49 protein-coding genes and 2 pseudogenes (1 of these 51 cut by a window edge) are annotated in these 57541 nt (G+C 64.3%); 21 read left to right on the forward strand and 30 right to left on the reverse strand.

The window, feature by feature from the left end:
* Positions 1-1688 (reverse strand): annotated as a pseudogene (locus FJ949_RS00005) (autotransporter outer membrane beta-barrel domain-containing protein); the annotation flags it as partial.
* Positions 1689-2128: 440 nt separating this feature from the next.
* Here FJ949_RS00005 and xylB point away from each other — a divergent pair.
* The gene (gene xylB / locus FJ949_RS00010) at positions 2129-3583 is read left to right on the forward strand and encodes a xylulokinase (protein WP_140493397.1); all 1455 of its coding nucleotides are present in this window, start codon (positions 2129-2131) and stop codon (positions 3581-3583) included.
* 197 nt (positions 3584-3780) lie between these two features.
* Here the strand turns inward: xylB and FJ949_RS00020 are convergent, their stop codons facing one another.
* The gene (locus FJ949_RS00020) at positions 3781-4143 is read right to left on the reverse strand and encodes a nuclear transport factor 2 family protein (protein WP_140491088.1); all 363 of its coding nucleotides are present in this window, start codon (positions 4141-4143) and stop codon (positions 3781-3783) included.
* A gap of 110 nt (positions 4144-4253) precedes the next feature.
* On the opposite strand from FJ949_RS00020, the gene xylA reads away from it, so the two are divergent.
* Complete coding sequence (gene xylA / locus FJ949_RS00025) at positions 4254-5579, forward strand: xylose isomerase (protein WP_140491093.1); 1326 nt, start codon at positions 4254-4256, stop codon at positions 5577-5579.
* 308 nt (positions 5580-5887) lie between these two features.
* Positions 5888-6097, forward strand: a complete 210-nt coding sequence (locus FJ949_RS00030; RefSeq protein ID WP_140491096.1) for a hypothetical protein — start codon at positions 5888-5890, stop codon at positions 6095-6097.
* Between the two features lie 32 nt (positions 6098-6129).
* On the opposite strand, the gene FJ949_RS00035 is transcribed toward FJ949_RS00030, so the two are convergent.
* Positions 6130-7110, reverse strand: a complete 981-nt coding sequence (locus FJ949_RS00035; protein WP_140491100.1) for a GlxA family transcriptional regulator — start codon at positions 7108-7110, stop codon at positions 6130-6132.
* Positions 7111-7189: 79 nt separating this feature from the next.
* Between FJ949_RS00035 and FJ949_RS00040 the strand changes: the two genes are divergently transcribed.
* The 7 genes from FJ949_RS00040 to FJ949_RS00075 all read left to right on the forward strand — a co-directional run bounded on the left by FJ949_RS00040 (position 7190) and on the right by FJ949_RS00075 (position 15023).
* Positions 7190-8107, forward strand: a complete 918-nt coding sequence (locus FJ949_RS00040) for a 3-keto-5-aminohexanoate cleavage protein (RefSeq protein ID WP_140491102.1) — start codon at positions 7190-7192, stop codon at positions 8105-8107.
* Positions 8108-8122: 15 nt separating this feature from the next.
* Positions 8123-8746, forward strand: a complete 624-nt coding sequence (locus FJ949_RS00045) for an HD domain-containing protein (protein WP_140491104.1) — start codon at positions 8123-8125, stop codon at positions 8744-8746.
* 2 nt (positions 8747-8748) lie between these two features.
* Positions 8749-9843 carry a carnitine 3-dehydrogenase gene (locus tag FJ949_RS00050; RefSeq protein WP_140491107.1) on the forward strand — a complete coding sequence of 365 codons (1095 nt, stop codon included), beginning with the start codon at positions 8749-8751 and terminating at the stop codon, positions 9841-9843.
* A 4-nt stretch (positions 9844-9847) separates the two neighbouring features.
* A complete protein-coding gene (locus tag FJ949_RS00055; RefSeq protein ID WP_140491110.1) occupies positions 9848-11011 on the forward strand; it encodes an acyl-CoA dehydrogenase in 1164 nt (387 codons plus the stop codon).
* Positions 11012-11014: 3 nt separating this feature from the next.
* Positions 11015-13093 carry an acetate--CoA ligase family protein gene (locus tag FJ949_RS00060; RefSeq protein ID WP_140491112.1) on the forward strand — a complete coding sequence of 693 codons (2079 nt, stop codon included), beginning with the start codon at positions 11015-11017 and terminating at the stop codon, positions 13091-13093.
* The gene (locus tag FJ949_RS00065) at positions 13086-13868 is read left to right on the forward strand and encodes a carnitinyl-CoA dehydratase (RefSeq protein ID WP_140491114.1); all 783 of its coding nucleotides are present in this window, start codon (positions 13086-13088) and stop codon (positions 13866-13868) included. The genes FJ949_RS00060 and FJ949_RS00065 overlap by 8 nt, the downstream gene beginning before the upstream one ends.
* Before the next feature lie 216 nt (positions 13869-14084).
* Positions 14085-15023: an alpha/beta hydrolase gene (locus FJ949_RS00075; protein ID WP_140491116.1), complete on the forward strand. Its 939-nt coding sequence runs from the start codon at positions 14085-14087 to the stop codon at positions 15021-15023.
* Positions 15024-15087: 64 nt separating this feature from the next.
* On the opposite strand, the gene FJ949_RS00080 is transcribed toward FJ949_RS00075, so the two are convergent.
* From FJ949_RS00080 to FJ949_RS00100, 5 genes are all read right to left on the reverse strand, one after another.
* Positions 15088-16746 (reverse strand): FAD-binding dehydrogenase, encoded by a 1659-nt coding sequence (locus FJ949_RS00080; protein WP_140491118.1) that lies wholly within the window; start codon positions 16744-16746, stop codon positions 15088-15090.
* A 59-nt stretch (positions 16747-16805) separates the two neighbouring features.
* On the reverse strand, positions 16806-17792 hold the full coding sequence (locus FJ949_RS00085) for a Gfo/Idh/MocA family oxidoreductase (RefSeq protein WP_140491121.1): 987 nt from the start codon (positions 17790-17792) through the stop codon (positions 16806-16808).
* Between the two features lie 102 nt (positions 17793-17894).
* Positions 17895-18470, reverse strand: a complete 576-nt coding sequence (locus FJ949_RS00090) for a YceI family protein (RefSeq protein ID WP_140491123.1) — start codon at positions 18468-18470, stop codon at positions 17895-17897.
* 68 nt (positions 18471-18538) lie between these two features.
* Positions 18539-19111 (reverse strand): cytochrome b, encoded by a 573-nt coding sequence (locus FJ949_RS00095; RefSeq protein ID WP_140491125.1) that lies wholly within the window; start codon positions 19109-19111, stop codon positions 18539-18541.
* A 57-nt stretch (positions 19112-19168) separates the two neighbouring features.
* Positions 19169-20059 carry a LysR family transcriptional regulator gene (locus FJ949_RS00100; protein ID WP_140491127.1) on the reverse strand — a complete coding sequence of 297 codons (891 nt, stop codon included), beginning with the start codon at positions 20057-20059 and terminating at the stop codon, positions 19169-19171.
* Between the two features lie 96 nt (positions 20060-20155).
* Here FJ949_RS00100 and FJ949_RS00105 point away from each other — a divergent pair, with 96 nt between their 5' ends.
* Positions 20156-21151, forward strand: a complete 996-nt coding sequence (locus tag FJ949_RS00105; RefSeq protein WP_140491129.1) for an aldo/keto reductase — start codon at positions 20156-20158, stop codon at positions 21149-21151.
* 136 nt (positions 21152-21287) lie between these two features.
* Here FJ949_RS00105 and FJ949_RS00110 read toward each other — a convergent pair whose 3' ends face one another.
* The 7 genes from FJ949_RS00110 to infC all read right to left on the reverse strand — a co-directional run bounded on the left by FJ949_RS00110 (position 21288) and on the right by infC (position 27837).
* Positions 21288-21890 (reverse strand): nucleotidyltransferase family protein, encoded by a 603-nt coding sequence (locus tag FJ949_RS00110; RefSeq protein WP_140491131.1) that lies wholly within the window; start codon positions 21888-21890, stop codon positions 21288-21290.
* A 48-nt stretch (positions 21891-21938) separates the two neighbouring features.
* Positions 21939-24347, reverse strand: a complete 2409-nt coding sequence (pheT, locus tag FJ949_RS00115) for a phenylalanine--tRNA ligase subunit beta (protein ID WP_140491133.1) — start codon at positions 24345-24347, stop codon at positions 21939-21941.
* 43 nt (positions 24348-24390) lie between these two features.
* The gene (pheS, locus tag FJ949_RS00120) at positions 24391-25488 is read right to left on the reverse strand and encodes a phenylalanine--tRNA ligase subunit alpha (protein ID WP_140491135.1); all 1098 of its coding nucleotides are present in this window, start codon (positions 25486-25488) and stop codon (positions 24391-24393) included.
* A 142-nt stretch (positions 25489-25630) separates the two neighbouring features.
* Entirely contained in the window at positions 25631-26032 is a 402-nt protein-coding gene (gene rplT, locus FJ949_RS00125) for a 50S ribosomal protein L20 (RefSeq protein ID WP_006201247.1), read from the reverse strand.
* A 91-nt stretch (positions 26033-26123) separates the two neighbouring features.
* The gene (rpmI, locus tag FJ949_RS00130; protein ID WP_006201248.1) at positions 26124-26327 is read right to left on the reverse strand and encodes a 50S ribosomal protein L35; all 204 of its coding nucleotides are present in this window, start codon (positions 26325-26327) and stop codon (positions 26124-26126) included.
* Positions 26328-26533: 206 nt separating this feature from the next.
* Positions 26534-27160, reverse strand: coding sequence for an isoprenylcysteine carboxylmethyltransferase family protein (locus tag FJ949_RS00135; protein WP_140491138.1), 627 nt, complete (start codon positions 27158-27160; stop codon positions 26534-26536).
* A 140-nt stretch (positions 27161-27300) separates the two neighbouring features.
* Positions 27301-27837 (reverse strand): translation initiation factor IF-3, encoded by a 537-nt coding sequence (gene infC / locus FJ949_RS00140; protein ID WP_140491142.1) that lies wholly within the window; start codon positions 27835-27837, stop codon positions 27301-27303.
* 218 nt (positions 27838-28055) lie between these two features.
* Here infC and FJ949_RS00145 point away from each other — a divergent pair, with 218 nt between their 5' ends.
* From FJ949_RS00145 to FJ949_RS00160, 4 genes are all read left to right on the forward strand, one after another.
* Positions 28056-28820, forward strand: a complete 765-nt coding sequence (locus FJ949_RS00145) for an alpha/beta hydrolase (protein WP_140491144.1) — start codon at positions 28056-28058, stop codon at positions 28818-28820.
* 2 nt (positions 28821-28822) lie between these two features.
* On the forward strand, positions 28823-29965 hold the full coding sequence (locus FJ949_RS00150) for a benzoate/H(+) symporter BenE family transporter (protein ID WP_140491146.1): 1143 nt from the start codon (positions 28823-28825) through the stop codon (positions 29963-29965).
* Positions 29966-30082: 117 nt separating this feature from the next.
* Positions 30083-30565: a DUF2852 domain-containing protein gene (locus tag FJ949_RS00155; protein WP_140491148.1), complete on the forward strand. Its 483-nt coding sequence runs from the start codon at positions 30083-30085 to the stop codon at positions 30563-30565.
* Between the two features lie 100 nt (positions 30566-30665).
* On the forward strand, positions 30666-31424 hold the full coding sequence (locus tag FJ949_RS00160) for a M48 family metallopeptidase (protein WP_140491150.1): 759 nt from the start codon (positions 30666-30668) through the stop codon (positions 31422-31424).
* Between the two features lie 101 nt (positions 31425-31525).
* On the opposite strand, the gene FJ949_RS00165 is transcribed toward FJ949_RS00160, so the two are convergent.
* Positions 31526-31744 carry a hypothetical protein gene (locus FJ949_RS00165; protein WP_140491152.1) on the reverse strand — a complete coding sequence of 73 codons (219 nt, stop codon included), beginning with the start codon at positions 31742-31744 and terminating at the stop codon, positions 31526-31528.
* A 111-nt stretch (positions 31745-31855) separates the two neighbouring features.
* Between FJ949_RS00165 and FJ949_RS00170 the strand changes: the two genes are divergently transcribed.
* The 5 genes from FJ949_RS00170 to FJ949_RS00190 all read left to right on the forward strand — a co-directional run bounded on the left by FJ949_RS00170 (position 31856) and on the right by FJ949_RS00190 (position 37191).
* Positions 31856-32515: a phosphoribosylanthranilate isomerase gene (locus FJ949_RS00170; protein ID WP_140491154.1), complete on the forward strand. Its 660-nt coding sequence runs from the start codon at positions 31856-31858 to the stop codon at positions 32513-32515.
* Positions 32516-32602: 87 nt separating this feature from the next.
* On the forward strand, positions 32603-33853 hold the full coding sequence (gene trpB / locus FJ949_RS00175; RefSeq protein WP_140491156.1) for a tryptophan synthase subunit beta: 1251 nt from the start codon (positions 32603-32605) through the stop codon (positions 33851-33853).
* A 2-nt stretch (positions 33854-33855) separates the two neighbouring features.
* Positions 33856-34695 (forward strand): tryptophan synthase subunit alpha, encoded by an 840-nt coding sequence (gene trpA / locus FJ949_RS00180; RefSeq protein WP_140491158.1) that lies wholly within the window; start codon positions 33856-33858, stop codon positions 34693-34695.
* Positions 34696-34876: 181 nt separating this feature from the next.
* A complete protein-coding gene (gene accD, locus FJ949_RS00185; protein ID WP_140491161.1) occupies positions 34877-35803 on the forward strand; it encodes an acetyl-CoA carboxylase, carboxyltransferase subunit beta in 927 nt (308 codons plus the stop codon).
* A 62-nt stretch (positions 35804-35865) separates the two neighbouring features.
* Positions 35866-37191: a folylpolyglutamate synthase/dihydrofolate synthase family protein gene (locus FJ949_RS00190; protein ID WP_140491163.1), complete on the forward strand. Its 1326-nt coding sequence runs from the start codon at positions 35866-35868 to the stop codon at positions 37189-37191.
* Between the two features lie 105 nt (positions 37192-37296).
* Here FJ949_RS00190 and FJ949_RS00195 read toward each other — a convergent pair.
* The 14 genes and pseudogenes from FJ949_RS00195 to FJ949_RS00265 form a co-directional block, all read right to left on the reverse strand.
* Positions 37297-37544: pseudogene (locus FJ949_RS00195) on the reverse strand (plasmid stabilization protein).
* A 64-nt stretch (positions 37545-37608) separates the two neighbouring features.
* A complete protein-coding gene (locus FJ949_RS00200; RefSeq protein WP_140491165.1) occupies positions 37609-37890 on the reverse strand; it encodes a cupin domain-containing protein in 282 nt (93 codons plus the stop codon).
* 134 nt (positions 37891-38024) lie between these two features.
* Positions 38025-38348, reverse strand: a complete 324-nt coding sequence (gene trxA, locus FJ949_RS00205; protein WP_140491167.1) for a thioredoxin — start codon at positions 38346-38348, stop codon at positions 38025-38027.
* 74 nt (positions 38349-38422) lie between these two features.
* Positions 38423-41944 carry a double-strand break repair helicase AddA gene (gene addA / locus FJ949_RS00210; RefSeq protein WP_140491169.1) on the reverse strand — a complete coding sequence of 1174 codons (3522 nt, stop codon included), beginning with the start codon at positions 41942-41944 and terminating at the stop codon, positions 38423-38425.
* Positions 41941-45075, reverse strand: coding sequence for a double-strand break repair protein AddB (gene addB, locus FJ949_RS00215; protein WP_140491171.1), 3135 nt, complete (start codon positions 45073-45075; stop codon positions 41941-41943). The genes addA and addB overlap by 4 nt, the downstream gene beginning before the upstream one ends.
* Positions 45072-45836: a nucleotidyltransferase family protein gene (locus tag FJ949_RS00220; protein ID WP_281405600.1), complete on the reverse strand. Its 765-nt coding sequence runs from the start codon at positions 45834-45836 to the stop codon at positions 45072-45074. Before FJ949_RS00220 ends, addB begins: the two co-directional genes overlap by 4 nt.
* Positions 45833-47344, reverse strand: a complete 1512-nt coding sequence (gene tsaE, locus FJ949_RS00225) for a tRNA (adenosine(37)-N6)-threonylcarbamoyltransferase complex ATPase subunit type 1 TsaE (RefSeq protein WP_140491173.1) — start codon at positions 47342-47344, stop codon at positions 45833-45835. The genes FJ949_RS00220 and tsaE overlap by 4 nt, the downstream gene beginning before the upstream one ends.
* A gap of 8 nt (positions 47345-47352) precedes the next feature.
* The gene (locus FJ949_RS00230; protein WP_140491175.1) at positions 47353-49908 is read right to left on the reverse strand and encodes a PAS domain-containing sensor histidine kinase; all 2556 of its coding nucleotides are present in this window, start codon (positions 49906-49908) and stop codon (positions 47353-47355) included.
* Between the two features lie 187 nt (positions 49909-50095).
* Positions 50096-51496 (reverse strand): adenosylhomocysteinase, encoded by a 1401-nt coding sequence (gene ahcY, locus FJ949_RS00235; RefSeq protein ID WP_140491177.1) that lies wholly within the window; start codon positions 51494-51496, stop codon positions 50096-50098.
* A 173-nt stretch (positions 51497-51669) separates the two neighbouring features.
* A complete protein-coding gene (locus FJ949_RS00240) occupies positions 51670-51966 on the reverse strand; it encodes an HPr family phosphocarrier protein (protein ID WP_140491179.1) in 297 nt (98 codons plus the stop codon).
* On the reverse strand, positions 51963-52364 hold the full coding sequence (locus FJ949_RS00245; protein ID WP_027032585.1) for a PTS sugar transporter subunit IIA: 402 nt from the start codon (positions 52362-52364) through the stop codon (positions 51963-51965). Before FJ949_RS00245 ends, FJ949_RS00240 begins: the two co-directional genes overlap by 4 nt.
* Positions 52365-52528: 164 nt before the next feature.
* The gene (locus FJ949_RS00255) at positions 52529-52975 is read right to left on the reverse strand and encodes an HPr kinase/phosphorylase (RefSeq protein ID WP_140491183.1); all 447 of its coding nucleotides are present in this window, start codon (positions 52973-52975) and stop codon (positions 52529-52531) included.
* A gap of 210 nt (positions 52976-53185) precedes the next feature.
* Complete coding sequence (locus FJ949_RS00260; RefSeq protein WP_140491185.1) at positions 53186-54970, reverse strand: sensor histidine kinase; 1785 nt, start codon at positions 54968-54970, stop codon at positions 53186-53188.
* Positions 54971-55113: 143 nt separating this feature from the next.
* Positions 55114-55815 (reverse strand): response regulator transcription factor, encoded by a 702-nt coding sequence (locus FJ949_RS00265; protein ID WP_010912942.1) that lies wholly within the window; start codon positions 55813-55815, stop codon positions 55114-55116.
* Between the two features lie 343 nt (positions 55816-56158).
* On the opposite strand from FJ949_RS00265, the gene FJ949_RS00270 reads away from it, so the two are divergent.
* Positions 56159-57541: the 5' portion of a phosphoenolpyruvate carboxykinase gene (locus FJ949_RS00270; RefSeq protein ID WP_140491187.1), read on the forward strand. Its footprint extends 228 nt past the window's final position; the window shows 1383 of its 1611 coding nt (coding positions 1-1383); it begins with the start codon at positions 56159-56161; the stop codon falls past the right edge of the window.

Below are 57541 nucleotides of genomic sequence, written 5' to 3' on the forward strand. Positions count from 1 at the left end.
GCCCCCGCCACCCCCGCCGGTGCCGCCGGCGGGGGTGGCGGGGGCTGGAGCTCCGGATCGCCGGCCTGCACCGGCGGCGTCGGATCGACCGGCGGATTGTTGACGTCGCCTTCGGACGGCACGGGCACCGGCGGCAGCTGGGAAGGTGGCGGCGGCGGCTCGGCTGCCGGAGGTTCGGGCTCGGGCGCCGCGGTCGGTCCGATCGCCGGCGGCGCCGCGGCCGGCGATGTCGGTGTTATCAGCGACGAGCGCAGATACCAGTTCTCCGCGCTGCCTGCGGTGACGCCACCCTTGAACAGATAATATTCGAAGGCGCCCGCCGCGACCGGCGCGTCGAGCGCGAAGGCGCTGGCACTGGAGGTGGCGCCATTGACCGCCTGGACGACCATGATGCCGTCCTGCGTCGTCTCGGCACCCGTGCCGCCGACATTGACCACCCCGATGCCGGTCGAGCCGGAAGCCGTGCCGCCCGACAGCACCAGCCTGTCCGAGGCCGAGGAATCTTCGCCGAGTTCCGTCTGGATGAGCAGCAGGCCGCCAAGCCCGGTGTAATTGCCCGAAATCGTCAGCCGATCCGTCGCGCCTGTACTGCCATTGGTCAGATCGATACGGCCGGCATTGACGACGTCCGCAAGCTGGCCCGCCGTAAAGGCCTGTATCGACGCGTTGAAGCCGCCGCCATAGAGCGTGCTTGCGGCATCGACGCTGAGCGAGCCCGTGCCGGTGCCGCTGTCTCCCAGCACCAGATTGCCGTCCAGCGTTAGTTCGGTGTCATTGGTGGCGTCGATGCTCTCCCAGTTCTGCACCCGGCTGATGCCTTTGAGCTTGACGTTGTCGAAACTCAGCGTGTCGGTGCCGAGGCCGCCATTCAGCGCATCGACGCCGCCCAGATTGGAATTGGTCAGGTTGCTCAGCTTTGCCGTGTCGTTGTCGGCGCCGAGGTCGACGGCGCCATAGATGATGCCGCCGCCATCCCAGACGAAATTGTCGGCTCCGAAGCTCATCAGCACGTCGCCGCCGACCGTGCCGCCGGTAATCGTCACGCTGTCATTGCCGCCGCTGACGCTGATGTTGCCGCCGATCGTGCCGCCCGAAAGGATGATCGTGTCCTTGTCGAAGCCGGTGACGAGGTTGCGGTCGATGGCGCCGCCGGACATGTTGAAATAGTTCTGGTCGAGCTTCATGTTGACGCGGCCGATGCGGCCGCCCGTCATCACCGCATGGTCGCCGTCGTCGAAGAAATCGACGATGCGTCCGTCCGTCATGGTGAAGGTGTCGAGGCCATCACCCTGGTTAAGTGAACCGATCTGGCCGCCGCTTATGTTGAAGTCGTCTATGCCCGAGCCCTGCTGCACATTGCCGATGACGGTGCCAGCGCCGATGGTGAAGAAATCGGCGCCACCGCCCTGGTCGACCGTGCCGGTGATGGTACCGGATTGCATGTTGATGCGGTCCGAACCAACGCCGAAGGTGACATTGCCGCTCACCTGGCCGGTGCCGCCGGCGGGAAAGGTGAGCGTGTTGTCGCCGTTCAGATCGTTGAGGCTGCCGCCCGAATCGCCGCTGTCGCAGATGAAGGTGTCGTTTCCGGCGGTCGGAACGAGCAGGCATGCGGCGAAGGCGGCGGAATTGGGCAGCAACGCCAGCGACGTCGCGGCAAAAACGCCAAGCATTCGAGGAAGAAACATCACCGGCATTTGCCGTTTCAGAACAACTAATTTAGCGATGTCTTCCGAATCGCCATTCGGAAGCCTGTTTTCAAAGCGCCGCACCGCGTCCCTCCAAGATTCGCGATTGCAAGCCCCCACCCTACGCCGCAATGAAGACACAATTCGTTCCGTTTTACAAAGCCTAATCTGCCCGTCATGGTTGATGAACTGGAAAACGGGCCGGACAGAGCTGTGCTTTGATTGAGCCAGAATTGGTGCTTGGCGTGCGTCTCGCCAACCCTCCAAAGCGTGTTGGTGGCGGCGCGTACGCTGGCGCGGCCACACAGCCCGCCGTCGGCGTTGTTTTCGTGATGCGCGGCTGATTGTCAGAGAATTGACCCGCGGCGGATCTTGGCTTAAAAACTGCCTCGGCCAGATTTTTTCGAGATCCGAAAAAAATAATGGCAAGGGAGGAAAACATGTATCTCGGCCTCGACCTTGGCACGTCGGGCGTCAAGGCGCTGCTGATCGATGCCGAACAGACCGTCATCGGTTCCGGCCATGGCGCGCTCGACGTTTCGCGGCCGCATCCCGGCTGGTCCGAACAGGATCCAGCCCACTGGCTACGCGCCTGCGAAGACGCGATTGCCGAACTGAAGGCCTCCCATCCCTGGCAGTTCGCGGCGGTGAAAGGCATTGGCCTATCCGGTCAGATGCATGGCGCCACCTTGCTCGATGCCTCTGACAAGGTGCTGCGCCCCTGCATTCTGTGGAACGATACGCGCAGCCATGCCGAGGCAGCCGCGCTCGACGCCGATCCGCGGTTTCGCGAGCTGACCGGCAACATCGTCTTTCCCGGTTTCACCGCGCCGAAGCTCGCCTGGGTGAAGAACAACGAACCCGCCATTTTCGCCAAAGTGGCCAAGGTGCTGCTGCCCAAGGATTTCCTGCGGCTGTGGCTGACCGGCGAACATATTTCGGAAATGTCGGACTCGGCTGGCACTTCCTGGCTCGACGTTGGGAAGCGGCGCTGGTCCGCCGACCTGCTCGCGGCCACGTCGCTCGACGAAAAGCACATGCCATCCCTGGTCGAGGGTACGCAGAAGGCCGGTGGGCTGCGCGGCGAGCTGGCGTCGAAATGGGGGGTCGAAGCCGGCATCCCGATTGCCGGCGGCGCCGGCGACAATGCGGCTTCCGCCTGCGGCATGGGCACGGTCCGTGCCGGCCATGCGTTCGTGTCTCTGGGCACGTCAGGCGTGCTGTTTGCCGCCAATGCCTCCTATCTGCCCAACCCGGCAAGCGCGGTCCACACTTTCTGCCATGCGCTGCCTGACACCTGGCATCAGATGGGCGTCATCCTGTCGGCCACCGATTCGCTCAATTGGCTGTCCGAGATTACCGGCAAGGGCGCAGGCGAGTTGACATCGGAACTGGGCGATACGCTGAAGGCGCCGACCGGCGTGTCCTTCCTGCCCTATCTCTCGGGCGAGCGCACGCCACACAATGATTCCGTCATTCGCGGCTCCTTTACCGGACTGGCGCATGAATCGAGCCGCGCCGTCCTGACCCAGGCCGTGCTGGAAGGCGTGGCCTTCGCCTTTCGCGACAGCCTCGAGGCGTTGAAGACTGCGGGCACGAGCTTGATGCGTGTGACGGCGATCGGCGGCGGCTCGCGCTCGCGCTACTGGCTGAAGGCCATCGCCACCGCGCTTCAGTTGCCTGTCGACATTCCCGCCGACGGCGACTTCGGCGCCGCCTTCGGCGCCGCCCGGCTCGGCCTGATCGCAGCGACGGACGCTGATCCGCTCGATGTCTGCACGGCGCCGAGGACCGATGCAACGATCGAACCGGATGCCGGCTTGGATGGTGCATTTGCCGATGCCTACCAGCGCTACCGCGGGCTTTATCCGGCGATCAGGGCGGCAACGGCGTGAGCAAGCGCCACGCGCCCCCCTCTGCCCTGCCGGGCATCTCCCCCTCTAGGGGGAAGATCGGCAGCTTTGGCGGCTACGCTAGCCTTGCAAGGCCGGAGGTTGGCGAAGGTATAACAATCAGCCAATCTCCCCCCTTGAGGGGGAGATGGCCGGCAGGCCAGAGGGGTGCGCCTGGCGCCTACCTTAGCCGTGAAGCCTCACTGCGCCGGCACCTTGTCGAGGAAGCCGGTGATGCTCTTCAGGCGGCCGTTCTCGATGACGCCGATATCGGTGCCCTCGATGACGGACGGTGTGCCCTCAGGGCCGAGGTTCCAGGAAAAGCGGATTTTGTCGGCAAACCCGTCCGGTGTGCCTTTCAGCGAGAAGCGGAAGCCGGCAAAGCGCCGCTGCACGCCGTCGATCAGCGCCGCGACGCCTTCATGGCCGTCGCCCTGCATGATGGGATCGCGATAGCTGACGTCTTCGGTGAAAGTCGCCTTGAGCAGCGCCTGACGGCGCGCGGCGTCGCTCTCGTTCCAGGCGGTGATGTAGCTTTCGGCGATCTTGTTGAGATCGGTCATGATCTGTCTCCTTCGTTGGCTTTGACATGACCCTTTTTACCCAACGGACGAACGGAACCAATTACGCCTGAGGTAATCAGGCGGAGCCATTTCGGAGAGGAAGGAAATCCATGAGCAGCGGCTTTTTCGGCGACATCCAGAAGATCAAATATGAGGGGCCGGATTCGGCCAATCCGCTGGCTTACCGGTTCTACAACCCGGACGAGCTGGTGGCCGGCAAGCGGCTGGAAGACCATCTGCGCTTCGCCGTCGCCTACTGGCATTCCTTCGCCTGGCCGGGCGGCGATCCGTTCGGCGGCCAGACCTTCGATCGGCCGTGGTTCCCCAAGGCCGGCGGCATCGACACGATGGAACTGGCAAAACTGAAAGCAGACGTCGCCTTCGAGATGTTCTCGCTGCTCGGCGCGCCCTATTTCTGCTTCCACGATGCCGACGTGCGGCCCGAAGGCAAGGATTTTTCGGAAAGTTCCGCGCGCCTCGACGAGATCGCGGACTATTTCGCCACCAAGATGAAGCAGACTGGCGTCAAGCTCTTGTGGGGCACGGCGAACCTGTTCTCGCACCGCCGTTTCATGTCGGGTGCCGCGACAAACCCCGATCCGGATGTGTTTGCCTATGCGGCGGCGACGGTGAAGAGCTGCATCGACGTCACCAAGCGGCTGAAGGGCGAGAATTATGTGCTTTGGGGCGGACGCGAGGGCTATGAGACGCTGCTCAACACCGACCTTGCCCGCGAGCAGGAGCAGGCCGGCCGTTTCCTCAACCTCGTCGTCGACTACAAGCACAAAATCGGCTTCAAAGGCACGATCCTGATCGAGCCGAAGCCGCAGGAACCCACAAAACACCAGTACGACTACGATGTCGCGACCGTCTATGGCTTCCTCAAGCGCTTCGGCCTGGAGAAGGAGGTCAAGCTCAACATCGAGCAGGGCCACGCCATCCTCGCCGGCCATTCCTTCGAGCACGAGCTGGCGTTGGCCAATGCGCTCGGCATCTTCGGCTCGATCGACATGAACCGCAACGACTACCAGTCGGGCTGGGACACCGACCAGTTCCCCAACAATGTGCCGGAGATGGCCCTGGCCTATTACCAGGTCCTGCAGGCGGGCGGCTTCAAGACCGGCGGCACCAATTTCGACGCCAAGCTGCGCCGCCAGTCGCTCGATCCGCAGGACCTGCTGATCGGCCATATCGGCGGCATGGATGCCTGCGCGCGCGGCCTGAAGGCAGCCGCCAAGATGGTCGAAGACAAGGCGCTGTCGGCTCCACTCGCCGAGCGCTACGCAGGCTGGAACAGCGGCGAGGCCAAGGCGATGCTTGCCGGCAAGCGCACGCTGGAGGACATCGCCGAGCGCGTGGTGAAGAAGAAGATCGAACCGCAGCCGCGCTCCGGCCGTCAGGAACTGCTCGAAAACATCGTCAACCGCTACGTGTAAGGGATGAAAGGCGGGCGGCGGCTCGTTCAGCCGCCGCTCCGCTTACCCACGCCGCTTCGCGGGGAGAAGTTCCCGGCGTCGCGCTTATTTGCCTGCCGCCCTGTTCGCCATTGAACGGAAAAGGTGCCGGCGGGCGGACGAGGGTGGCGCCGAGACCGGGTGAAAGGGCTTTGCGCCAGTGCGGAATCGACGACAAGGTTTTGCCCACTGACGCCCCTCAATCGCCTCTCTCTTGCCTTCAAACTGCCGTCACGAATCTCCTATAAGAAGGTGCTCGTGGCGGGAGAGGAAGAAGGAGGCGAACCGATATGCAGAACGAACGTGAAATCGACGCCCTGCTCTCAAATGGCGAGGCCGGGTCGATTATCGACCGGCTGATGGCAATGCCGCATCCGAAGGATGGTGCGCGCCGCTCCAACGAATGGGACCGCGCCGTTGCCAGCCGTTTCGAGACCCATCTGGCAAGACAGATGCGCTCGCAGATCGATAGTGGCGGCGACCGGCAGAACGCTGCCTGATCAACCGCTTCCCACTTTGGACGACATGTACATCAACCCCGGCGTAGCCTGACCGGGGCTTCACCGAAAGCTCTTGAAAACGCCCTCGAAAATGCCGCGGCGGATGAAAATCCGGTCCGCCCGGCAATGTCGGCCATGGCCACTCTGGTGTCGATCACCAGCCGCCGCGCAGCGCCCAGGCGCAGCCTGAGATAGTAGGCGCCGGGCGTCTCGCCGATCGACTTGCGGAAGATGCTCTCCAGTGTCCGTGCCGTCACCCCGGCGCGCTTTGCCACGGCGGCGACCGTCAACGGCTGGTCGACATGCGCTTCCATCAGCCGGATGGCTTGCGCCAGGCGCGGATCATAGCCGTCGAGCCGGCCAAGCGAGACCAGGGGCTGAGCGTCGGTTGCCGCACGGGCCTGATCGTAGATGAAGACGCTGGCCACATCGAGCGCCACGGCCATGCCGAGGCGGGTGCGAACGAGGTGCAGCATCAGGTCGAAGGTGGGCGAGGCGCCACCGGAGGTGAAGACCGGCCCGTCGATGACGTAACGGTCCGGGCGGACGTCGACGCCCGGAAAGGCCGACGAGAAATCCTCCATGTCTTCCCAGTGGGTGGTGGCGCTGCGGCCTTCGAGCAAGCCGGCCCGCGCGACCAGCCATGTACCGGCCTCGACGCCGCCGCAGGCGCGCGCCGAACGGGCGGCGCGGCGCAGGCCCGAGAGCAGAGCCGACGTCGCATAATTCTGCGTGCCGAAACCGGCGACGACGACAAGAACGTCAGTCGGCTCGGCCGCATCGAAGCGGCCGCTGACAGCCACTGGCAGGCCGCAAGTGGTGACCGGCGCCTCGCCGGTTACGGAAACCAGCTTGAAATCGAACAATGTCTCGCCGGAGATGCGGTTGGCGGCGCGCAGCGGGTCGACCGCCGAGGCCACGCACATGATGGACGAGCCGGAAAACACCAGCATCGTCACCTTGAGCGGCAGACGCTCGGCGCGAAAGATCGTCAGTTTTTCGCCTTTAGTCATGGAAGCTTCGTAAAACGCAAAGCAGTTTTCGGCAAGTCGGGCGATGCTTGGCGCCTGTTTCGACTGGGAGGAGAGTTCCATGCCGCTTGCGATGAACCGTGAGGTTTTCATTACCTGTGCCGTGACCGGGTCCGGCGGCACGCAGGACCGCAGCCCGCATGTGCCGCGCTCGCCCAAAGAGATCGCCGATTCGGCCATCGACGCGGCCAAGGCGGGGGCGGCGATCGTGCATTGCCATGTGCGCGACCCCGAAACCGGCAAGCCCAGGCGCGACGTTCATCTCTACCGCGAGGTGACCGAGCGCATCCGCGAGGCAGACGTCGACGTGGTGCTGAACCTTACCGCCGGCATGGGTGGAGACATGGTGTTCGGCTCGCCCGAAGCGCCGCTGCCGCTCAATGAGAAGGGCACCGACATGGGCGGCGCCACCAACCGCATGGAGCATGTACGCCAGTGCCTGCCGGAGATCTGCACGTTGGACTGCGGCACAATGAACTTCGCAGAGGCCGACTATGTCATGACCAACACACCCGGCATGCTGCGCGCCATGGGCGGCATGATGACCGCGCTCGGCGTCAAGCCGGAGATCGAGGCCTTCGACACAGGCCATCTGTGGTTCGCCAAGCAGTTGGTCGAGGAACAGGTTCTGAAGCCGGATGCGCTTGTGCAGCTTTGCATGGGCGTGCCATGGGGGGCGCCTGACGACCTCAACACCTTCATGGCCATGGTCAACAACGTGCCGTCGACCTGGAGCTGGTCGGCCTTTTCGATCGGCCGCAACCAGATGGCCTATGCCGCCGCCGCAGTGCTGGCCGGCGGCAATGTCCGCGTCGGTCTCGAAGACAATCTCTGGCTCGACAAGGGCGTGCTTGCCACCAACGCGCAGCTGGTCGAACGTGCCGCCAGCATCGTCACCAATCTCGGCGCCAGGATTCTGGGGCCGGAGGAAGTGCGCAGGAAGCTCAACCTCACCAAGCGGCCGCCGATCGCGGCATAGAGAGGGGAGCTTCAGATGGCCACCGTCAAATTCACCGCAATGAAGGATGGCGACAAGGACGACTACGAATTCCTGACCGCCCATGAAATCGACTATGCCGCCAAAACCGGTGATCGGTTGCTGGAAGCCCTGGTTCAACTCGACGAGGGCCTTTCCGGCTACAAGATCACCCGGCTCGGCCATTCGCTGCAGGCGGCAACACGCGCCTGGCGCGACGGCGCCGACACCGACTGGATCGCCTGCGCGTTGCTGCACGACATCGGCGATATCTACGCACCCTACAACCACGACGAATACGCCGCGTCGATCCTGAAGCCTTTCGTGCGCGAACAATGCACCTGGGTGGTGGAGAAGCACGGCGATTTCCAGCGCCTCTACTATGCCCATCATCTTGGCGGCAACCGCCATGCGCGTGACCGCTTCGCCGGTCATGCCTATTTCGACGATTGCGACCAGTTCTGCGAGCGCTGGGACCAGTCGAGCTTCGACCCCGACTACGAGACGCTGCCGATCGAGTTCTTCAGGCCATTCGTGCTCGAAGTCTTTGTCCGCAGGGCCTACGACCCCGCCATTATCCGCGCCGGCGAGCGCGTGCCGCTCACCGATCCCGAAACAGCCAAGACAAGAACCGGAGCCTGACCATGAGCATCATCAACAAGGCGGCCGCCATCGGCGGCGGTGTCATCGGCGCAGGCTGGGTGGCGCGCCTGCTCTTGAATGGCATCGACGTGTCGATCTTCGACCCTGATCCCGAGGCCTCGCGCAAGGTCTCAGAAGTGATGAAGGGCGCGCGCCGCGCCTACAAGCAGATGGTTCCGGGCGGCCTGCCGAAAGAAGGCAGGCTGACCTTCGCCAAGACCATCGCCGAGGCGGTGGCCGATGCCGATTTCATCCAGGAGAGCGTGCCGGAACGGCTCGACCTCAAGCATAAGGTCCTGTCCGAGATCGATATCCACGCGCCGGCCAACGCCATCGTCGGCTCGTCCACATCAGGCATCAAGCCGACCGACATGCAGGTGGCGATGAAAAAACACCCGGAGCGGCTTGTCGTCGGCCACCCGTTCAACCCGGTCTATCTCCTGCCGCTGGTCGAGATCGTCGGCGGCGACCAGACATTCCCCGAGGCGGTCGAAGTCGCCAAGGAGATCTATGCCTCGATCGGCATGAAGCCTGTCGTCATCCGCAAGGAGATTGAAGCCTTCGTCGGCGACCGACTGCTGGAAGCCGCCTGGCGCGAGGCGCTGTGGCTGATCAAGGACGGCATCTGCACCGTCGAGGAACTGGACGACATCATGCGCTATGGCTTTGGCCTGCGCTGGGCGCAGATGGGTATGTTCCAGGTCTATCGCGTCGCCGGCGGCGAAGCCGGCATGCGCCACTTCATGGCGCAGTTCGGCCCCTGCCTGAAATGGCCGTGGACCAAGCTGATGGACGTACCGGAGTTCAACGACGAGCTGGTCGACCTGATCGCCACGCAGTCGGACGACCAGGCGCATGGCCTGTCGATCCGCGAACTGGAAAAGATCCGCGACGACAATCTGGTCGCCATCATGGATGCGCTCTCGAAGCAGAACAAGGGCAAGGGCTGGGGAGCCGGCGCCCTGCACAGGGACTATACGAAGCAGTTGGCCAAGCTGGCGGCGAAAAAGCCGGCCGCCTCCAAGGCGGCCGAGAAGGCGAAGGCATCGAAGCCGGTGAAGAAAGCCGAAAAACCGAAGAAAAAGAAGAAAGGCTGAGACCATGGATTTCGGTCTGTCGGAGGAACAGAAGCTCATTGTCGAGACGACGCGCGCCTTCGTCGAGAATGAGCTTTACCCGCATGAGCGCGAGGTCGAGCGCACCGGCGTGCTGCGCCGCGAACTGATCGAGGAGCTGAAGGCCAAGGCGATCGAAGCCGGTCTCTATGCCGCCAACATGCCGGCCGATGTCGGCGGCGCGGGGCTCGATACGGTGACCTGGCTGCTTTACGAGAAGGAACTCGGCCGCGCCAACTACGCGCTGCACTGGACCTGCGTCGCGCGCCCCTCCAACATCCTTTTGGCCGGCACGCCGGAGCAGCGCGAAAAATATCTGTTCCCGTGCATCCGCGGCGAGAAATGGGATTGCCTGGCGATGACCGAGCCGGGCGCCGGCTCCGATCTGCGCGGCATGAAGGCGACCGCCGTGCAGGACGGCGACGACTGGGTATTGAACGGCACCAAGCACTTCATCAGCCACGCCGATCTCGCCGACTTCGCCATCGTCTTCATGGCCTCGGGCGAAGAGGATTCGCCGCGCGGCAAACGCAAGAAGATCACCGCCTTCTTCGTCGACAAGGGCACCAAGGGTTTCACGGTGCGCGACGGTTACCGCAACGTCTCGCATCGCGGCTACACCAACGCCATCCTCGAATTCGACGATTGCCGCCTTCCGGCAAGCCAGGTGTTGGGTGAAGTCCACAAGGGTTTCGACGTCGCCAATTCCTGGCTCGGCGCCACCCGCCTGCAGGTCGGCGCCACCTGCCTCGGCCGCGCGGAACGCGCGCTCGGCCACGCGGTCGAGTACGCCGCGCAGCGTCAGCAATTCGGCCAGCAGATCGGCAAGTTCCAGGGCGTGTCGTTCAAGCTCGCCGACATGGCAACCGAACTCAAGGCCGCGGACCTGATGGTGTTCGAAGCCGGCTGGAAGTACGATCAGGGCACCGTCACCGACCAGGACATGGCCATGGCCAAGCTGAAGGCCACAGAAATGCTGGCTTACGTCGCCGACGAAGCGATCCAGATCCATGGTGGCATGGGGCTGATGGATGACCTGCCGCTGGAGCGCATCTGGCGCGACGCCCGGGTCGAGCGCATCTGGGAAGGCACGTCGGAAATCCAGCGCCACATCATTTCGCGGGCGCTGCTGCGCCCGTTCGGGGCCTGATCCATGCACAAACTTGAACGCCTTCTGCGCCCTAAATCGATCGCCGTGTTCGGCGGCGCGCAGGCCGCCGCGGTCGTGGCACAGTCGATCAAGATGGGCTTTGCCGGCGAGATCTGGCCGGTGCACCCGAGCAAGGAAGAGGTCGCCGGCCGCAAGGCCTATCGTTCGATCGCCGATCTGCCCGGCGCGCCGGACGCCGCCTTTGTCGGCGTCAACCGACACCTGACCATCGACGTGATCAAGGCCCTGGCCGAACGCGGGGCCGGCGGGGCCGTCTGCTTTGCCGCCGGTTTCCTCGAAACCGAAGCCTATGACGCGGATGGCGAGCGCCTGCAGGCCGAACTCGTCGCCGCCGCCGGCGAGATGCCGATCATCGGGCCGAACTGTTACGGCCTGATCAACTATGCCGACGGCGCGCTTTTGTGGCCCGACCAGCATGGCGGCATAAGATTGGCCGACGGCGGCAAAGGGGTGGCCATCATTACCCAGTCGTCCAACATCGCCATCAACATGACGATGCAGAAGCGCGGCCTGCCGATCGCCTTCCTGATGACCGCCGGCAACCAGGCGCAGACCGGCCTCTCCGAAATGGCGCTCGGCCTGATCGAGGACGAGCGCGTCAGCTCGCTCGGCCTGCACATCGAGGCTTTCGATTCGGTAGCCGGCTTCGAGCGGCTGGCGGCACGGGCCAGGGAATTGAAAAAGCCGATCATCGCCATGAAGGTCGGCCGCTCCGAACAGGCCAGGCAAGCGACCGTCTCGCACACCGCGTCGCTCGCCGGCTCGGACGCAGCGTCCGGGGCCTTCCTGAAACGGCTCGGCATCGCGCGCGTCGATTCCATCCCCGCCTTCATCGAGGCGCTGAAGCTGCTGCATGTCACCGGTCCGCTGCCCGGCTACAGCCTGTCATCGATGAGCTGTTCGGGCGGCGAGGCTTCGGTCATGGCCGACAGCGCCGAAGGCCGCTGGGTCAACTTCCCGGTGCTGACGGAAGAACACCGTGCCCACGTCAAGTCGACGCTCGGGCCGCTGGTCGCGGTCGCCAATCCATTGGACTATCACACCTTCATCTGGAACAACGAGCCGGCGATGACCGCCACCTTCACCGCCATGGTGTCGGGCGGCTTCGACCTCAATATGCTGGTACTCGACTTCCCGCGCCCGGACCGCTGCTCGGTGACCGACTGGTGGGCGACGCTGCGCGCCTTCGAATCGGCGCTCAAGACCAACAAGGCACATGGCGCGATCGTCTCGTCGCTGCCCGAGAACCTGCCCGAGGAATACACCGCCGAGCTGATGGCGCGGGGCATGGTGCCGCTGTTCGGCATTTCCGAAGCGATGGATGCCGCCCAGGCGGCCGCCTTCATCGGCTGGGCCTGGCGCGAGCCGCAGGCGCAGCCGGTCGACACCTCCGCTTCCGGCGCTGCCGGCGGCGAGCATGTCACGCCTGACGAGGCGCAAGCCAAGGCGCGGCTGATCAAGGCCGGGCTGCCGGTGCCCAAGGGCGAGCGCGCCGACAGTGCCGTCGAGGCGGTGATCTCGTCCATGGCGCTCGGCTTCCCCGTGGCGCTGAAGGCGCTAGGCGTCACCCACAAATCCGAGGTCGGCGCCGTCAGGCTCAACCTCAGGGACGCCGAATCCGTCAGCACCGCCGCTCACGACCTTTTGCCACTCGGCACCGGCCTTTATGTCGAGCGCATGGTGCGCGACGGCGTCGCCGAGCTGATCGTCGGCTTCACCCGCGATCCGATGTTCGGCGCTGTCATGACGCTGGGCACCGGCGGCGTACTGGTCGAATTGCTGCGCGACAGCGTCACCTTGATGCTGCCGGCGACCCGCGACGACATCGAGGCAGCACTTCGCGGTCTCAAACTGTTCCCGCTGCTCGAAGGCTATCGCGGTCGGCCGAAGGCCGACGTCCAAGCTGCCATCGACGCCATCGCGGGCATTGCTGCCTTCGTGCAGACGAATGCCGGCGAGATCGAGGAACTCGACATCAATCCGCTGATCGTCTGCAGCGAGGGCAAGGGCGCCTGGATCGCCGATGCGCTTTTGGTGCTGGGAGAGAACAAGAATGCCTGACGTCATTTCGACCCGCCGTGAAGGCTCGATCCTCGAGGTCACGCTCGATCGGCCCAAGGCCAACGCCATCGACCTGAAGACCTCTCGGCTGATGGGCGAGACCTTCAAGGCGTTTCGCGACGACCCCGGCTTGCGCGTCGCCATCATCAAGACCGCCGGCGACAAGTTCTTCTGCGCCGGATGGGACCTGAAGGCCGCCGCCGGCGGCGACGCCGTCGACGGCGACTATGGCGTCGGCGGCTTTGCCGGGCTGCAGGAACTGCGCGACTTGAACAAGCCTGTCATCGCCTGCGTAAACGGCATGGCGGTGGGGGGCGGCTTCGAGCTGGCGCTGTCCTGCGATCTCATCTACGCCTCCGATCACTCCTCCTTCGCATTGCCCGAGATCCGCGCCGGCACGCTTGCCGACGCCGCGACCATCAAGCTGCCGAAGCGCATTCCTTATCATGTCGCCATGGACCTTTTGCTCACTGGCCGCTGGATGGACGTTGCCGAGGCGCATCGCTGGGGCCTGGTCAACGAGGTGCTGCCGAAGGAGAAGCTGGAGGACCGCGTCTGGGAGATCGCCCGCCTGCTCGCCAGCGGCCCGCCGCTTGTCTTCGCCGCGATCAAGGAAACCGCGCGGGTGGCCGAAGCGCTGACTTTCCAGGACGCGATGAACAGGGTGACGCGCCGGCAGTTGCCGACGGTCGATGCGCTGTACGGTTCCGAGGACAATATGGAAGGGTTCCGGGCTTTTGCGGAGAAGCGGGAACCGGTGTGGAAGGGGAAGTAAAGCAATGCCAGAGATGACGGCGCGAGGCACCCCCCTCTGGCCTGCCGGCCATCTCCCCCGCAAGGGGGGAGATTGGATGTCATTTCCGCTTTCGCCAATCGTCAACGCTGCAATAAGGGCGATGTCGATTGAACTGCCAATCTCCCCCCTTGCGGGGGAGATGTCCGGCAGGACAGAGGGGGGTGCCTGGGCTCGCCGTTCACAGTCGGCGCGGCCATGACCGACTACAGCAAACTCATTGATGCCGAGACCCGGGCCTTCATCGAGCGGACCAATTCCTATTACCCGCCGGATACGATCGACTACACGATTGCCGAGCAGCGCGAGATCTACGCCCGCATGTGCCGGGAGTTCTTTGCCGGCTATCCCGAGGGGGTGACAGCGGAAACCACCGCTATTGCCGCACAGGCGTGCAATATCCCGATCCGCATCTATCGCAGCGCCCCGCAGGCAGTGGCAACGGTGCTCTATTACCACGGCGGCGGGTTCATCCTTGGCGGGCTCGACAGCCATGACGACGTTTGCGCCGAGCTTTGCGGCCGCACCGGCTATGACGTCGTCTCGGTCGACTACCGGCTGGCGCCGGAGCATCTGCATCCGGCCGCGTTTGACGATGCGATGAACGCCTTCGAGTGGGCGGCAGCCACCCGCGATCATCCCGTCCTGCTCTGCGGCGACAGCGCCGGTGGCAATCTCTGCGCCGCAGTCAGCCATGCGACGCGCGGCCATGCGAAGAAACCGATCGGGCAGGTGCTGATCTATCCCGGGCTCGGCGGCGACCGTTCGCGTGGCTCCTATCTGAAGCATGCCGAAGCGCCTATGCTGACCACGCGCGACCTCGAATTCTACAAGCACATCCGTACCGGCGGCGTGGACCAGACCGGCGACATCACGCTTCAGCCGCTGGCCGACGCCGATTTCGCCAACCTGCCGCCGACCGTGCTGATCACCGCCGAGTGCGATCCGCTGTCGTCGGACGGCGAGGCCTATCGCGACCGCATCGTGGCGGGCGGCGGGCGAGCCACTTGGTTCGAGGAAAAAGGGCTTGTGCACGGCTATCTCAGGGCGAGGCACACGGTCGGCCGCGCCCGCGCCAGCTTTACCCGCATCGTCGAGGCGGTGTCGGCGCTCGGCAAAAGCGAGTGGATCTGGTGAGGGCCTCCTCGCATGACAATCGACAGAAGATGATCAACCCAGCGACTGCCAAGCCGTTCGGCGCTCAGCCTACCGAACGAGCCGCCGCCCGGCCGGCGCTGCGGCCGGAGAAGATACAGCCGCCCAGGAACGTGCCTTCGAGCGCCGCATAGCCATGCACGCCGCCGCCGCCGAAACCGGCGGCTTCGCCGACCGCATAGAGGCCCTGAACCGGCTCGCCATCGCTCCCCAGCACGCGGCTTTCGAGATCGGTCTGCAGGCCACCCAGCGTCTTGCGGGTCAGGATGTTGAGGCGAACCGCGATCAGCGGGCCGTTCGCGGGATCGAGCATCTTGTGCGGCCTGGCCGTGCGGATCAGCCGGTCGCCGAGATAGGCCCGCGCTCCGCGCAGCGCGGTGACCTGCATGTCCTTGGAGAAGGGATTGTCGAGTTGCCGGTCGCGGGCGCGGATCTCGCGCTCGACATGGGCGACGTCGAGCAGCGGTTCGCCGCCGGCCAGCTTGTTCATGCGCGCCACCAGATCGGGCAGTTCGGCCTCGATGATGAAATCCTCGCCCTTCTCCATGAACGCCTTGACCGGGCCCGGAATGCCCGACGTGGCGCGGCCGAGCACCTGGCGCCAGCTCTTGCCGGTCAGGTCCGGGTTCTGCTCGGAGCCCGAGAGCGCGAACTCCTTCTGGATGATTTTTTTGGTCAGGATGAACCAGGAATAATCGAACCCGGTGCTCGTGATGTGGCTGAGCGTGCCGAGCGTGTCGAAACCGGGGTAAAGCGGCACCGGCAGGCGCTTGCCCCTGGCGTCGAGCCACAGCGACGACGGACCGGGCAGGATGCGGATGGCATGATCGGTCCAGATCGGCGCCCAGTTCCTGATGCCCTCGACATAGTGCCACATGCGGTCGCGATTGATGACGCTGCCGCCGGCCTGTTCCGTGATCGCCAGCATGCGGCCGTCGACATGGTCGGGCACGCCGGTGATCATGCACTTCGGCGCCGCGCCCAGACGCTTCGGCCAGTTTTCCCGGACCAGCTGGTGGTTGCCGCCGATGCCGCCGGAGGCGACGATCACGGCCTGCGCATGAACCTCGAAATCACCTGATATCTCACGCGAACTCTTGTGGCCGCGCTCGACGGTGCTTGGTTGCAGGATGTCGCCGCGCACCCCGTCGATCCTCGTGCCGGTGCGGATCAATTCGTTGACGCGGTGGCGGAACTTGAAGCGGATCAGTCCCTTCTTCTCGGCTTCGCGGACGCGCAGCACGAAGGGCTCGAGCACGCCGGGACCGGTGCCCCAGGTGATGTGAAAGCGGGGCACGGAATTGCCATGGCCAATGGCATTGCCGCCGCCGCGCTCGGCCCAGCCGACCACGGGAAAGAATTTCATCCCGCGCTCCAGCAGCCAGGAGCGCTTCTCGCCGGCGGCGAAGCCGACGTAGGCCTCGGCCCATTTGCGCGGCCAGTGATCCTCCGGCCGGTCGAAAGCGGCGGTGCCCAGCCAGTCCTCGAGCGCCAGCTCGTGCGAATCGCGGATGCGCATGCGCCGCTGCTCGGGCGAATCGACGAGGAACAGACCGCCGAACGACCAGAAGGCCTGGCCGCCCAGCGACTGCTCCGGTTCCTGGTCGACGATGACGATCTTCTTGCCGGCCTCGGCCAGTTCGGCGGCGGCGACCAGCCCGGCAAGGCCGGCGCCGACAATGATGACATCCGCGTCGTCAGCCAATTTCCCCTCCCGTTAGCTGGCTACCGTATGAATCTCGAACCGGAATATATTAATGATGGTCAGACCGCCTCCCAGCCATCCTTGCCGCCGGCGCGGAAGATGGCGTCGATGACCTTCTGGTTGAGCACGGATTCCTCCAGCGTGAAGACGCGCTCCTTACCGCCCTGGGCCGCCCGCGCGAAGGTCTCGACCTCGAGCCGGTACTGCTGCGTACCGGGAAAGCGGAACACCTGCGCCTCCGTGTGGTTCTGATTGTGCAACTCGACGCGGTGGTGATCGTAGAGCCCGGCATTGAACGGCGAGAACACCTCGATGAACCCGTTCTCGCCATGGAATACCATCACCTGGCGCGCGGCCATCTGGGTCGAGAGATAGAAGGACAGTTCGAAGTCGCCGAAATCGGCGCGGATCGAGGAATAGATGTCGGTGCCGAATTTTTTGTCGCGCTCGATCGTCGCCTGCACGCGCAGCGGCTCCTTGCCGGTGGAAAAGCGCGTCGACACGGTCGGGTAGACGCCGATGTCGGGCAGCGCGCCGCCGCCAAGGTCGAGCTGGTTGCGCATGTTGTTGGGATCGACATTGTAATAGGAGAACGCGCCCTGCACATGGCGCAGCCGGCCGATGACGCCGCTGGCGATCAGGTCGCGCACCTTGATCCATTGCGGATGGTAGACGACCATGAAGGCTTCGCAGACCAACACCTTGCTGGCATCGCGCAGCTTGATCAGCGGCGGAATGTCCTTGGCGTCGAGCGCCAACGGCTTTTCGACCAGCACATGTTTTCCCGCCTGAATGGCCTTGGCCGTCCATTCGACATGCTGCGATGTCGGCAGCGGGATATAGACGCCGTCGACCTCGTTCGAGGCGAGCAACTCCTCATAGGAACCGAAAGCATGCGGCGCGCCGAAGCGATCGGCCAACCCACGGGCCTTCGACTGATCGCGGCTGGCGATTGCGGACAGCACGCCATTTTCCGCCTCCACGATCGCAGGTAAAAGCTGCTCGCGACCGATCTTGGCCGTCGATAACACACCCCATCGGAACATCAGGCTTCTCCTCTCGATTACAGGCGAGGAGGTTTGCCTGAAATCGGGGCAAAAGCCAATGCGGGGGCCAAGTTCCTCGCCCCACGAGCGGGGAGCGATGGCTCAACCCCTCTTCCCCGTCAGCCTCATGTCGAAACCGACGACGTTGGAATAGATCGGCGTGCCGACATCCATTCCGTAGCGCGACCGCAGCACCTTGCCGGTGACGTGGAACCCGATCGTGCCGGACTTCAGGCCATCGAGCTCGGCGGTGAACTTTTCCGCAAACGTCTTGCCGCGCGCCGTCAGCCGGCCGGTGACAAGCGCCGTCGTATCGCCGGTGCGGGTCACGCTGGTCGAGCGGAACTGGATTTCGGGGCTGTTGGCCGCATCGAACACGGCGTCTGAACGCAGGAAAGCGTCGATGCGGCCCTGGCCGGTGCCGACGCTTTCGGGAAAAATGGTGAGGTTGACCTTCGAGCGGCTGACGTCGTCATTGTCGATGCGGATCGTGCCCTTGAAGTGAGCAAACGCACCATCGAAACCGCCGCCGCCGGCCTTGCCGATGGTGAAGCGGATCGAGGAGTCAGCCTGGCTGATCGTGTAACTGCCGGCGGCATCATCGAGGACAACTGCTGCCCAGACAGGCACGGCAAGGCAAGCGGCAAGGGCCGCCGATCCGAGGAGTCGCGCATACATGAGATTATTTCCTTCTTCGGAGGCAACGCTCTTCGCGTCCTCGCTTACAAACGAGGCCGAAGCCCGTTCTATTCCCCGCCTGAGGAAGGCGTGACGATGCGTGTGAGCACATTGTCCCTCAGTCGGAAATGATGGCGCAGTGCCGCCGTGATATGCAGCGCCACAAGTGCTGCGCCGGCATAAGCGAGGTACCAGTGCGCAGCCGCCCAGAAACTTTCGGCGGCATCGGATTCCGCGAGCGGCAGGTTTGGCATCACGAACAGGTTGAACGGCATGCTTGGAATTTCCAGCGTCGAGACCGAAACCAGCGCCCAGCCGGACAGAGGCAAAGCGATCTGGAAGGCATAGAGCGCCAGGTGAGCGAGCGGCGCCGCCCGGCGCTCCAGGGATCCGACCGAGGATGGCAAGGCCGGCGCGGCATTGCCGAGCCGCCAGGCGATGCGCAGGATGATCAGGCCGAGCAGCAGGAAGCCCAGCGATTTGTGCAGCTGGATGAGCTCGAAAGCCGTGCGCTGGCTGCTGATGCGGACCATCACGAAACCGAGTGCGAACTGGCCGATGAAGGCAAGGCCGATCAGCCAGTGAAGCAGGATTGCCGCCCAGCCGTAGCGGGTCGGGGTATTTATGATCGAAGCTCGCATGGAAGGCGAACGAATGCCGCGTCGGCTTTCTTCCACCTCCCACAAGGGAGAGGCAGCCTATCCGCTCACCCTGAAGAAATCGATGAAGGCCCTGAGCGCAGGCCGCATCTGGCGGCGGCTCGGATAGTAGACGAAGAAACCCTCGAAGGACGGACACCAATCCTCCAGCACGCGAACCAGCCGGCCATCGCGGAGCGGCTCGCGGACATAATCCTCGAAGACGAAGGCAAGCCCGGCCCCGTCGACCGCCGCCTGGGCGATCAGATGGTCTTCGTCGAGAATCAGTGGTCCTTGCGCAGCGATCTCGATCTCCTCGCCATCCCTGGCGAATTCCCAGCGGTAGAGAATGCCGCTGGAGAAGCGGAAGCGGATGCAGCGATGATCGGACAGGTCACGCGGATGGCGCGGCCTGGGCATGGTGTCGAAATAGGAGGGCGCGCCGGCCACGGCGCCGCGTATATCAGGCCCGATGCGCACCGCGATCATGTCGCGTTGCAGGCTTTCGCCAAGCCGCACGCCTGCATCGAAACCGCCTTCCACCACGTCGGTGAAGCGGTCCTCGATGACGATCTCCAGCACGATATCGGGGTAAGCCGCGGCAAAGGCGCCGAGCCGCGGGGTCAGCACCAGATGGGCTGCCGTGCGCGGCACGCTCAGCCGCAGATTGCCGGCGGGCCGGTCGCGCGCCTCGACCGCCGTCTCCAGCGCCAGGTCGATCTCCGACAGCGCCGGCCGCAATCGTTCCAGCAACCGCGCGCCCTCTTCGGTCGGGGCAACGCTGCGGGTGCTGCGTGCCAACAGCCGCACGCCAAGCCGCGCCTCAAGGCTGGACACGGCATGGCTGACCGCCGACGGCGCGATCGCCAGTTCCCTGGCCGCGCCGCGAAAGCTGCCGCATTGGGCAACAGTTGCCAGCACCGCAAGCTGTGAAAGATGTGCTCGGTTCATTGATCTATTCACTAGAACGCCCCGTGCACAGATGAGACGATTATCGAACATAAGGCAAGGCGCTATCTCCTGAGTATCGCAACAAGGAGACGCGTGATGAAAACCCGCAAACTCGGTACTGAATTGGAAGTTTTTCCGGTCGGCCTCGGCTGCATGGGCATGAGCTTTGGCTATGGGGGCCAGCCGGAAGCCGAGGCGATCGCCACATTGCGCCGCGCCGTCGAGATCGGCGTCAATTTCTTCGACACGGCGGAGGTCTACGGGCCCTACGAGAACGAGATCCTGCTCGGCAAGGCGCTGAAGCCGGTGCGCGATCAGGTGACGATCGCAACCAAATTCGGCTTCAAAATCCTGGAGGAAGGCACCGGCACCGACCGCATGGCGGGCGTCGACAGCCGCCCCGAACACGTCAAGGCCGTCGCAGAGGCGTCACTGAAGCGGCTGGGCACCGACGTGATCGATCTCTATTACCAGCACCGCGTCGACCCGAACGTGCCGATCGAGGACACGGTCGGCGCCATGGCCGAGCTGGTGCGCGAGGGCAAGGTGCGCGCGCTCGGCCTTTCGGAAGCGAGTGCCGCCACCATCCCCCGGGCGCATGCCGTGCATCCGATCGCGGCCGTCCAGAGCGAATATTCGCTGTGGAGCCGTGACCCGGAAGACGATGTGTTCGCCGTCTGCCGCGAACTCGGCATCGGTTTCGTTCCCTATAGCCCGCTCGGCCGTGGCCTCTTGACCGGCACGATCGCCAAGCCCGAAACGCTTGATGACGACGACTGGCGCCGCACCTTGCCGCGCTTTCAGGCCGACGCCATGGAAGCCAATGCCAAAGTCGTGGCCACGCTGGAAAAACTGGCGACCGAAAAGGGAGTGACCTCGGCACAGCTGGCGCTCGCCTGGGTACTGCACCAGGACGATTTCATTGTCCCCATCCCGGGCGCCCGAAAGATCCGCCATCTCGAGCAGAACACGGCGGCGGCTGATATCGAGCTGAGTGCCGCAGAGGTACAGACCATCGGCGATGCACTGTCGCCTGATAAGGTCATGGGCAAGCGCTACACAGAGGAGCTGCTGGCGCTGGTGAATGGGTGAGCTTTCACCCTCCCCCCTGTGCGGAGGTCGGCTCGCTGTCGCAGCGAAGCGAAGACAGGGGTGGGGTGGCGATGCGCGATACAGAAGATCACGGATGTCCGCGCGAGGCACCCCCCTCTGTCCTGCCGGACATTTCCTACCATGGCACGACCGTAATCTCCGGCCAGTAATCCCGCGCCCGCTGGCCCTTCGCCTCATGCGTCCGCTGATTGTCCATCGCCCGGTTCGGCGTGACGCGGAATGAGAAGACGTCGTCGAGACCGAACGGCGCCAGCAGTTCCAGTTGACAATCCGCGTCGTATCGCACCCCGACCGCATGTGTCTTCGACGCAAAAAACCGGACCGACTCGCTCGAACTCGTGTAGCGCGGACAGGGCCGCCCGAACTTCTGCGGGTACCACAAATGCACCCGCGCTTGGTTGCGCACCTCGACCGGCAGGGGCAGCCCCTGGAAATGCTTCGCCGCCCGGCGGATGACGGCGTCCTCGGCCTCGTAGGACAGGTCGCTATCGTCGAAATAGAACAGGTCGACATCCTTGATGCCATAACCCGACGGCTTCCCCGTCAGATGGTTCCAGACCGAGTTATAGAGCACGCCGGAGACCGCCAGCCAGTCCGGAAGATCGAGCGTGCGGGCACATACCAGCGCTTGGCGCACGAGCGCATCCGACAGCAGGATGTCGAGAAACGCAGCGCGTTGTGCTTCGAACGGGAGCCCGAAATAGTGCAAATGGTCCATCGCCCTTTGGAGGGCGATTCGCCGTGCTCCCGCAATCCCGGAAAGAGGCTATGCCCTGAGCACGCCTCCAGTCTGCTTGCCGACATTCTCGACGACGCGCCTGGCCAACGCCTCGAAATCCTCGTCGGTCAGCGTCTTCTCGACCGGCTGGATCGACACTTCGATGGCGATGGACTTCTTGCCCTCGCCGAGCGCCGCACCTTCGAAAACATCAAAGACCGAGACGCCGGTGACCAGCTTCTTGTCCGCGGCGAGCGCCGCGCGTACCAGCGTGCCGGCCTCGACCGCCTTGTCGACGACGAAGGCGAAGTCGCGCTTCACCGCCTGGAAGGCGGAGAGATCCAGCCTGGGCTTGGTTTTCGTCGGCTTTGCCTTGGGCTCGGGCACGGCATCGACATACACTTCGAAGCCGCAGAGCGGGCCGGAGACGTCGAGCCCTTCCAGCGTTTTTGGATGAAATTCACCGAACGTGCCGAGCACCGTCTTCGGTCCGAGCTTGATCGTTCCGGAACGACCAGGATGGTACCAGGACGGGCCGCCGGCCTCGATCTGCAGCCGCTCGACCGGCGCGCCGCAGGCTTCGAGTGCGGCGATGGCATCAGCCTTGGCGTCGAACACGCCGACCGGACCGGAATTGCCAGCCCAGTTGCGGCCGGAACCGTCGAGCTTGGCGGTGCCGCGCCGCACGCCGGCGGCAACGCGCCGTTGCTGGTCGGCGCCGTCGCCCTCATAGGTGCCGGAGACCTCGAACAACGCCACGTCGCCAATGCCCTTGTCGGCATTGCGCTGGGCGGCTGCGATCAGGCCGGGCAGCAGCGAGGGCCGCATGTCGGACATGTCGGCGGCGATCGGGTTGGCGAGCTTGAGCGAAGCCTGCCCGCCGCCGAATAGTTCGGCGTGCCTGGCGGGGATGAACGACCAGGTGACTGCCTCCATCATGCCGCGCACGGCCAGCGCCCGCTTGGCCGCGCGGGTGCGGATCTGCAGCGTCGTCAGGATCTTGCCGTTGACCGCGTCATGCGCGCCGAGCGGCTGCGAAGCGATGTTGTCGACGCCGTGGATGCGCATCACCTCCTCGACCAGGTCGGCCTTGCCGTCGACATCGGGACGCCAGGACGGCACGGCGATTTCGACGACATCGCCCGAACCCTCAGGCTTGAAGCCGAGGCGCGTGAGAATATCGAGGCTTTCCGCCTTCGGCACTTCTATGCCGGTCAGCCGCTTCACTTCCGACAGCGGGAAGGAGACGATCTTGGGCTGATGGCCGGCATAGCCGGCCACCTCGATTTCCGTCGGCGTGCCGCCGCAGAAATCAAGCACCAGCCGGGTCGCAAGCTCAACGCCCGGCACCATGAATTCGGGGTCGACCCCGCGCTCGAAACGATAGCGGGCATCGGTGATGATGCCGAGCGCGCGCCCGGTGCGGGCCGTGGTGATCGGGTCCCAGAGTGCGGATTCGATCAGCACGTCGGTCGTGTTCTCGTCGCAGCCGGAACGCTCGCCGCCCATGATGCCGGCGATCGATTCCACGCCATTGTCATCGGCGATGACGCACATCTCCGGCGTCAACGTGTATTCGCGGCCGTCGAGCGCCAGTACCTTTTCGCCATCCCTGGCGCGACGCACGACAAGATTGCCGGCGACCTTGCCGGCATCGAAGACATGCAGCGGCCTGCCACGATCGAAGGTGACGTAGTTGGTGATATCGACCAGCGCGCTGATGGGCCTCAGCCCAATGGCGATCAGCCGCTGCTGGAGCCATTTCGGGGACGGGCCGTTCTTGACGCCGCTGACCAGATTGAGCGCGAAGCCGGGGCAGAGTTCCGGCGCTTCGATCGTCACCTTGACGGGGCACATTCCATTGCCGACATGCGGCATGATCGCGCCGCCGACGAGGCGGCCGAGACCGCTCGCCGCGAGATCCCGGGCGATGCCGTAAACGCTGGTGGCATCAGGCCGGTTTGGCGTCAGATTGATCTCGATGACCGGATCGTCGAGATGCGCGTAAGCGGCGAAGCTGGTGCCGACCGGCGCATCTTCGGGCAGGTCGATGATGCCGTTGTGCTCGTCGGAAAGTTCCAGCTCGCGCTCGGAACACATCATGCCGTGGCTTTCGACGCCCCTGATCTTGCCAACCGTCAGCGTCACATCGATGCCGGGCACATAAGTGCCGGGCGCGGCGAAGGCGCCGATCATGCCCGCCCGCGCATTGGGTGCGCCACAGACGACCTGCACGGGCGGCTTGCCGTCGCCGGTGTCGACGGTCAGCACCCGCAGCCGGTCGGCGTCGGGATGCTGCACCGCCGTCAGCACCCTGGCGATGACGAAGGGCTTCAGGCTCGCCTTGTCGTCGACATGCTCGACCTCGAGGCCGATCGAGGTCAGCCGCTCGACGATCTCGCCGAGCGAGGCGTCGGTCTCGAGATGGTCCTTGAGCCAGGAGAGGGTGAATTTCATGATGCTGTTCCGTAATGTATCGCAGCAGGAATCGTCTTGACCGTCACGCGCTCAGGCCCCCGAACAAAGTCGGCATGTCGAGCGGCCGGAAGCCGTAATGCGACAGCCAGCGCACATCGGCATCGAAGAAGGCGCGCAGATCCGGCATGCCGTATTTCAGCATGGCGATGCGGTCGATGCCCATGCCCCAGGCAAAGCCCTGATATTCATCGGGATCGAGCCCGCCAGCGCGCAGAACGTTGGGGTGCACCATGCCGCAGCCAAGGATCTCCATCCAGTCGGAGCCTTCGCCGAAGCGCACCTCGCCTGGCCGCGAGCGGTCGCACTGGATATCCACCTCGAGGCTTGGCTCGGTGAACGGGAAGAAGGACGGCCGGAAGCGCATCTTGACCGACGGCACCTCGAAGAAGGCCTTGCAGAACTCTTCCAGCACCCACTTCATGTTGGCGACGTTGGCCGATTTGTCGATCACCAGCCCTTCGACCTGATGGAACATCGGCGAGTGGGTGGCGTCGGAATCCTGCCGGTAGGTCTTGCCCGGAATGACGATGCGGATCGGCGGCTTCTGCTTCTCCATGGTGCGGATCTGCACCGGCGAGGTGTGGGTGCGCAGAAGCTTGCGCTCGCCCTTCTCGTCCGGCTGGAAGAAGAAGGTGTCATGCATCTCGCGCGCCGGATGGCCTTCCGGGAAATTCAGCGCGGTGAAATTGTAATAGTCGGTCTCGATGTCGGGCCCTTCGGCGATGGCGAAGCCGAGATCGCCGAAGATCGCCGCGATCTCGTCGATGACCTGGCTGATCGGATGAATGCGGCCGCGCTCGGCCGGCGACTGCCGCACCGGCAGCGTCACGTCGACCTTCTCCGCGGCGAGGCGGGCAGTGATGGCAACATCCCTGAGTTCCGCCTTGCGCGCGGTGAGCGCATCGGTGACGCGGTTCTTGAGGCCGTTGATGGCGGGGCCTTTGACCTGGCGCTCCTCAGCGCTCATCGAGCCGAGCGTCTTCAGCATTTCCGAGATCGACCCCTTCTTGCCAAGGGCTGCCACGCGCACGGCTTCTATCGCGGCCTCGTCAGCAGCCGACGCTATGTCGGCGAGCAGCGAAGCTTCCAGGCTTTCAAGATTTCCAGCGGTGGCGTTCACGGCGAAACTCTCTCGATCGGGCAACCCACCATCACCGGGCGTGTCACCAATTTGGTTACATCAGGCATAAGAAAAACCCGCGCCAGCCGTGCCAGCGCGGGTTCCCCAAATCAGAATTTCGAATGCTTGGGAAGCGCTGGTCTTAGGCGACAGCGCTTTCAAAAGCATTCGGGGTGGTGTTCTTGAGGTACTCAAGAGCAACCTTGGCCTTGGCCACGAGCGCGGCGAAAGCCTGCGGCTCGTGGATGGCCATATCCGACAGGATCTTGCGATCGATCTCAATGCCAGCCTTGTTGAGGCCGTCGATGAAACGGCCATAGGTCAGGCCGTGCTCGTGCGTCGCGGCGTTGATGCGCTGGATCCACAGCGCGCGGAACGAGCGCTTGCGGTTCTTGCGGTCGCGATAGGCGTATTGCAGCGACTTTTCCACCGCCTGCTTGGCGATGCGGATGGTGTTCTTGCGGCGGCCGTAGAAGCCTTTCGCGGCTTTCAGGACCTTCTTGTGCTTGGCGTGCGAGGTGACGCCTCTTTTTACGCGTGCCATGTCATGATCTCCTTAAAAGCAATTCCAGGAAAAGTGCCTTGCGGTTTTCCGTTCGGAATTGCGTAAAACAAATTCGTGTTCGGCCGAATGCTCAGAGGCCGTTCGGCAGAAAATTCTTGATGACCTTCTTGCCATCCGGTTCAGCCAGAACCATCGTGCCGCGGGCATTTCGAATGAACTTGTTGGAACGCTTGATCATGCCGTGACGCTTGCCGGCCGCAGCCGACAGGACTTTACCCGTACCGGTGATCTTGAACCGCTTCTTGGCGGCCGATTTGGTCTTCATCTTGGGCATTTTGCTACTCCGTATTGTGGCGCACCATCGCGCTTCTTGTTCGCTTCGGGCCGACCAAAGCCCGAAAAGCAAATGAAACCGCCACGGCATGCCCTGCCGGGCGGTTTTCTTGGAACGGCGGTCCTATACGTCAAAGCAGGCGACTGTGCAACACCCACCGCGCCGCGCGTTTCCCCGAACGCCCGGATGCGGCGCCCGGTCCTTCATCAGGGGAGCGTAAACAACACCGGCAACATACCCGACTGCTGGGCGCCGTCGATCAGTTCGAAGGCCGGCAGCGCGATGAGGAACACCAGGCCGTCGAGAAGCGTTGTCAACAGCAGGCGCGGCTTGAAGCTGCCGGTGTCGCCTTCCTGGTAGAGGGAAAGCTTCGGAAAGAATCGCGGCACTCTTGCCAGATAGGCCTGATAGGGCTCGCCGAGCGTTTCCTTAAGGAATTTCTCCTCGCGCAGGATGACGATATGGAAGGCGCCCGCACACAGGACAGCGAACAGAATGATGCCGGAGAACGAGCCGATCTGCGCGCCGACGCCGGCCGCGGCCACAGTCGAGAACACATAGAGCGGGTTGCGGGTGATCGAATAAGGCCCGCCCGTCACAACTTCGGAAGATTTGCGCCCACCTATGTAGAGCGTCGACCAAAGGCGACCGCAGATACCTAGGAAAATCAGCAGCACGCCGAACATCTCGATCGTTTCATGCATCGCCGTATCAGGCGGAAAGCTCGATTGCCCGAACAGCAGGGCTGCGAACAGCACCACCACAAGCACGGCAAGCACCAGCCTGCGCGTGCGCTGGTAGCCACCCAGCCCGTATTTGAGTTTTTTGTCCAAGGGAGGAATCCGATCGTCGAGAGCTTAGCCGGCGACCGCAGCTATGGCCGAGAAATGGGCGTCCCGCCGATCGCCGGGACGCCCTGTAGCACAATTCAGGCGGAATTGGAGCGCGTCGGTCGCGCTAACCTTATCGTGATCTAGCGCGGCGCCAGCACCATCATCATCTGGCGGCCTTCGAGCTTCGGTTCCGCTTCCACCTTGGCGATGGTAGCCACTTCCTCACGCACCTTGTTCAGAAGCTGCATGCCGAGCTCCATATGCGCCATCTCGCGGCCACGGAAGCGCAATGTCAGCTTGACCTTGTCGCCTTCCTCGAAGAAGCGGCGCACCGCCTTCATCTTGGTCTCGTAGTCGTGGCTGTCGATGTTCGGGCGCATCTTGATCTCCTTGATCTCGATGACCTTCTGGTTCTTGCGCGCCTCGGCCGCCTTCTTCTGGTTGGCGTATTTCAACTTGCCGAGATCGAGGATTTTTACGACGGGCGGCTGCGCGTTGGGCGATATCTCGACGAGATCGAGCCCTGCCTCTTCGGCGAGCAGCAATGCGTCGTTGATGGAAACATCGCCACGGTTCTGGCCTTCGGCGTCGATAAGCTGGACCCGGGGAACCCGGATGTCACGATTGGAGCGCGGCCCATCCTTGGTCGGCGCCGCTGCTTTGAAAGGTCTGCGAATGGTCGTGGTCTCCTTGGCCGTTTCGTTCTGGATTTGCAGGTGTTGATATGTGGACGCGCCAATGTGGTGAGCGCGCGGGCGGAGTCAATAGCACAGCATTGACAGAAAATCACCTGATCGCTGCCTGCGGCAAACAAAGAAAGATCGCGAGCACTTTTCGCCACACCACTGGCTGTGTCACAAGACCCTGCGCCGAAAGTCGGCGTGAGGAAAAAGCCATGACTGCCCCTGTCTTTCTGGATGTCGACGGATCGAGCATCGCGGTGCGCCATATTGCGGGCGCGACGCCTGGCGTCGTCTGGCTCGGCGGCTACAAGTCGGACATGCTGGGCACGAAGGCTGAAGCGCTTTCGGACTGGGCGGCAAAAGACGGCCGCGCCTTCCTGCGTCATGACTATTCCGGACACGGCGAATCCGGCGGCGCCTTTGCCGACGGCACGATCTCAAAATGGCTTTCGCAAAGCCTGGCCGTGTTCCGGCATTTCACCAGCGGCAGCCAGATCCTGGTCGGCTCGTCGATGGGCGCCTGGATCGCCCTGCGCATGGTGCAGGAATTGCGCAAGGCAGGCGACGCAAGCGTCGTCGGTCTGGTGCTTCTAGCACCGGCGCCGGATTTTACCGCAGAACTGGTCGAACCGGTGCTGACCAAAGCGCAGAAGCGCGACCTTGCCAAAAAAGGCTTCTTCGAGGAGCCGTCGGACTATTCCACCGAGCCCTACATCTACACGCGCGCGCTGATCGAGGATGGGCGCGACAACCTGGTCATGACAGGCCCGCTCGACACGCACTGCCCCGTACACGTCTTGCAGGGCCTGGCCGATCGGGACGTGCCGTCGAGCCATGCGCTGAAGCTGGTCAGCCTGCTGCCGGCCGACGATGTCACGCTGTCGCTGATCCCGGACGGCGACCACCGGCTGTCGCGGCCGCAGGATCTCGACATGCTGGTGCGGGCGGTCGGCGACATGGCTGCGCGGGGCAAGTGACGATGCGCCTTTCCATCCCGATCTCAGCCTTTGTCGCGGCCATCGTCGGTTTCGGCGGCACGCTGGCCATTGTCATTGCCGCCGCCCACGCGGTTGGCGCGACGCAAATCCAGACGGCGAGCTGGGTGACCACCATCTGCCTGGCGATGGCGGTCGAAAGCCTGTGGCTATCCTGGCGAACGAAAATGCCGGTCATCACCGCCTGGTCGACGCCGGGCCTGGCGCTGATGGCGGCGTCGAGCGGTTTTTCGATCGGCGAGGCCGTCGCCGCCTTCATCGTCACCGGCATTCTTTTGGTCGCCACCGGGCTGTTCCGGCCGCTGACGAAACTGATCTCGGGGATACCGCCCTCGGTCGCTTCAGGAATGCTGGCCGGCATTGTCGTCACCTTCGCGCTCAATGCGGTCAAAACTGTTCCCGCCGATCCCTGGCTGATCCTGCCGTTGATCGCCGCCTTCTTCGTCATCCGCCTGTTCAATCCGGCGCTGTCGGTGCTGGCAGTGCTGGTCGGCGGCGGTCTCGCCGCGTTTCTCACCGGCCGCGTCGGCGGTTTGCCCACTCCTGAACTGTCGACGCTCACTCTGATCGCGCCTGTGTTCACCGCCAAGGCGATAATCGGCCTGGCAGTACCGCTCTACCTGGTCACCATGGCTTCGCAGAACCTGTCGGGCCTCGCCGTGCTGCGCGCCGCCGGCTACCATCCGGAACCCGGTCCGCTGATCGGCATCACCGGCCTGTTTTCGCTGCTTTCGGCGCCGTTCGGCGGCTCGACCACCAATCTGGCGGCAATTTCGGCGGCTATCTGCACCGGGCCCGACGTTCATCCAGACCCAACGGAGCGCTGGAAGACAGGGCCGTTCTATGCCCTTGCCTATCTGATCTTCGCGATTTTCGGCGCCTCCCTGGTGGCGATCTTCGCCGTCCTGCCGCAGAGCCTCATCGTGCTGGTTGCGGGTCTTGCGCTGATGGCCTCGCTGGCCAACGCGCTGGCGATCGCGCTCAAGGACGAAAGCGAGCGCATGGCCGCCACCGTCACTTTTGTCGTCACCGCCTCCGGGCTGACCTTGTTCGGCGTCGGCGCCGCATTCTGGGGACTGATTGCCGGTCTGGTCGTGCTTTTCCTCGATATGCTCAAAAAGCGATAATCATTTCAGCAGCTTGTCCGGTTTTAGCCGACATTGTCTTGAATCGCCGTTTTTGCCTTCCCATTTCGATTCCACGCAGCCGGTCCTGGCTGTCTCCAACCGAAGGAATGGGAGAAAATGAACACATCTGCATTGATCCGCCCGGCCTGGACGCCGGCAACCATCGCGTTGATGGTGATCGGCTTCATGGTGTTCTGGCCGCTCGGCTTCGCCATGCTCGCCTACATCATCTGGGGCGACCGGCTCGAGGGCTTCAAGCGTGATGTCAACCGCGCGACCGACGGCATCTTCGCCGGCTGCCGCCGCGGTTCCGACAAAGCCGCGCGCTGGGGCCACGGCTCCGCCCGGACCGGCAACGTCGCGTTTGACGACTGGCGCGAAAAGGAGCTTGAACGCCTGGCCGAGGAACGCCGCAAGCTCGACGACATGTTGACCGAGTTCGACGACTACGCCCGCGAATTGCGTCGCGCCAAGGACCAGGACGAGTTCGATCGCTTCATGGCGAACCGCAACAAGTCGACCGCTCCGGCAAAGAGCGACCCGAGCACAGGCACGACCCCCACCAAGCGTGGCAAAGGCTCGAACCTGCTTGACGACTGAGGCTGAGCGACAGGCCCGATCGTGAAAAAACGGCGTCGCGCGAGCGGCGCCGTTTCTTTTTTGTTCTATTCGTTTTTCTCGAATCGCGTATCGTCCGGCCATGACCCTCGGATTCTTCCGCAATCTGACGAAGCCCAAGCCCACGCCTGTCGTGGAGCGAGAATACTGCGTTGCCGGCCGCACGCTGCCGCTCAAGATCGTCGAGAGCGCCAGGGCGCGGCGTCTGACGCTGCGCATCGATTCCAGCGGCCAGGGCCTGCGTATCACCGTGCCGCCGGGCCTGCGCCGCGGCGAGGTGGAGCGGTTCCTCGATCGTCATCAGGACTGGCTGGAGCAGCGGCTGGCCAAGGTGCCGACACGGCCGCAGGTACGGCCAGGCATCAAGATACCAATCCGCGGCGTGCCGCACCGCATCGTGCATGAGCCGTCAAGGCGCGGCACCGTCACCGTGTCGCGCGACGAACGCGGCCCGCTGCTGATCGTGCATGGCGAGCGCATCCACCTGCCGCGCCGCATCGCCGATTTTTTGAAGCGCGAGGCCAAGAAGGAGATCGAGAAGCTGGTGGCCAGGCACACCGAAGCGCTTGGCAAGCGCGCCAAGGCGATCCGCTACAAGGATACGTCCAGCCGCTGGGGCTCGTGCACCTCCGAAGGCAATTTGTCCTTTTCCTGGCGCATCATGATGGCGCCGCCGCCCGTCATCAACTACCTCGTCGCGCATGAAGTAGCGCATCTGAAAGAGATGAACCACGGCCCGAAATTCTGGAAATTGTGCGAAAAGCTCTGCCCCGACACCGACCGCTGCAAGGACTGGCTGAAGCGCAATGGCGGGGCCTTGCAGGCGATCGTTTTCGAGTAGCGCAATGAAGCGTCGTACGGCGCCAGAAAATAAGCTTTTCCGCGGTGATGCTTCACACCTCCGGTCCCGCCAGCGTCTACGTTCTTACTGGCCGCACGAACTCAATCGTCATTCGCGGCGTTCAGTTCTTCAGGCCGCAGCCCCTCTTCGCTATGATGCGGCCACGGTAAAAAATTCCGATCGAAGGCGTCGGTGTCGAAATAATCGAGCGCCCGATGCGCCTCGGCGCCGTTGAAGGCGGCCTTGTCCATCAAATGCGCGATCACCTCGCGCGCTTGCGCGATCTTCTGCCTGAGTTCGGCAACGGTTCTGTCAGTCATGATGTTCTCCCGCCTTGCATGCTTTCCCATGATAGGTAGCGCCTTTGGCCCTGCCGGCAAACAACATGCTTTTTCTCGACTCTGCCTCGATTTCATGTCAATTCCCGCGCCATGGCACTCGACGTCAAAATCTGCGGCTTGAAGACCGACCAGGCAATGGCAGCGGCGCTGGCCGGCGGCGCCAGCCATGTCGGCTTCATTTTCTTTGCCAAGAGCCCGCGTTACATCGAACCGGCTGCAGCCGGGCGGTTGCGCGAAGCCGCGCGCGGCAAGGCTTTGGCGGTTGCCGTTACCGTCGACGCCAACGACACCTTCCTGGACGACATCATCGACAGCATGCGCCCGGACATGCTGCAGCTGCACGGCTCGGAAACGCCCGAACGGGTGGCCGAACTGAAAGCCCGCTATGACCTGCCGGTCATGAAGGCGCTGCCGCTCAGCGAAGCCGCCGATCTCGAGCGCATCAAACCGTTCGTCGGGGTCGCGGACCGGTTCCTGTTCGACGCCAAGCCGCCGAAGGGCTCCGAGTTGCCGGGCGGCAATGGCGTTGCGTTCGACTGGCGCATCCTGACCGGCCTTGACGCCGGGCTCGATTACATGCTTTCCGGTGGGCTCAACGCCGCCAATATCGGCGATGCCCTTCGGCTTGCCAGCCCGCCCGGAATTGATATTTCCTCCGGCGTGGAAAGCGCGCCGGGCATCAAGGATCCGGCGCTGATCGAGCAGTTTTTCCGGGCCGTCAAGGCAGCGCGAGACGACCGCGCCGCCTGACCGGCTCAAACCCGAGCATGTCCCGAAAGTGGAAAACGGTTTTCGACAGGACATGCTCAAGAAAATCGAGATGCCAGGAGATCGGCGATGAACAAGCCGGCGACACTCAATTCCTTCCGCACCGGACCCGACGAACAGGGCATGTTTGGCATTTTCGGCGGTCGTTTCGTGGCCGAAACGCTGATGCCGCTGATCCTCGACCTCGAACGGCACTGGAACGAGGTCAAGAACGATCCGGATTTCAGGGCCGAGCTCACCGATCTTTCGACCCATTATGCGGGGCGGCCGTCGAAGCTTTATTTCGCCGAAGGACTGACCAGGCATCTTCGTGAGGTTTCCTCGGCGAAGGGCATCGGGGGCGGCGCAAAGGTTTATTTCAAGCGCGAGGACCTGAACCATACCGGTTCGCACAAGATCAACAATTGCCTCGGCCAGATCCTGCTGGCCAAGCGCATGGGCAAGACGCGCATCATCGCCGAGACCGGGGCCGGCCAGCACGGCGTGGCGTCGGCCACGGTCGCTGCCCGTTTCGGCTTTCCCTGCGTCGTCTACATGGGTGCCACGGACGTTGCCCGCCAAAGCCCCAATGTCTTTCGCATGAAGCTGCTTGGCGCCGAAGTGCGGCCGGTGACCGCTGGCCACGGCACGCTGAAGGACGCCATGAACGAGGCGCTGCGCGACTGGGTGACCAATGTCGAGGACACTTATTACCTGATCGGCACCGCCGCCGGCCCGCACCCCTATCCGGAGCTGGTGCGCGACTTCCAGTCGGTGATCGGTTCGGAGGCGCGCGCTCAGATCCTCGAGCAGGAAGGCCGGTTGCCCGACACCATCATCGCCGCCGTCGGCGGCGGCTCCAACGCCATCGGCCTGTTCCATCCGTTCCTCGACGACAAGGATGTCCGCATCATCGGCATCGAGGCCGGCGGGCGTGGCCTCGACGGCATCGAGCACTGCGCCTCGATGAACGCCGGCGCGCCGGGCGTGCTGCATGGCAACCGCACCTATCTCCTGCAAAATGCCGACGGCCAGATCATGGACGGCCATTCGATCTCGGCCGGCCTCGATTACCCCGGCGTCGGCCCGGAGCATTCCTGGCTGCGCGACTCTGGCCGCGTCGAATATGTGCCGATCCTCGACGACGAGGCGCTGGAGGCCTTCAAGCTGACCACACGCGTCGAAGGCATCATCCCGGCGCTCGAATCGGCGCACGCCATCGCCCATGCGGTGAAGATCGTGCCCGCCATGGACAAGGACCAGATCGTCATCGTCAACCTGTCCGGCCGCGGCGACAAGGACGTGCATACGGTGGCTTCGATGCTGGGCATGGAGATCTGATCATGGTGACCCGCATCGATCGCCGCATGGCAAAGCTCAAGAACGAAGGCCGCCCGGCGCTCGTCACCTATTTCATGGGCGGCGACCCGGACTATCAGACCTCGCTGTCGATCATGAAGGCGCTGCCAACGGCCGGCGCGGACATCATCGAACTCGGCATGCCGTTCTCCGATCCGATGGCCGATGGCCCGGCGATCCAGGCCGCGGGCTTGCGGGCGCTGAAAGGCGGCCAGACGCTGGTCAAGACGCTCAAGATGGCGGCTGACTTCCGCACCGGCGACAATGAGACGCCGATCGTTCTGATGGGATACTACAACCCGATCTACATCTACGGCGTCGACCGCTTTCTCAAGGACGCATTGGCCAGCGGCATCGACGGGCTGATCGTCGTCGACCTGCCGCCGGAGATGGACGAGGAGCTGTGCATCCCGGCGCTGAAAGCCGGCATCAACTTCATCCGGCTGGCGACGCCGACCACCGACGACAAGCGCCTGCCCAAGGTGCTGCAGAACACGTCCGGCTTCGTCTATTACGTGTCGATGACCGGCATCACCGGTTCCGCGCTGGCCGACACCGGCAAGGTGGCTGCGGCGGTCAAGCGCATCAAGGGCCATACCGATCTGCCGGTCTGCGTCGGCTTCGGCGTCAAGACCGCCGAACAGGCGCGCGTCATCGGCGCCAATGCCGACGGCGTCGTCGTCGGCACCGCGATCGTCAATGCGGTCGCGAATGTGCTGGGGCCGAAGGGCGAAAAGACCGCCGACCCGGCCGAGGCCGTCGCCACGCTGGTCAGCGGCCTCGCGCAGGGCGTGCGGTTGGCCCGCCTTGCTGCCGCCGAATAGTTTTCCTACCTCAGGTCTTGTGCACGTCGCCATCCCGGGCGGCATGCGCTGGATCGGTTTGCCGTTTCACGGAAACGCCGAACCGCTCTATCTTTTTGCTTTATCGCAATTCCGGTCGGAAAACCGGTTCACACTTTTCCTGGAATTGCTCTAACTCTTCGTCAGGACAGGAGCCGAAGCGATGAACTGGATCACCAACTACGTTCGCCCGAAGATCAATTCGATGCTCGGCCGGCGCACCGACATGCCCGAGAACCTGTGGATCAAGGATCCCGAGACCGGGGAGATGGTGTTCCACAAGGATCTGGAATCCAACCAGTTCGTCATCCCGTCTTCGGGCCATCACATGAAGATCTCGGCCAAGGAGCGGCTGAAATACTTCCTCGACGACGGCAAATACGAACAGCTCGAAAATCCCAAGGTCATGCTGGACCCGCTGAAGTTCCGCGACGAGAAGCGCTACACCGACCGGTTGAAGGACGCCAAGGCCAAGACCGGCCTGGAAGATGCCATCGTCAACGCGCTGGGCACCGTAGAAGGCCTGCCGGTGGTGGTGACGGTGCAGGATTTTGCCTTCATGGGCGGTTCGCTCGGCATGGCCGCGGGCGACGCCATCGTTCATGCCTTCGAGGTGGCCGTGCAGCGCAAGCGGCCGCTGATCCTGTTTGCCGCTTCCGGCGGCGCGCGCATGCAGGAAGGCATCCTGTCGCTGATGCAATTGCCGCGCACCACGGTCGGCGTCGACCGGCTGAAGGAAGCCGGCCTTCCCTACATCGTCGTGCTGACCAATCCGACGACCGGCGGCGTCACTGCCTCCTACGCCATGCTGGGCGACGTGCATATAGCCGAGCCCGGCGCACTGATCGGCTTCGCCGGACCGCGTGTCATCGAGCAGACCATCCGGGAAAAACTGCCGGACGGCTTCCAGCGCTCCGAATATCTGATGGAGCACGGCATGGTCGACATGGTGGTGTCGCGACTGGAGATGCGCCGGACCATCGCGCGGCTCTTGAAGATGCTGCTCAAGATGCCGGAAGAGCACAAGCCCCTAGAGCCGGAAATCCTGCCGCCGGCGGTGGTCGCGACGGAAGCACGGCCGCAGGCCTGACGCGACACTCTTTGCCGCGAACCGCGATTGCGCGCGATCCATCGCGCGCTTAGGACTCTTACATGACCACGCTTGCCGCCGACCGTGAAATCGAAGCGCTGATGGCGCTTCACCCGAAAGGCTTCGATCTTTCGCTCGACCGCATTTCACGGCTGCTGGAGCGGCTGGGCAATCCTCAGGACTTGCTGCCGCCGGTGATCCATATCGCCGGCACCAACGGCAAGGGCTCTTGCGCCGCCTTCTCGCGGGCGCTTCTGGAAGCGTCCGGCCGGCTCGTGCACGTGCACACCTCGCCGCATCTGGTCAGCTGGCACGAGCGCTACCGGCTGGCGGCCGATGGCGGCGGCAGGCTGGTCGAGGACGATATCTTCGCCGAGGCCATCGCCCGCGTCGCCAAGGCCAATGGCGGCGAGAAGATCACCGTTTTCGAGATCCTCACCGCCGTCACCTTCATCCTGTTTTCGGAGCATCCGGCCGATACCGCCATCGTCGAGGTCGGCCTCGGCGGCCGCTTCGACGCCACCAATGTCATCGCCAGACCGGCTGTCTCGGTGATCATGCCGGTGTCGATGGACCACGAAGCCTATCTCGGCGACCGCGTCGAACTGATCGCCGCCGAGAAGGCCGGCATCATCAAGCGCGGTTGCCCGGTGGTCATCGGCGCGCAGGAAACCGAGGCGGCGCAGCAGGTGCTGATCGAAACCGCCGAGCGGCTCGGCTGCCCGACCCTGGTCTATGGACAGGATTTCCTCGCCTTCGAGGAGAACGGCCGCATGGTCTATCAGGACGATGATGGCTTGATGGATCTGTCGCCGCCGCGGCTGCCCGGGCGCCACCAGTTCGCCAACGCGGCCGCCGCGATCGCCGCCGTCAAGGCAGCCGGCTTCGAGATCAGCCACCGTGCCGCCGAGAAGGCGATGACCACTGTCGCCTGGCCGGGGCGGATGCAGAAGCTGTCGCAAGGCAGGCTGACGGAACTGGCGCCCAAGGGCGCCGACATCTGGCTCGACGGCGGCCACAATCCGGGCGCCGGCGTGGTCGTCGCCGAGGCGCTGGCCGAGCAGGAAGAGAAGAACCCCAGGCCGCTTTTTCTCATCTCCGGCATGATCAACACCAAGGACCAGAGCGGCTATTTCCGCGCCTTCAATGGCCTCGCCCGGCACGTCTATACGGTGCCGGTGAGCCTGAGCGACGCCAGCGTGCCGAACGACGAACTGGCGGCCCGCGCCACGGAGGCCGGGCTTACGGCCGAGCCGGTGAGTTCCGTCGCCAGCGCGCTGATGTTGCTGCGCGACACCTGGGACGGCCCGCCGCCGCGAATCCTGATCGGCGGCTCGCTCTATCTGGCTGGCGCGGTGTTGGCGGAGAACGGCACGCCGCCGACGTGACGCTTCCAGTATCTGCGCCTAACTAACCGGTCCAAGCCGCCGCTCAGAAGTCCCAACGCGAGATCATATCAGGCCGGTGGTGCCAGGTCGTTGGTACGGCGAAAATCAAACTTCAGGTCCTGTATGAGCCTGACGGCCTTCTCGGACGATTTTCTCCAGATCGATGTCGGTGCCACTGCTTGCGCCAGGTGGGCATAGAATGTGGGCGCGGGTTCGCGACCTGCTTCACGAATCTCGTAGGATTCAAGCGCTCGCTCGACGACATCTGCTATCGAGCGATTTTCGCGACGAGCAAGTCTATGAGCCAGGTCGCGTGCTTTTGCGCTACGGACCGAGAGCTGAGGTTCGGCCATCTCAAACTCCGTTGTTGGAAGACATATATACCGATTTCCGCTGCGGTATTCGAGGCGAACGCCGCTATTTCAGCTCGATCTCAATGAAGGCATATTCGCCGTCATTGGCGCTGATGACGTCGTGCTCGACGCCTTCCCTGCGGAAATAGGGCGCGCCTTTCTTCATTTCGGCGAAGGATTCGCCGTCCTTGGTCAGAAGCTTTACCTTGCCGTCCATCAGCGGCACGACAACATAGTCGTGGCCATGGCGGTGCCAGCCGGTGTTGTCGCCCGGCTGAAAGCGGTATTCCGTGACGATGACGCGCTCATTGTCGATGAAGACGGTGGCCTTGGCGGATCCGGTCATTTTTCCTCTCCCTGCATCTGCTGCCAGCAGAAGACATGGAGGCCCCGGACGTCAGGGCCAGAGCGGGCGACCAATGACGCCAACAAAAAGCCCGGCGCGATCGGCCGGGCTTGATGTCAGGAATTTCGGATTGATCAGGCGAGATTACCGTTGATCCAGTGCGACAGCGCGGTCTTGGGCGCGGCGCCAACCTTCACATCGGCTCTTTCGCCGCCCTTGAAGATCATCAGCGTCGGGATCGAGCGCACGCCGAATTCCGCTGCCAGTTCGGGATTCTCGTCGATGTTGAGCTTGGCGATCTTCACCTTGCTGCCGAGCTCATTGGCGATGTCTTCCAGCGCCGGCGCGATCATCTTGCAGGGACCGCACCATTCCGCCCAGAAATCCACCACGACCGGCTCCTTGGCGTCGAGCACAGCGGTCTGGAAATTGTTCTTGTCGACCTTGACGGTAGCCATGCGGAAATCCTTTCGAAATTTTTCCTCGCACCAAATGTGGTGGTTGCCGCGCCCTTCTTCAAGCAGTTCTTGTGTCACGCTCGCGTGAGTCGGGCAAGAGCGTCATCCATGGCCCGAGCCGGCAGTTCGATCAGCCGCGGCGCCTCCGTGAACAGCAAGGCCGCCGTGACTTCGCGGCCGGGATAGAGCGGCCGCAGCAAGGCGCGATAGAGCGCGAGCTGCAGCAGATAGGCGGGCGGAACCTCGCCCAGCGAGGCGGGCGCCGGCCGATTGGTCTTGTAGTCGATGATGGATACGCGGTCCGGCGTCACCGCCACCCTGTCGATCTTGCCGGAAATCGAGCGTTTCGTGCCCTTGACGTCGAGGCTGCCCATGACCGCCACTTCGGCGCGCGAAGAGGGTCCGAAAAGCGGCGCGAAACGCGGATCGGCAAGGATCGCCATCACCGAGGCGACCGCCTTTTCGCACTCGCCGGCCGGCCATTGCGCGCCGGCGCGGGCGAGATAACGTTCGGCTGCGCCCTGGCGTTCGTCTTGCGCCACGCCGGGCAGCATCTGCAGCAGTTTGTGCAGCGCCAGGCCTCGCATGACGGCGAAGCCGGGTTCGGCGTCGCCATCCAGCACTGGCGAGCCGGTGTCGATGACGCTTTCCTTGCCCTCGTCGATCAGGGCGGAGGCTCCGGATGGCGACAGCGGGCGCGGCAGGTCCTCGTATGGCGGCAGCGGCTTGAACAAGATTTCGGGCGGCGGCCCGAAGTCCCGCGTCTGCCTGGCTTCGCTCTCGGCGACCGGTGCAAACGGCGGCAATCCGGTCACCTGGAAGCGATGCACTGAGACGCCGCCGCCGGCCGGATGCGGATACTCGGCACTCTCCGGCGCCCCGACCAGGGCACGGCTGACGAGCGAATGCCAGGTGCCGGTGTTCGGCGCGCGCTTGCCATGATAACCGCAGACGATCAGCCTGTCCTCGGCCCGGGTCATGCCGACATAGAGCAGCCGCCGGTACTCGTCATCGGCGAGATCGCGCGCCCTGGCCGCGGCAGCCTTCGAAATCCCGTTGGCGACGTCGCTGGTCGAACGCCAGAGAAAGCCCTTGCCGCTCCAGTTCAGCCCCGAACCCTCGAACGGCATCAGGCGCGGCAGATGCTGATCGCTGAACGGAGCCGAACCGCCATCGACCAGGAAGACGACAGGCGCCTCGAGCCCCTTGGCTGCATGCACGGTCATGACGCGGACCTCGTCGCGGGTCTGGTCCATCTCGCGCTTGATTTCTGGGCCGGCGCTCTCCAGCGTCGACAGGAAGGCTTCCAGCCCGGGCAAGCCGGTCCGCTCCTCGGCAAGGCAGAAACTCAGGAATTCGTCGAGAATGTCCCCGGCTTCCGGCCCGAGCCGCGCAACCATCTTGCGGCGCACGCCACCGCGTGCCAGCAGGCCGGCATAGAATTCGAACACCGGCTTGAAGACGGCCTCGTTGGCCCAGATGTCGAGTTGAGCGGCGACCGCCGCGAGCGCTTCGCTTTGGCTGGCATGCTGGCGCAGGGACCCGGCCAGCGACAGGCCGGATGGTCTTTGCGCGGCCAGTGTGAAAAGCATCTCTTCCGACAGATCGAAGATCGGGCTCCGCAGCACGGCGGCGAGCGACAGATCGTCCTGCGGCTGGATCAGGAAATGGCCGAGCGCGATCAGGTCCTTGACCGCAATGTGGCCGGGCAGGCTCAACCGGTCGGCGCCGGCGACCGGGATGTCACGACGTTTCAGGGCACGCGTCAGTGCATGAACGAAGCGATCGCGCTTGCGCACCAGCACCAGCACGTCGCCAGGGCGCAGCCTCTTGCCGCGGCCTTCGATGACCTCGCCATTGCCGATCCAGCCGGCAATGGTGGCGGCGACGTTTTCGGCAACCCGAACCGCCGGCGCGCGGGCATGGTCGACTGCCTGGGTCCAGTCGTCCGGCTCGTCGACGACATCGGCGCCGATGGATGGCCAGACCTCGACATAGCCCGGTGCATCGGTGCGTATCGCCTTGTGGCTCAGCGGGTCGGGGTCATGGCTGATGCCGCGCCGCACGACCGGATCGGCGAAGACACGGTCGACAGCGGCCAGAACATCGTCGGTCGAGCGGAACGACCAGGTGAGCTTCAGATCGGCGAAGGGCGCATCGGCGTCGCGCACCTTGCTTGCGAACAGGAGCCTGCTGTCGGCGAAGGAATCCGGCGCCGCTCCCTGGAAGGAATAGATCGACTGTTTTTCGTCACCGACAGCGAAGATCGTCCGATGCGCGGTGTCGCGGGCGCCGATGCCGGCGAAGAATTCCTCGGCCAGCCGCTTCACCACCTCCCACTGGTCGGGGCTGGTGTCCTGCGCCTCGTCGAGCAGGATGTGGTCGATGCCCTGGTCGAGCTTGTATTGCACCCACGGGCCGGCATCGGGCCTGGCCAGGAGACTGACGGTGCGGGTGATCAGGTCGTTGAAGTCGAGGAACCCGCGGCCACGCTTCAACTGCTCGTAGCGGGCGATCAGCCAGTCGGCCAGCGTCAGCGCGGCGCACGTGCCCTCCAGCATCCGGAACAGGGCGAGCCGGTCGACCGTCTCGACGATTGCGGTGGTCGCCGAGAGATAGCGCTCCGCCAGGTCCGGCAGCCGGTCGAGCAGCGCCTTCTTGAAGGCCTTGGCTGGATCGTAGACGTCGCCGTCGGCCTTCAGGAAAGCCCGCGAAAGCAGCTGCAGGCGGCGCACGGGGTCGGTTTCCGCGAAAGCCAGGCGCGCATGAGGCAAGATGTTGTTGAGCACCGTCCTGGCGTCGGCGGCCTCCGCCGCCTGGGCGAAGCCGGCAAAATAATCCGGCAGGAAGCCGGGCAGCGGCCAGATGGCGGCCGCTATGCCTTCGGCGGTCTGGCCGGGGCGGAATTGGAATTCGTCGAACAGCGTCTGGAAGTTCGGGCCGCCTCGATCGATTTCACCGATGAAGGCGCCCAGTTCGTCGCGCTTGCGGACGATCTCACCCAGCAAAGCGTCGAGCCCGGCCTCGCCACCGCGCTCGAGCACGGCGGCGAAAGCTTCGGCGAGGTCCGGCCGATCCGCCGCGCTGCCCGAAATCATTTCACGGCGCGCGGCGGCGAACAACGATGCCTCCATCTGCGGGTCGAGCATCTCGAAATGCGCGGGGATGTTGGCTTCCAGCGGGAACTGGTGCAGCACCGATTCGCAGAAGGCATGAATGGTCTGGATCTTCAGGCCGCCGGGCGTTTCCAGCGCCTCGGCAAACAGGCGGCGGGCGCGGCGCATGGTTTCGCGGTCGGGCCGGCGGCCATCGAGCGCCTCGACCCTCACCGCCAATTCGGCATCGCCGAGCGCGGTCCATTCCGACAATGTCGAGAAAACCCGGTTCGACATGTTGGCGGCGGCGGCGCGCGTATAGGTCAGGCACAGTATCTTCGACGGATCGGTGCCGCGAAGCAGGAGCCGGATGACGCGCTGGGCCAGCACATGGGTCTTGCCGGACCCGGCATTGGCCGACACCCAGGCGGAATTCCTCGGATCCGAGGCGCTGGCCTGCCTAGCGGCGGTTTCGCCGGGGATGGGATAGGCTTTCTTCATGCCTCCCCTCCCTCATCGTCCGCATCGCCGCCCGCCGACCATTCGAGCACGCGGGCGAGATGGTCGTAGTCGCCGTCGGTCTCGCCTTCGCGGAACGGCAGTGCCCGCGACAGATAGCCGGCCGCCGGATCGGCATAGTGGATGAGCAATTTCTCCAGCCGCGCCCAGGCCTCCTCGGCGAGGTCCGTGGCGGTGCGTGGCTGCCGGTTGTATTCGAGGATCGATTCCTCGAAAACCTCGCCATTCGGCTTCAGCCTGACGAAAGCCAATTGCGAGGGCTCGCGCGCGCCGAGTTCCTGGAAAGCGCCGCGCCTGAGCAACGCGCCCTCCAGCGCCAGTTGCGGCGACAGCAGCGTGTGCGCCTGGGCCTTGGAAGGCGAGGAGCCGGTCTTGTAGTCCAATATGTCGGCCATGCCGCCATGGAGAAGATCGACCCGGTCGGCATAGCCCGACAGGGTGATCCCGGATTGGCCGACCATGGTCTTGCCCGCTCGCGCCTCGGCGTGGCGCCGGGCCACGGCCCCAGCGCGGCCGCGTTCCCATTCGATGATGCTGGCGGCGAGTTTTTCGAAACGCGGCCACCAGACCGCCTCGACATCGGTGGGAAGTGCTGCCTCGGCGAAGCAGGTCCGGCCGGCGGCGAGCAGGCCGGCCAGCGCATCGGGAGCACGCGGATCGGCCACGCTGCCCGAGAACAGATGCAGGATGGCGTGGAACAGCGTGCCGCGCTCGGCCGCACCCGGGTCGCGGATGACCGGGTCGAGCGGCAGCAGGCCGAGGATGCGCCTGGCATAGATGGCGTAGGGATCGCGACGCAGCGTCTCGATCTCGGTGACCGAGAAATGGGTTGGACGCAGCGCGACCGGCGGCTTCGGCTGCGGGCGCGGCGCGAAGTCCCGCCGCGGGCCGGTATCGAGCGCGCGCGCCCAGGCGATGAGTTCGTCGCCGCGTTCGGCAAGCCTGGCTGCCTGGTCCTTGCCGATATAAGTGAGAATGCGCTGCAGCCAGCGCGAGGGCACGGCGGGCGCGTCACCGGCGCGTGCGGAGCGCGACAGCACCACCTTCGCCGCCCCCATGGCCATCTGGAAATCATGCGCGGCAAGCCCAATGCGCCGTTCGGGCGGCTCCAGGTCGATGCCGGTCTTCATCAGCCGCGACATGAAGCGATCGCTTTCGGGTTTGCGCGGCCACACGCCTTCGTTCATGCCGCCGATGACCAGCGTGTCGACATTCTGCAAGCGGGCTTCCAGCGCCCCCCAGATGGCGATGTTCCTGTCTGTGCCCTGCGCCGGCTTGACCGTCTCGGGCGCGATCAGCGCCGCCATGACATCTGGCCATTCGTCGGCGGCAAACGACAGCGGCACGGACGCCGCGACCAGTCCACGCAACAGGTCGGCCAGTTTCTCTCCGGCATCGCCGGCATAGAGTGCGCCAAGCCCGCCATCGGCCGCACGGCCTAGATTTTCCAGCACCACGACGCTGGCCTCGACCAGCGCCACAAGACCGGCGTCGGCCTGGCCGCGAAAGGCGGCAAGCGGCGCCAGCGCTTCGTTGAGACGTCCAAGCAAATTCCGCGCGCCTTCGATAGCGCGCACGGTCAGCCGGGTAAACCAGAAAGGCCGCCTGCTGTCGGCGCCGAGGTCAACCAGGCGGGCTTCGAACAGGTCCGGCAGCGACGCGATGTCGGGGCGGCCGGTGCCGCCGCGCAGCGCCACCAGTTCGATCAGTTCCGCCGCATGGCGAACGCTCGTCCGGTCCAGGCCAAGGGCAAGCAGGGGATGCTTGAGCAACGACAACAGGCCGACCGGGTCACCGGGACGGAACACCGCCTGCAACGCCAGGCCAAGCAGGCCGGCGGCGGGCGTGTTGGAAAGCGGCACACCACCGGAATCGTCGGCGACGACGCCGAAGCGGGCGAGTTCGACCGAGACGCGGCGCGCCAGCGCCCGGTCGCCGGTAACGAGAGCCGCCCTTTGGCCGGGCTGCTCGACGGCGCGCTTGAGCGCAACGGCGATCGCCACGGCTTCATCGCGTTCGCTGGCCGCTTCCAGCAGGCTCACGCCGGAGAACGCCTGCTCGATGTCGGAGGCGGAAAAGCCGCTGCGCGTCTCGGCCCACAATTCGGTGGTCTCGGCCGGCCGCAGCGCTTCGCCCACGAGGGCGGCGCGAAGCGCGAGTTCATGTCCGGCCGCGCCTATCTCCTCGACATCGCCGCGCAGCACCCCGATGGTGCCGATCAGCTTGGCGAGGCCGTATTGCGGATGGCCGAGCACGGCCGGACGTGCGCCCGGCGCCGTGATGGCCTGGAAGGACGGCTCATCCATCGTCCGGTCGAGGCCTGGCAGCACGATGGCTCCGCCCCCCAAGCGGGCGATGGCGGCCAGCAGCTCTGCCGTGGCGGGGATGGAGCCGGTGGAACCGGCGGCGATAACCGGCCCGGCGGGCGGATTGCGCCGCAACCGCGCCGCTTCCAGCCGGAGCAGGGCGCTGCGATGCGCCGCCGGGTTGGAGAGGTTCCGTTCCCCAAGGAATTTCGGCCAGGCGTCGGTGACGATGCCGAGAAAATCAAGCGTGACCTGCCACCATCCCGCGAGATTGCCGCTCACCAGGTCAGCGAGCCGCGTCCAGTCCGTGCCTTCCGTCTCGATCTCATCCATAAGCCGGGCGAGATCGCGTGCCAGCCAGATCGCATCGGCGGTGGAGGCTGGAATGACGATCTCCTCCTCGAAAAGCGCCGCCACATGCGCCGGCAGCCGGCGTTTCCAGGCGCGCACCAGCGGCGCCAGCAGCAGCAGGCGTTCGGTTGCCGCGATCGGCGGAGCGAGGTCGATGGCCGCCGACGCTTCCGTCTCGAACGCTGCCTCGTCCTCGTCGAATTCGCCGAGCGGCCGGATGACTGGCAGAATCGCCGAACCGCCGCCGCCCCTGGCCGACAGGCTGTCGACGAAGACGCCGCGCAAGGCGCGCGCGGCGCGCCGCGTCGGCACATAGATGGTGACATCGGCCAAGGCGAGCGGGTCGCCATCGAAGCGAAAGCCCGGAACAAGACGCCCGGCCAGCAGCGCCTCGGCAAGCGTCGGCAGAAACGGCGCACCGGGGGAAATGGAGAAAACGCGGCCCGGGCCGCTCATTGCGACTCGGCTAGCGCGCCCGCGACCGCCGCTTCCGCGCTCGCAATGGCGTCAGGCGTGCCGACGGTGATCCAATGGCCATGCATCGGCATGCCGGACAGCCGGCCGGCGGCGATCGCCTTGTCGAAGTAGGTGTTAAGCGAATGAGGTTCCGGCAAGGCACCCTTGAAGATGCGCGGATGGACGATCGCCGCCCCGGCATAGATCAGGCCCGCCGGATCGCCTTTGGAACGCCGCAGGGTGCCGTCCGGCGCCACCAGGAAGTCGGTGCTGCCGCAGTGTCCGGTCGCCTGATGGAGATCCGCCAGCATCAGCAGAATATCCATTTTCGCGGCATCCCATGCAAGGGCGAGACGGTTGAGATTGAGCGTTCCTTGGTCGATCCAGAAGGTGTCGGCGTTGAGGATGTAGAAGGGCTGTTGGCCGAGCTCCGGCAGCGCCTTGACGATGCCGCCGGCGGAATCGAGCAACCGCTCGCTCTCGTCCGAAATGACGATCTGTGGCGCATGGCGCGCGCCGAGATGGGCGACGATCTGTTCGGGAAGATAGTGCACGTTGACGACGGCCTTGCCGATGCCGGCCGCGGCGAGACTGTCGAGGCCCCAGTCGAGCAGCGTCTTGCCGGCGATCCTGACCAGCGGCTTGGGGATCGTGTCGGTGATCGGCCGCATGCGCTTGCCGAGCCCTGCGGCAAGCACTATCGCAGTTTTGGGCACGATCGCAGTTTTGGGCACGCTCGCTGCGTCCGGTATCGATGTCACGGCGTTTGCTCCTCCAGCAGACCGTGAGCGGTATAGAACTCGCGAAGGCCGGCCAAGGCAGGATGAGACAGCGCCCGGCGCAGATAGTCGCGGATACGCGGCAAGTGCTTCAGATAATAGGGCTTGCCGTCGCGTTTTTCGAGCCGGACGAAGATGCCGAGGATCTTGGAATTGCGCTGCGCCGCCATGATCGCATAGGCCTCGAGGAATGCCGCCTCGTCAAATGGGCCGGCCGCGCGGCGGGCGGCGACATAGGCATCGAGCGTGCGTTTCTCGATGCCTGGCGGGATGGTGACGCGCGCGTCCATGGCCAGCGAGGCGACGTCGTAAGCGGCGGGGCCGATCAACGCGTCCTGGATATCGACGATACCGAGCCGGTCATGGCCGGAGCGCTCAGCGCGCCAGATGATGTTCGGCGAATGAAAGTCACGCAGCATCAGCGTGTATTGGCTGTCAGCGAGCCGGTCGAGAACCGCGTTCCACTCCTTGTGGTAGCCGACGCGCAAGGCATCGCCCGCCGGAGCGCCCGTCAGCATCGGCACGTACCAATCGACCAGCAGGTCCGCCTCGATCAGCATGGCGTCGCGGTCGAAGGGCGGCACATCGTGAAACACGCCGGGCGCGGCCTCCATCCGGTGGGGCCAGGTCTTGCCATGCATCATGGCGAGCAGTTCGGCCGCCGCCTCATAGCGCCCGGCGACCGGCCTGCCATGCCCGTCCAGGAAACCTTCGGAGCCCAGATGTTCGAGCAGCAGGAATCCCTGGTCGAGATCCTGCGCATGGATTTCGGGAACGCTGACCCCGGCGGCGAGCAGCGCGCGGTCGATGGCGGCGAAGGCTGACACCGACTGGGCGGTGTGGGCGATGACGCCATAGGGCTTGCCGTCGCGCACCGGCGGGCCCAGCACCAGCCGCGGCGAGTTCATCAGCACCCTCGCGGCATGGCCTGGAAGCGAGACAATTTCGTAGGAGCGGGCAGAGGCATCGCCGATGAAATGGCGGCGGCTGGCCTCGCCCCATCCAGCGCCTTCGAGGAAATCACGCATGGCGAGCGACCGCGCCACCCGATCGTAGGCAGCGCCTTGCCCGGACAGTCTCGCCAATCGGCCATCGCCATGCTGGACGAGTTCGATCAGCACGGCGGTCCCAGGCAAATAACCCTCGGCCCGTTCCGGCCATTCGACAAGGGCCGCGCCTTGCGCCAACGCCTCGTCGAAGCCCAGTTCATCGAGCTCGGCTGCCGAGGACAGGCGGTAGAGGTCGAAATGATGGACCGGGATGCGCGTATCGTAGCTTTGCACAAGGGTGAAGGTAGGACTCGGCACGTCGAGACCGGCATCGTCGGCCAAGGCCCTGATCAGCGCCCGCGCCAGCGTCGATTTGCCCGCGCCGAGATCGCCCTTCAGCGCCAGGACGTCGCCGGCGCGCAACGCCAGCGCCAGATCCTCACCCAGCCGCGCTGTCTGTGTTTCGTCGGCGAGTAAACGCTCGAGCATCAATGCGGCCATCGAGTGCGCTACTCGGCCGCGGCGCGGATGCCCGGCATGTCGGGAAAGGTGCAGATGACGGTCGTGCCCTTGTCCTTGCCGGTTTCGATGCGGACGCTGCCGCCATGCAGCTCGACGAAGCTCTTGACGATCGACAGTCCGAGCCCGGCGCCGCGCCGGCGGCCGCCATTGGCGCGCGGCTCGAAGCGGCGGAACACCGAGTCAAGCACGTCGGGCGGCATGCCGGGTCCATCGTCATGGACCGAGAATTCCACACCGTCCGCCAACTGACGGCAGGCGAGCCGGATGGCGCTGGCCTCCGGCGCGTAGTTGGCGGCGTTGCTGAGCAGGTTGTAGAGGATCTGGCGGATGCGGATTTCGTCGCCGTGGAAGGTCTTCGGCGCCGCCGCGGCATCGACCTCGAGCCTGATTGAATGCTCTTCCAGCCGGTCGGCAACCAGCTCGGCGGCGGCGGCGATCGTGCGGTCGACATGGACCTCGGAAATGTCGAGCTGCATGATGCCGGCATCGACCGTGGCAAGGTCGAGTATGTCGTTGACGATGGTCAAAAGCACCGAGGACGACGAGCCGACATGCTCGACATATTCGCGCTGCTTCTGCGTCAGCGGACCGGTGACCGGCAGCGACAGCAGTTCGGTGAAGCCGATGATGTTGGTCAGCGGCGAGCGCAGTTCGTAGGACACGTGCTGGACGAATTCGTTCTTGAGCTGGTCGGATTTCTCCAGCGCCTCGTTCTTGTCCTTGAGCGCGCGTTCGACACGGACGCTGTCGGTAACGTCGACGAAGGTCATCATCACCTGCCCGTTGGGCAGGGGGATCACGGCGTAGCGCAGCACGGTGCCGTTGTTGAGCTCGGTCTGACCGTGGCGGTCGCGGCGCTCGTCGTCGAAGCCGGTGATGGCGGCGACGAAGCCGCCCCACGGGCTGTCGATCGCTTGCAGGTCGCAAAGCTCACGGATTGCGGAAACATGGACATTGGGCCGGGCGGTTTCGGCGTCCAGGCCCCACAAAGTAGCAAATGCCGGGTTCGACAGACGCAGCCTGCCGTCGGGACCGAACACCGCCACGCCTTCGGCGAGGTTGTCGAGTGTTTCGCCCTGGACCCGCACCGCGGTGCGGTAGCGGCTTTCGAGGTCCATCTTCTCGGTCAGGTTCTCGAACACCCAGGTGACGCCGCCCTTGGGCTGCGGGTTGGCGACGACGCGGATGGTCTTGCCGTCGGGCAGGTGCCACCAATGCTCCTGCGATTCCACCGCGCGGTAGGCGCCGAGCAGGCCTTCCTTCCAGCGACGCCACTCCGGCTGCTCGGCGATCTTGCCCTCGCTGCGCAGCCGATCCAGCAGCAAAGCGTTATCGGGCGCGCTGTGCAGGAAGCCTGCATCGAGGCCCCAGAGCTTCTGGAAAGCCTGGTTGAAGAAGCGCAGCTTCTCGTCGGTGTCGAAGATCGCGACCGCCGTGTTGAGCTGGTCGAGCGTGTCGGCGTGGCTGCGCACGGTGCGCTCATATTCGCTGCGGATCGTTTCGATGGCGCTGGTGTCGCAGGCAAGCCCGGCCGAACCGTCGGCGCCGGCGAAATCGGTCACCGCGAAAACGCGGCGGTCGCCTTCGATCACCGTGGAAAGCGTCTGTTCGAAGACCGGGTGCGACTTGTGCTGGGCAGCGATCGCGTCGCGCGCTTGGCCGCCGAGGAATTCCTTGGCGTCGCGGACGGCCATCTCCGCGCTTTCGGCCTCGACCGCTTCGGCATAGGCCCGGTTCACCCATCTCAGGCGGCCGTCCTCGCCGCGCAGCCATGCCGGCATCTTCAGCGCCTCGAGCAGGCCGATCATCGTATCATGGTCGGCGGCCAGCCGCTGGTTTTCGATCTTCAGCCGGGCTTGGCTGCGTTGCGTCTCGGAAAGAGAAACGAACCGCACCAGCACATGCGCCGCGCTCTTGCGGCCATGCACTTCCAGCGGAGCGCCGGTCTGCGTTTCGATGACGAGGTCGAAGGACACGGCTCTTTCGCGCAGCCCCGCGACGGCATGCTCGAGTGCCGCAGCCGAGCGCGGCATCAGCCAGCGGCCGAAGGCAAGGAAGGCGGCCCGCTCCTCGGGCGCGCCGCTTTCGACCGGCAGCGTGCCGATGAGCTCGGGTTTCTTGTTCTCCGAGGCCCAGACGACGACACGCTGGTCGCGCAAGTTGAGCAGCGCCTCCGAACGGCGCAGCGCCGCGTTGATGTCCGCGATGCGGCTCCTGAGCTCGACATTTTCGGCCGAGGTGCGCGCTCTCTCCCGGATCAGAACGATCGCCGACAGGAATGCCGCTCCCATCACTCCGACAAAGACGGCAAGCTGCACGACCTCGACCGTGCTCACCGATACGCCGGCGGCCTCCGCACCAGCAGCCTGGGCATGGGCCACCGTGCCGGCCAAAGGCCAGCCAAGTGCGGAGCCGGCAAGGAACAGTCCGGCGCGCGCGCGCCATGAAGGGCGCCCGCCTCGCGTGGCGGTGCCGGTAGTCCTCGAATCGTCATGGCCGCCGGAAACGGCCCGTCCCGCGTAAAGCGGGTTATCCCCCGGCATGTCTTGGTCCTCTTCGCCGCCTGAATGCAAGACCGCCCTGATGCGTACGCCGGTCCTCGTCCCCGGACCGCGAATCACAACAATAGCGCCTGCTGGAATCGGCGTGAAGAATCATTCGGCGCAAAAATAAAGCCGGGCGAAAAGTCAATCGCCCGGCGTCAATATCTGGTAGTAAATTCAGCTTTGGTTAATAGCGGTAGTGTTCCGGCTTGAACGGACCCTGCGGGGTCACGCCGATATAGGCTGCCTGTTCGCCCGACAGTTCGGTCAGGCGAGCGCCGAGCTTGTCGAGATGCAGGCGCGCGACCTTCTCGTCGAGATGCTTGGGCAGCACGTAGACCTGGTTCTGGTACTGCTCGCCCTTGGTGAACAGCTCGATCTGCGCCAGCACCTGGTTGGTGAAGGATGCCGACATGACGAAGCTCGGATGGCCGGTGGCGTTGCCGAGGTTGAGCAGGCGGCCTTCCGACAGCAAGATCATGCGCTTGCCATCGGGGAAGGTGATCATGTCGACCTGAGGCTTGACGTTGGTCCATTTCAGGTTGCGCAGCGATGCCACCTGGATCTCGTTGTCGAAGTGACCGATGTTGCCGACGATCACCATGTCCTTCATCGAACGCATGTGGTCGAGGGTGACGACATCCTTGTTGCCGGTGGTGGTGATGACGATGTCGGCGGTGGGTGCGGCATCTTCGAGCGTGACGACCTCGAAGCCGTCCATCGCCGCCTGCAGGGCGCAGATCGGATCGACCTCGGTGACCTTGACGCGGGCGCCGGCGCCCTTCAGCGAGGCGGACGAGCCCTTGCCGACGTCGCCATAGCCGCAGACGACGGCGACCTTGCCGGCCATCATGGTGTCGGTGCCGCGGCGGATGCCGTCGACCAGCGATTCCTTACAGCCATATTTATTGTCGAATTTCGACTTGGTGACGGAGTCGTTGACATTGATGGCCGGGAAAGGCAGGAAGCCCTTCTTCTGCAGCTGGTAGAGCCTGTTGACGCCGGTGGTCGTCTCTTCGGTGACGCCCCGGATCGCTTCCTTCTGCTTGGTGAAGAAGCCGGGCGAAGCCTTCATGCGCTTCTTGACCTGGGCATAGAAATATTCCTCCTCCTCGCTGTGCGGATTGGACAGCACGTCCTCGCCGGCCTCGGCGCGCGCGCCGATCAGGATGTACATGGTGGCGTCGCCGCCATCATCGAGGATCATGTTGGAGGTGCCGCCGTCGGCCCACTGGAAAATCCTGTCGGTGTAGTCCCAGTACTGCTCAAGCGTCTCGCCCTTAACGGCGAAGACCGGGATGCCGGCCTCGGCGATGGCAGCAGCCGCATGGTCCTGGGTCGAGAAGATGTTGCAGGAAGCCCAGCGTATATCGGCACCGAGCGCCTTCAGCGTCTCGATCAACACCGCGGTCTGGATGGTCATGTGCAGCGAGCCGGTGATGCGCGCGCCCTTGAGCGGCTTCTTGGAGCCGAATTCCTCGCGGCAGGCCATCAGGCCCGGCATTTCGGTTTCGGCGATCTCGATTTCCTTGCGGCCCCAGCCGGCAAGCGAGATGTCGGCGACCACATAGTCCTTGCTACCCGTCATGGCAGTGCTCCGATGCGAATTGTTACGCTATTGAATTGTTTGCGGATGCGCCCGCGCCGGCAGGCGCGTCGAAGGGCGCGAATTGCCCGCCTGACTAGCAGATCGGCGTCAAGACGACAATGGGATATAAAGAAATCTTTATCCCTGCATGTCTTTCATGCGGAGGTAAAGGATCAGCATTCCTCGCCGAAGCGGGACGCGACCAGCTGCTCCAGCGCATTCATGACCTCAAGCGCTTCGGGACCGCTGGCGGTGACGCGAATCGAATAGCCCGGACTTGCCGCCAGCATCATCAGGCCCATGATCGAGGTGCCGCCGACCTTGACGCCGTCCTTCTCGACATGGACCGATGCGTTGTAGCCGCTGGCGAGCTGTACGAACTTGGCCGAGGCGCGCGCGTGCAGGCCGCGCTGGTTGACGATCGGAAATTCACGGACGATCTGGTCCTTTTCCGACGACATCGTGCTCATTTGCTGCTCAGGAGCTGGCTGGCGACATTGATGTATTTGCGCCCCGCCGCCTGCGCCTCGTCGAGGGCCGCCGCCATGTTGTCGCCCTTGCGAATCGAGGAGAGCTTGATCAGCATCGGCAAATTCATGCCGGCGATGACTTCGGTGCGGCCGGACTCCATCACGGAAATGGCAAGGTTCGAAGGCGTGCCGCCGAACATGTCGGTCAACACGATCACGCCCGTCCCGGTGTCGACACGGGCGACGGCATCGACGATGTCGCGCCGGCGCTGCTCCATATCGTCGTCAGCCCCGATCGCCACGGTTTCGAAATTGTCTTGTGGCCCGACGACATGTTCCACGGCATGTCGGAACTCGGTGGCCAGTTGACCGTGCGTTACAAGCACGAGTCCGATCATTCTTTGGTGGCTCCCGTCATCGCCGCTTCACAGGCGCATTTTATGCTCGCCAGCCATTCCAGGCGGCGGGAGCGCTATCTTGTCGACGCGCGGCTCGTTGACAAGCCCAAAATTGCGCCGGCCCATGCCATTTTGACGCATTGCAGCAAAAAACCCCGGTCGCATCATAGAAAAGGCGCGATCGACAGATGCGCCATCACGGCGGGCAAGGCAGCGGCAATATTGCGTTCCGCCACGTCAATCCGCGGCACCAAGCAGCCGGCGATGTTGTCGTCGGCATCCTCCTGAAAGCGTGCCACTTCGCCGGCCGGCAAAAGCCTGACATGCAGATCGATGACGGCGCCCGCCTCAAACGGCACGGGTCGCGGACCACGCCCGGGCACCTCGACCAGGCCCTCGATCGCGGCGGGCGCGCGGCACACCAGCCGTCCCGCATGTGCCATGACGAAAAGCTGGTCGTCGCCGACGAGCCGTGAGAACAAGCCTCGCGGGTGGCAATGGTCAATGAGCGCCAGCGCCAGTGTCGTCTTGCCCGAACCGGATGCGCCGCTGACGAGAACGCCGCGCTCGCCGATCAGGATGGCCGTTGCGTGGATGTTTTCAGGCTGCATGAGCGTGCCCGCTTATGCATTTCGGAAATCCTGATCCAACCCCGTCATCCCGAGAATCTGCAGGCCTTTCAATAGTGTTCGCACCATAGTCCCGCTGTGCGGCGGATCCACGGGACAAGCCCGAGGATGACGGCCGTAAGGCCGCGATATCCGGAATCATTTTTGCATGAGGCATGATCTGATCCGAAAACCGGTTCCCACTTTTCGGGATCATGCTTCGGCCGGCAGCGTAACCACGAAGCGGGCGCCCTTGATCTCGCCTGGCTTGGTGCCGGGGATGTTCTCGGCGGTCAGCGTGCCGCCATGGGCCTCGACGATCTGCCTGGATATCGACAGGCCAAGGCCTGAATTCTGGCCGAACGCCTCGCCGGCGGGCCGGTCGGTGTAGAAACGTTCGAAGATGCGGTCGATGTTGTCGGCGCGGATGCCGGGACCATTGTCATCGACGGTGAGGATGTTGAACTTGCCGGTGCGCGCCAGCGACAGGATGATGTGGCCGCGCTCCTCTGGCACGAAGGAGCGGGCGTTCTCGATCAGGTTGGTGATGACCTGGCCGATGCGCAGGTCGTGGCCGACGACGAAATAACCTTTGACGCCCTGCGGCAGCTTGGCGACCCTGAGCTCGATCTCGACCGCCTTCTTGTTGCGCGTCGTTTCACGCGAGACGGCGACGAGGTCGGTGATGAATTTCTTCAGGTCCACGGTCCCCGCGTCATCCCGCGCCAGCTCGGCGTCGAGACGGGAGGCATCCGAAATGTCGGTGATGAGGCGGTCCAGCCGCCTGACGTCGTGCTGGATGATCTCCATCAGCCGGCTGCGCGAATTGTCGTTCTTGGCCAGCGGCAAGGTCTCCACCGCGCTGCGCAGCGAGGTCAGCGGGTTCTTCAATTCATGGGAAACATCGGCGGCGAAGCTCTCGATCGCCTCGATGCGCGCATAGAGCGCGTTCGTCATGTCGCGCACGGCAATCGACAGATTGCCGATCTCGTCCTGACGGTCGGAGAAATCAGGAATTTCCTCGCGGCTCTTGACGCCGCGCCGTACCCGCACGGCCGCCGCAGACAGCCGGCGCAGCGGATTGGCGATGGTGGAGGCCAGAAGCATCGACAGGATGGCGGTGACGAGCGCCGCGATGCCAAAGACGCGCAGGATCGCCTTGCGTTCGGCGGCGACGATCTTGTCGATGTCGCCGCCTTCGGTCGACAGCATCAACACGCCGAGAACGGCGCGGAAGCGCTGGATCGGCACCGCGACGGAAACGATCTGCTCGCCCTGTTCGCTGATCCGGACGATGGTCGACGGGCTGCCGGTCAGCGCCTTGACCACTTCCGGGAAGGCGGCGCCATTGCCGCCCGGCTGCTCGTGATAGACCGGCAGATCGGTGTTGCGGAAGAAGTCGAAGATGAACTTCTGGATGCGTTCGACAAGGTCGGGCTCTTCCTCGTCGACCGGGGGCAGATCGTACCGAAGGATCTGGCCGCGCGAATAGAGATGGCGCGAATCGAGCAGCAAATTGGCGTCGCGGTCGTAGATGCGGGCGCGGGTGCGGGTCGGCGAGATCAGCCGGCGCAGCACCGGGGCGACGCGTTCAGGATTGATCGGGAAATCCAGATTGTCGAGCTGGTCGGAGCCCGGTCCCAGGCTTTCGCCGGCCTGCAGCTCAAGCAGCTTTTCCGGATCGATGCTGATCGAATCGGTCTCGACCGTCGCCGAGGCAGCGATCGCGCCGGCGATGATCTCGCCCTGGGTCATGAGGCTTTCGACGCGGGCGTCGATCAGCCCGTCGCGGAAGGTGTTGAGATAGAGAATGCCGGTGACCAGGACTGCGAGGCCGGCGAGATTGAGGAAGAGGATACGCCGCGTCAGGCTGGAAAAGATGTGATGGCCGAGGAAGCGGCGCATGGGCACGGTGAGCTTCGACAGGAACGCGGGCATGATGCGCGCCGGCCGCCTTGCAACGCCCGCCGATCTGCTCCGCTGTGCTTCCACTGCCATCGAACAGCAGTTCCCTGCTTAGTATTAGTGAGTAGCGGGTAGCGAATAGAGAAATGGTTGGCTGAGATCGCGGCGATGCACGGGTGGCCGCTCGCACCATTCAAAACTGACTACCGACTATTCTCTATTGCCTACCCGCCTATTCACGCCTCGCGGAACCGGTATCCGACTCCGTAAAGGGTTTCGATCATCTCGAAGTCGTCGTCGACGGCCTTGAACTTCTTGCGCAGCCGCTTGATGTGGCTGTCGATGGTACGGTCGTCAACATAGACCTGCTCATCATAAGCCGAATCCATCAGCGCATCACGACTTTTTACGACGCCGGGGCGCTGTGCCAGCGAATGCAGGATCAGGAATTCGGTGACGGTGAGCGTCACCGGTTCCCCCTTCCAGGTGCAGGTGTGGCGTTCCTGGTCCATGACGAGCTGGCCGCGCTCGAGCGAGCGCGCCTGCTGGCTGGGCGCTTTTGCCGCGGCCTCACGGGCGCTGGCACGACGCAACACCGCGCGCACCCGCTCGACCAGCAAACGCTGCGAGAAGGGTTTGCGGATGAAGTCGTCGGCGCCCATCTTGAGGCCGAACAGCTCGTCGATCTCGTCGTCCTTGGAGGTCAGGAAGATGACCGGCAGGTCGGATTTCTGGCGCATCCGGCGCAAGAGTTCCATGCCGTCCATGCGCGGCATCTTGATGTCGAGGATGGCGAGATTCGGCGGGCGCGCCGCCAGGCCTTCCAGCGCGGACGCACCATCCGTGTAGGTTTCGACGCGATAGCCTTCCGATTCGAGGGCGATCGACACCGAGGTCAGAATGTTGCGGTCGTCATCGACAAGCGCGATTGTTGCCATTTCAAGCGGCTCCCTCATGAGCTGTCCCTTCTTTGGTAGAGAAGGGGCTTTTGCAGGACAAATTAGGTACAAAATGTGGCATAGGCCTTCGCCGCTGTCACGGGCGGCATGCCGGCGGCCACGATCGCACCTCGATATGGATTGGACGAACCAGCGCCGCCAATCCTTTGGGCAACCACGAAACTTTTTGCACATATAAACGATTTAAACAACTTTCAAAATATTTAAATCGATTAATGATTTGATATCATTCGGCTTTTCTGGTTCTGACCATCTAAGCTCGCGTAGTGGGCGTGCCGGAAAGGCGCCGGCAAAGATGCGGCAAATCGGAGAAGGGTCACCCATGTCGGAAGTCGGCAAACGCAATCCTGCCTACGCGATCGATCGTATCGGTCTCAGAACCTCTGGCCTGGTGCGCTACAATTTCGGGGCGGCCGCCCTCTACGAGGAATCGATCAGGCGCGGCGAAGCGCGGCTGACCGCGCACGGCGCGCTGGTCGCCGAAACAGGCCAGCACACCGGCCGTTCGCCCAAGGACAAGTTCGTCGTCCGCGACGGCGCCACCGAGCATGACATCTGGTGGGACAACAACAAGGCGATCTCGCCGGAGCAGTTCGAGACGCTGTTCGAAGAGTTCCGGGCGCACGCCGCGGACAAGGATCTCTACGTGCAGGACCTGGTGGGCGGCGCAGACCATGAGCTGAAGCTGCCCACCAGGGTCATCACCGAGTTTGCCTGGCATTCGCTGTTCATCCGTAACCTGCTGATCCGTCCGGAAGCCGCGGAGCTCGACCATTTCGTGCCCGAGATGACGATCATCGACCTGCCCTCCTTCCGCGCCGACCCCGCCCGCCACGGCACCCGCACTGAAACCGTGATCGCCGTCGACCTCACCCGCAAGATCGTCCTGATCGGCGGCACTTCCTATGCCGGCGAGATGAAGAAATCGGTGTTCACAATGCTGAACTACCTGCTGCCGGCCAAGGGCGTGATGCCGATGCACTGCTCGGCCAATGAGGGCCCTGGCGGCGACGCCGCGATTTTCTTCGGCCTGTCGGGCACCGGCAAGACGACGCTGTCGGCCGATCCGTCGCGCACGCTGATCGGCGACGACGAGCACGGCTGGGGGCCGCACGGCATCTTCAATTTCGAAGGCGGCTGCTATGCCAAGACCATCAAGCTGTCGGCGGAAGCGGAGCCTGAGATTTTCGCCACCACGCAGCGCTTCGGCACGGTGCTGGAGAACGTCGTTCTCGACGCCCATGGCGTGCCGGATTTCGACGACGGCCGGCTCACCGAGAACACGCGCTGCGCCTATCCGCTCGACTTCATACCCAATGCCAGCAAGACGGGGCGCGCCGGCCATCCCCGGAACATCATCATGCTGACCGCCGACGCTTTCGGCGTGATGCCGCCGATCGCACGACTGACCCCGGCGCAGGCGATGTATCATTTCCTGTCCGGCTACACGGCCAAGGTGGCCGGAACGGAGAAGGGCGTGACCGAGCCCGAAGCGACGTTCTCGACCTGTTTCGGCGCGCCGTTCATGCCGCGCCATCCCTCGGAATATGGCAATCTGCTGCGCGAGCTGATCGCGCAGCACGGTGCCGATTGCTGGCTGGTCAACACCGGCTGGACTGGCGGCGCCTACGGCACAGGCAGGCGGATGCCGATCAAGGCGACGCGCGCGCTGCTTGCCGCGGCACTCGACGGCTCTCTGAAGACG

Origin of the sequence: Mesorhizobium sp. B2-4-1, from assembly GCF_006442185.1 — a bacterium.
Taxonomy (GTDB): domain Bacteria; phylum Pseudomonadota; class Alphaproteobacteria; order Rhizobiales; family Rhizobiaceae; genus Mesorhizobium.

Bases quoted from the DNA above. Each gene is read 5' to 3' on its own strand.
- FJ949_RS00150 (WP_140491146.1), top strand. From the start codon at position 28,823: ATGCGCCTTTCCATCCCGATCTCAGCCTTTGTCGCGGCCATCGTCGGT.
- FJ949_RS00170 (WP_140491154.1), top strand. From the start codon at position 31,856: ATGGCACTCGACGTCAAAATCTGCGGCTTGAAGACCGACCAGGCAATG.
- FJ949_RS00165 (WP_140491152.1), bottom strand. From the start codon at position 31,744: ATGACTGACAGAACCGTTGCCGAACTCAGGCAGAAGATCGCGCAAGCG.
- ahcY (WP_140491177.1), bottom strand. From the start codon at position 51,496: ATGACGGGTAGCAAGGACTATGTGGTCGCCGACATCTCGCTTGCCGGC.
- xylA (WP_140491093.1), top strand. From the start codon at position 4,254: ATGAGCAGCGGCTTTTTCGGCGACATCCAGAAGATCAAATATGAGGGG.
- FJ949_RS00095 (WP_140491125.1), bottom strand. From the start codon at position 19,111: ATGCGAGCTTCGATCATAAATACCCCGACCCGCTACGGCTGGGCGGCA.
- rpmI (WP_006201248.1), bottom strand. From the start codon at position 26,327: ATGCCCAAGATGAAGACCAAATCGGCCGCCAAGAAGCGGTTCAAGATC.
- FJ949_RS00040 (WP_140491102.1), top strand. From the start codon at position 7,190: ATGCCGCTTGCGATGAACCGTGAGGTTTTCATTACCTGTGCCGTGACC.
- FJ949_RS00255 (WP_140491183.1), bottom strand. From the start codon at position 52,975: ATGCAGCCTGAAAACATCCACGCAACGGCCATCCTGATCGGCGAGCGC.
- FJ949_RS00240 (WP_140491179.1), bottom strand. From the start codon at position 51,966: ATGAGCACGATGTCGTCGGAAAAGGACCAGATCGTCCGTGAATTTCCG.
- FJ949_RS00050 (WP_140491107.1), top strand. From the start codon at position 8,749: ATGAGCATCATCAACAAGGCGGCCGCCATCGGCGGCGGTGTCATCGGC.
- FJ949_RS00200 (WP_140491165.1), bottom strand. From the start codon at position 37,890: ATGACCGGATCCGCCAAGGCCACCGTCTTCATCGACAATGAGCGCGTC.
- tsaE (WP_140491173.1), bottom strand. From the start codon at position 47,344: ATGGCCGCATTGATGCTCGAGCGTTTACTCGCCGACGAAACACAGACA.
- FJ949_RS00035 (WP_140491100.1), bottom strand. From the start codon at position 7,110: ATGACTAAAGGCGAAAAACTGACGATCTTTCGCGCCGAGCGTCTGCCG.
- FJ949_RS00055 (WP_140491110.1), top strand. From the start codon at position 9,848: ATGGATTTCGGTCTGTCGGAGGAACAGAAGCTCATTGTCGAGACGACG.
- FJ949_RS00230 (WP_140491175.1), bottom strand. From the start codon at position 49,908: ATGCCGGGGGATAACCCGCTTTACGCGGGACGGGCCGTTTCCGGCGGC.
- accD (WP_140491161.1), top strand. From the start codon at position 34,877: ATGAACTGGATCACCAACTACGTTCGCCCGAAGATCAATTCGATGCTC.
- FJ949_RS00160 (WP_140491150.1), top strand. From the start codon at position 30,666: ATGACCCTCGGATTCTTCCGCAATCTGACGAAGCCCAAGCCCACGCCT.
- FJ949_RS00075 (WP_140491116.1), top strand. From the start codon at position 14,085: ATGACCGACTACAGCAAACTCATTGATGCCGAGACCCGGGCCTTCATC.
- trpB (WP_140491156.1), top strand. From the start codon at position 32,603: ATGAACAAGCCGGCGACACTCAATTCCTTCCGCACCGGACCCGACGAA.
- pheT (WP_140491133.1), bottom strand. From the start codon at position 24,347: ATGAAATTCACCCTCTCCTGGCTCAAGGACCATCTCGAGACCGACGCC.
- xylB (WP_140493397.1), top strand. From the start codon at position 2,129: ATGTATCTCGGCCTCGACCTTGGCACGTCGGGCGTCAAGGCGCTGCTG.
- FJ949_RS00190 (WP_140491163.1), top strand. From the start codon at position 35,866: ATGACCACGCTTGCCGCCGACCGTGAAATCGAAGCGCTGATGGCGCTT.
- addB (WP_140491171.1), bottom strand. From the start codon at position 45,075: ATGAGCGGCCCGGGCCGCGTTTTCTCCATTTCCCCCGGTGCGCCGTTT.
- FJ949_RS00065 (WP_140491114.1), top strand. From the start codon at position 13,086: ATGCCTGACGTCATTTCGACCCGCCGTGAAGGCTCGATCCTCGAGGTC.
- FJ949_RS00020 (WP_140491088.1), bottom strand. From the start codon at position 4,143: ATGACCGATCTCAACAAGATCGCCGAAAGCTACATCACCGCCTGGAAC.
- FJ949_RS00110 (WP_140491131.1), bottom strand. From the start codon at position 21,890: ATGGACCATTTGCACTATTTCGGGCTCCCGTTCGAAGCACAACGCGCT.
- trpA (WP_140491158.1), top strand. From the start codon at position 33,856: ATGGTGACCCGCATCGATCGCCGCATGGCAAAGCTCAAGAACGAAGGC.
- FJ949_RS00100 (WP_140491127.1), bottom strand. From the start codon at position 20,059: ATGAACCGAGCACATCTTTCACAGCTTGCGGTGCTGGCAACTGTTGCC.
- FJ949_RS00030 (WP_140491096.1), top strand. From the start codon at position 5,888: ATGCAGAACGAACGTGAAATCGACGCCCTGCTCTCAAATGGCGAGGCC.
- FJ949_RS00045 (WP_140491104.1), top strand. From the start codon at position 8,123: ATGGCCACCGTCAAATTCACCGCAATGAAGGATGGCGACAAGGACGAC.
- addA (WP_140491169.1), bottom strand. From the start codon at position 41,944: ATGAAGAAAGCCTATCCCATCCCCGGCGAAACCGCCGCTAGGCAGGCC.
- FJ949_RS00155 (WP_140491148.1), top strand. From the start codon at position 30,083: ATGAACACATCTGCATTGATCCGCCCGGCCTGGACGCCGGCAACCATC.
- trxA (WP_140491167.1), bottom strand. From the start codon at position 38,348: ATGGCTACCGTCAAGGTCGACAAGAACAATTTCCAGACCGCTGTGCTC.
- FJ949_RS00085 (WP_140491121.1), bottom strand. From the start codon at position 17,792: ATGTTCCGATGGGGTGTGTTATCGACGGCCAAGATCGGTCGCGAGCAG.
- rplT (WP_006201247.1), bottom strand. From the start codon at position 26,032: ATGGCACGCGTAAAAAGAGGCGTCACCTCGCACGCCAAGCACAAGAAG.
- FJ949_RS00265 (WP_010912942.1), bottom strand. From the start codon at position 55,815: ATGGCAACAATCGCGCTTGTCGATGACGACCGCAACATTCTGACCTCG.
- FJ949_RS00090 (WP_140491123.1), bottom strand. From the start codon at position 18,470: ATGTATGCGCGACTCCTCGGATCGGCGGCCCTTGCCGCTTGCCTTGCC.
- FJ949_RS00260 (WP_140491185.1), bottom strand. From the start codon at position 54,970: ATGGCAGTGGAAGCACAGCGGAGCAGATCGGCGGGCGTTGCAAGGCGG.
- FJ949_RS00245 (WP_027032585.1), bottom strand. From the start codon at position 52,364: ATGATCGGACTCGTGCTTGTAACGCACGGTCAACTGGCCACCGAGTTC.
- FJ949_RS00060 (WP_140491112.1), top strand. From the start codon at position 11,015: ATGCACAAACTTGAACGCCTTCTGCGCCCTAAATCGATCGCCGTGTTC.
- FJ949_RS00145 (WP_140491144.1), top strand. From the start codon at position 28,056: ATGACTGCCCCTGTCTTTCTGGATGTCGACGGATCGAGCATCGCGGTG.
- FJ949_RS00105 (WP_140491129.1), top strand. From the start codon at position 20,156: ATGAAAACCCGCAAACTCGGTACTGAATTGGAAGTTTTTCCGGTCGGC.